Below are 56130 nucleotides of genomic sequence, written 5' to 3'. Positions count from 1 at the left end.
GCCGTAGGCGTAGTGCGGCCTCGGGTAGAGGTCGAGCGAGCAGCGCAGCTCGTACGAGCCGAACGGCAGGCGCCGCATGGCGGCCAGCAGGATCCGGCCCGGCTGCATGAGCAGCCGCACGATGCGAATCAACACGAGCAGATCACCCTTTCGAGGAGACGAGTCGGGCGGCCAACCCGGCGAGTTTGCGGCTGCGGTGCGTCAGCATCTGGTGCTGCCGGCGATAGTAGGTACGCAGCAGCACGGCGTGGGCGCGGTTGCGTTGCTCCGTGGACAGCTCCATGAGCCGCACGGCTCGGTACATCGCCCGGAACTGCAGCGTGGTGGCGAAATGCGCGGTCCAGGCCGGCACCCCGAGCGCCGCGGCGATCCCGGGCAGGCGCCGCTCGCGCAGGTTGCGGTGGGCGAGCGTCTCCGGCACGTGACCCCAGGGCGCGGTCAGCGCGAGCATGGTGGCGTAGACCTCGTCCTCGCGGATCATCAGCGGCCGGGGCACGGCGGCCACCTGCTCGCGCCGCATCAGGCCGTAGAGGGGGTCGAGCCCGTGGTGCTGGGTGGTGACGACGTCCCACAGCTCGTCCAGGCGGTCGATGGGATCGTCGGAGAGCATCTGGGTGCCGCGGTAGCGGGGCTGGTGGACCGTCCCGTCCGCCCCGGTGTAGCTGACGTCCGAGGTGACCAGGATGAGCCGCTCATCGGCCAGGAACGGCTCCAGGCTCCGGGAGACGTAGCCCGGTTCGAGCAGGTCGTCGTCGCCCATCCAGCGGAAGAACTCCCCCCGCGCCCGCCGCAGCACCTCCACGAAGTTCCCGACCACGTGCAGGTCACGCGGCTGCCGGTAGTAGGCGATGCGGCCGTCCTGCCTCGCCAGCTCGCGGCAGAGCTCCTCCGTGCCGTCCGTGGAGGCGTTGTCCGAGATCACCACCTCGATCTCGGCGTGGTCCTGGGCGAGCGCCGAGCGTACGGCCGCCTCCAGGCGGTCCGCACCGTTGCGGACCGGGATTCCGATGGACACCAGCATCGCTTCTCCTCGAGGTCATCGCGCGCGGGCGGGAAGCAGCCGCACCAGGCGATCGCTCACAATGTGGAACTGGTCGCGGGTCACCACGACCAGCACGTAGGCCAGCAGGCCGCCGCCGCCCGCCACGATGAGCTGGACCAGGGGGCTCCCCTGGGTCAGCATCGCGAGGCCCAGCATGACGGCCGCGCACACCAGCGCTCCCGCCGCCGGGCGGGCGAGTCCCGGCAGGGCCGGGGCGAGCCGTACCCCGGCTCTCTGCACGGCGAGCACGGCGAGCGGAAGGGCGACGAGCACGGCGGCGGCCGCCTGCCCGATCGCGGCGCCGCGGATGCCGTCGAGATGCGTGCCGACGATGACCGCCGGGATCATCGCCGCCGCGTGCCCGAGGTTCATCCAGACCGTCGAGCGGGTGGCGCCCTGCCCGTTCAGGATGTCGAGCGCGAAGGAGGTGAGCATGCGCACCACCATCAGGACCGCCAGGAACCGCAGCACGCCGGCGGCCAGCTCCCACTTCGGGCCGTAGATGAAGATGATCATCGGGTGCGCGAGCAGCGCCATGAAGACGGCCAGCGGCAGCACCATGGCGATGAGCAGCGGCACGGTTCGCTGCACGCCGAGCGACAGGGACTCCTCGTCACGTTCGGCCAGCCGGGAGAAGCCGGCGATCGACACCATGCGGATGGCGCTGCCGATGATGCCGGGCACCCAGCTCGACACGTTGAAGGCCATCAGGTAGAAGCCCAGCCACGCGTCGCCCATGATGTTGCCGACGATGATGTAGCCCACGTTGAGCAGCATGATCTCCAGCGCGATCCCCGCCGCCGAGGGGATGCCGAACCGCAGCAGCTTGGCCGCGATCTGCCGGTCGAACCCGAACCGGTAGGGCAGGCGCGCGTAGAGCAGCATGAAGACGCCGGTGACCACGGCTCCCACGAGCTGCCCCCAGGCGAAGCTGTACGCGCCCGCCCCGTTGACCGCCAGGATGATCGCCACCGGCGCGTTGACCAGGAAGCCGGCGAGGACCGCCTTGGCGTTCTTGCCCGTGCGGAACCAGCGCAACAGGGCCGCGCTGCGCACCGCGGTGACCGCCTCGACGAGGATGACCGCGGTGAGGATGCGCACCACGGACGTGGCCTCCGCGCTGCCCGCCAGCGCCGAGAAGTACGGCGCGCCGACCCAGAAGATCCCGTACAGACCCAGTGCGGAGATCATGGTCAGGGTCGTCGCCGTGGGCGCGATGTCCTCCAGCCGCCCGCGCCACTGCACGACGGCCGACATGACGCCGACGTCCTTGACCACCATGACGAACTGGGTGGCCGCGAGCGCGACGGCGTAGATGCCGAAATCCTCTGGCGCGAGGAGTCTGGCCAGAATCAGGCCGAGGATGAACGAGCCCGCGCGGGTGACCAGTGTGCCGAGAAAGCTCCACACGGCCCCTCGGCCCGCTTTACGCCCGATGTCGCTGATATCCGGGCCCGATTGCTCTGCCATGCCGGCCTTCCCTAGCTAGGCTCGCTGATCCGCTCCAGCCAGATCTCCCGCCAGAACGGGACGAACGCGCGGGGGCAGTTGGACTTGTAGACGCCGTCGCAGATGATTCCTTCGAGCGCGATGCAGGGGTTCTTCATCTCCAGCATCTCGCCCGTCTTCTCGTCGATGCAGCGCTCGACGCGGGCGCTCACGCGGGCGACGCGACCGCACGAACGCGCCATGTCCTCCTCGAAGCCCAGCCCGCGGTTGAACCCCTTGGCGTTCAGCGTGGCGATGATCTCGTCCCTGGACTTGATCCGCACCAGCTCACCCGGCTGGAGGTCGGTCGTTCCCGTCGGCGTGGGGCCGGCGTGCGGGCCCGGCCGTACGAAGCCCCAGGCCAGGCCGCCCTTGATGCGCAACCATTTCGGGAACTTCCTGGACACGCGCTGGTAGCGGTTGAACAGCCCGAAGAAGAGCGTGCGGAGGGTCGGTCCGACCCCGGCGTTGCCCACCTGGATGTCGGTGACGTACTGGCTCATGTCCCGGAACGGGAGCCGTTCCGGGGCGGCGCGCAGCAGCTCGGTGGCCTGGCAGCGGAAGCGCTCCTTGCCCTCCGGCCCCGGCTCCCGCCGGGTGTTGACCTCGAGGATCGGCAGCAGCGGCCGCTCGGAGCGGACGGCCGGCTCCGAGGTGGGCAGCCCGTCCACCCGCTTGAGCCAGGCGGTCTTCCAGTAGAGCAGGCAGGCCGTCTGGCAGCCGCCGTGGGCCGACCCGTCGCAGCGGGAGCCCGTCAGATGGACGGCGTCCTCCATGCGCCGCATCCCGGTTCTGGTCATCGTGTCGCAGAGCTTGTTGGCCACCTTGTGAACGGTGAGCCGCTGCCCGCAGAATCGCAGCATCTCCGGCATGAAAGGGAGGCTGTCCAGCTCCCCCTTGTCATCGAGCGTGGCGAGGATCTCTTCCGCACTGAGGACCTCGACCACGTCGCCGACTTTCAGCGCCAGGTTCAACCCATCCACTCCTTCACCAGGCCCGCGTTCTGCAGGGCATGTGCCGCGTCCGCTATTGCCTGGAACGGCAGGTTCGACCGTTCCGCGATGTCCAGGAGACTGTTCAGCCCGTCGGAAAGGCTCAACACCCACAACATCGCCATCTGCGCTTGTTTCGTGTCACTGCGCCCGCCGAGTGACCCGTACAGGCCCCGGGCTCCCAGCTGGGGCTCGCCGTACGGGCTGAGGTTCTGGTAGCGGCGGTTGCCCTCCAGAACCCGCACGGCCGTCCACAGCGTCTCAAGGGTGTCCTCCATCGCCTCGGGACGCACGAAGTCGGGATTGTCAGCCGAGGTGTGATATTCCGGGTATCCGCCGTACGGCGTCCTGGTCAACGAGCCGACGGCGAGGTTGAACCCCGGCGAGCAGTACTGCCGCTCGTCGTAGCCGTACGGGGAGAAGTCCAGGACGGTGTGCGGCCGGTCCTTCAGCACGTGCGCGAAGACCTGGTCGATCTCGGCGTCGCCGCGCCTGCTGCGCTTGTAGGTGATCGTGCCGCTGTCCCCCGCGCAGGCCAGCGTCACGCCGTGCCTGATCCGGTCGGTGCGCTCCCGGTTCAGGGCGAGCCAGGTGATCGCGCCGATGGTGCCGGGCGCGAAGATGAACCGGTAGGTGTACCAGGGATCGGACAGCCGCTGCGCCAGGGCGACGGCCACCGCCACGCCGGCCAGGTTGTCGTTGGCCAGCGAGGGATGGCAGACGTGGCAGGAGATCAGCACCTCCTGGGAGCTGCTGCCGGGGACCACGTACTCGCCGTAGGTCAGGTACCCGTCGGCCAGCGTGGAGTCGATCCTGACCTCGTACGGGCCGTCGGTCATCCCGTCCAGGGTTTTCTGACTCAGGCAGAAGCCCCAGGTCTCGGCGTAGTAGCTGGTCCGGTACGGGATCAGGTCCGGCTGCTCGGGCAGGGTGTGCAGGTGCCCGCGCAGCTCCTCCAGGGACATCGTGGCCTCGACCGGCACGCTGTATCCCACGACGTGCAGGTTGGAGTCCTGGAAGTCGACCACCTTGTTGCCCGCGGCGTCCTTGATGGAGGCGTCGCGGATGTTCCACTCCCGGGGGATCGTCCAGTCGAGGACCTTGGTCCCGGTCGGCACCTGGGTGATCTCCAGCGGGATCGACTCGCCGATGATCTCCAGGGTCTGCCGCAGCCCGTCGCCGGTGATGCTCCGGCACAGCGGGTAGAGCCGCCGTACCAGGGCGTGCATTTCCGCGCCGGTCATGGGCGCAGGGTGTCGTCGACGGTGCCGGCCTCGCGCCGGTCGGCGAGCCGGGCCAGCCGGGTGAAGCGGCGCTCGAAGTCCTGCTTCGTCAGACCGTGCTCGCGGTAGGCGTCGATCAGCTCCACCGCGCCCGCCTTGACCGTCCAGCGCGCCTCGTAGCCCAGCTCGGACCTGATCCGGGAGAAGTCGACGCGGTAGGAGCGCGGATCGGATCCCGTCTCGCCGGTGATGCTCAGCGTCGATCCGGGCACCGCGGCGACGACCTCGGCCGCGATCTCGGCGACGGTCACGTTGTTGACCTCGGTGCCGACGTTGAAGGCCGTCGTGTGCACGGCTTCGCGGGGCGCGACGAGAGCGGCCGCGAAGGCGTCGGCGATGTCCCTGGCGTGGACCAGCGGACGCCACGGCGTGCCGTCGGACAGCACCCGGACCTCGCCGGTCAGGTGCGCGTGGCCCACCAGGTTGTTCAGCACGATGTCGGCGCGCAGCCTCGGGGAGAACCCGAAGGCGGTGGCGTTGCGCAGGAACACCGGCGTGAAGTCGTCGTCGGCCAGCGTGACCAGATCGTCCTCGACCCGCACCTTGGACTCGGCGTACGGCGTCACCGGCCGCAGCGGCGCGTCCTCGTCCAGCAGCTCCTCGCCGCCGGACGCGCCGTAGACCGAGCAGGTGGAGGCGTAGAGGAAGCGGCGCACGCCCGCCTCCTTGGCCAGCCTGGCCAGCCGGACCGAGGCGTGGTGGTTGATGTCGTAGGTCAGGTCGGGCGCGAGCGCGCCGAGCGGGTCGTTGGACAGCGCGGCCAGATGGATCACCGCGTCGAATCCCGCCACGTGTTCGGGACCCGCGTCACGCAGGTCCACCGCGTGCGCCTCGATCTTCTCGGGCGCGGGGCCGAGCAGGCAGTCGGCGAACAGGCCGGAGTCCAGGCCGACCACCTCGTGCCCGGCCTCGGCCAGCATGGGGGCCATCACGCTGCCCAGGTAGCCCTGGTGGCCCGTGAGAAGTACCCGCATCAGTTCTCCAGATCGACGGTGAGCTTGGAAACGTGGAACGCCTCGGCGTAGCGCGCGTGGCACTCGATGCCGCGGATGCGGGCCAGGCCCAGGAACGCCTCGCGGTCGTACCAGGGCCGGTGCCGCTGGGAGGCGTAGTGGCGCTGGAGCAGGTCGACCTTCAGCTCCGCCACCTCCTCCGTCAGCGGCTGGAAAACGGCGGGCGCGGCGAGGTCGCCGTCCCATTTGACGATCTCGTAGCCGAGCGTCAGGTGGTCGCGGAAGGCCGTGGGCACCAGCTTGGCCAGCCCGCGGTGGTCCTGGTGGGCGTCGCCCCGCCAGGGTGCGAAGATCAGGCCGGGGTCGGTACGGGCGCGCAGCTCCTCCACCGCGGCCTTGGCCTCCTCCCACCTGGCCGGCAGGTAGCCGTCGGGCAGCTTCAGCACGGTGACGCGGAGCTCGGCGCCCGGGCAGAAGTCCGCCAGCGCCGCGCGCTCCTCGTCCTCGCGCTCGGTGCCGCCGCCGGACAGCACCAGCGCGTCCACGCGGATGCCGGGATGGGCGGCGCAGACCGTCAGCAGGCTGCCGCCCGCTCCGATCGCCAGGTCGTCACAGTGCGCGGCGAGCGCCACGATGCCGTCGAGCCGCCCCGCGCGCAGACCGATCACCGGGACCGTTCCCAAAGGGCCCACGGGCGCTCGCCCCGGGAGTAGGCCTCGTCCAGCTCCATGCGCTGGTTCACGGTGTCGGTCGGCCGCCAGTAACCGCGGTGCGGGTATGCCAGCAGGCGTCCGCGCTTGGCCAGCTCCACGCAGCCGTCGGCGACCAGGTCGCCGTTCTCCGGGATGTGCTCGAAGACCTCCTGGGTCAGCACGAAATAGCCGCCGTTGACCCACACCGGCATCTCGCTGACCGGCGAGATGCCGCCGATCAGGCCGTTCTCGCCCACGTCCACGCAGTGGAAGGTCTGCGACGGCGGCACGACCATCATCGAGGCGGCCGCGCCCGACTCGGTGAAGCGGTCGATGATGTCGGGCAGCGGCGCGTCGGTGAGCACGTCCGCGTAGTTCGCGAGGAACATCTCGTCGCCGTCCAGGTGATGACGGACGCGGCGCAGCCGTTCGCCGATCGGGGAGTTGGTCCCGGTCTGCACGAACGAGATGGACCAGTCGGAGATGTCGCTCGACAGCAGCTCGACCTTGCCGCCGCGTAAGACGAAGTCGTTGGACGTGGCTTCCTGGTAGCCGAGGAAGAAGTCCTTGATGTGGTGGGCACCGTAGCCCAGGCACAGGATGAACTCCTTGTGCCCGAAGTGCGCGTAGTAACGCATGACGTGCCAGAGCAGCGGCCGCGGGCCGACGAGCGCCATCGGCTTGGGCACCTCGCCCGGCACACCCGTACGCATGCGCGTGCCGAAGCCTCCACAGAACAGGACAACCTTCACACGACCTCCAGGTGTGGGATCGGGAAGACCAGACGGCCTCCCCATTCGTGCACATAGGAGAGCTGAGCGGTGAGCTCTTCGCGCAGGTTCCACGGCAGGACCAGCACATAGTCCGGGCGATCTTGAGCGATGCGCTCCGGAGCGGCGATGGGGATCCGGGTGCCCGGAGTGAATCTGCCGTGCTTGTAGGGATTGCGGTCAACCGTGTAGGCCAGCAGGTCCTGGCGGATGCCGCAGTGGTTGAGGAGCGTGTTGCCCTTTCCCGGCGCGCCGTAGCCGACGACCGTCTTGCCTTCCTCCGCGGCGTCGATCAGGAAGCGGAGCAGGTCGCGGCGGACGCGTGCGACCCGGTCGGCGAACCCGGCGTAGCCGGACAGATCGTGAAGTCCGGCCGCCTTCTCCCGCGCGAGCACGTCGAGCACCCGATCGGACGGGCTCCCCGACGGCCGGGCCCACAGCCGGATGGATCCGCCGTGGGTGGGCAGCAGCTCCACGTCCACCAGCGTCAGCCCGCCGGAGGCCAGCGCCCGCTGCGCGGAGGCGACCGTGTAGTACTGGAAGTGCTCGTGGTAGATCGTGTCGTACTGGTTCAGCTCCATGAGCGTGAGCAGGTGCTGGACCTCGATCGACACCCACCCGTCGTCGGCGACCAGGGCCCGCAGGCCCTCGGTGAAGCCGACCACGTCGGGGATGTGCGCGTAGACGTTGTTGGCCACCACCAGGTCGGCCGGCCCGTTCTCGGCCCGCACCGCGGCGCCCGTCTCCGGCGTCAGGAACGCGGTGAGCGTCGGCACGCCCTTGTCCTTGGCCGCCTTTCCCACGTTGGCCGACGGCTCGATGCCCAGGCACCTGATGCCGCGCTCGACGACGTGCTGCAACAGGTAGCCGTCGTTGCTGGCCACCTCGGCCACGAAAGACGGCTTCAAACGTTCCACAGCGGAGTCGACGAACTGCCGTGCGTGTTCCACCCATGAGGCGGAATAAGACGCGAAGTAGGCGTATTCGGTGAAAGTTTCTTCCGGTGTGATCAGCGGCGGTATCTGCGCCAGCCAGCAACTGGTGCAGACCCGCAGGTGAAGTGGATAAGTGAGCTCGGGCTCGTCGAGCTGTTCCGCGGTGAGGAAGAGCTCACAGGGCGGAGTCGCCCCGAGATCCACCACACCGACCAGGTCGGCCGAACCACACAGCCGGCACGATGTCCTCAACAATGGGCCCCACCCGAAAATGACAAGATTTCCCCCTATGGCAAACCCACAGCCGTACTTCGGGTGGGCGCCAAGGAGTGTTACAAGTATCTTCATGAAGCACCTGAGCATCAGTGGAGCATTTGTCTACACCCCCCGCATCCACAGCGATCCGCGGGGCGACTTCCTGGAAAGTTTCCGCGCCGCCGACCTGCGGGAGGCGCTGGGGCAATCGATGGACCTCGCGCAGGTGAACTGTTCGGTCTCCAGACGCGGCGTGCTCCGCGGCGTCCACTTCGCCGACGTCCCCCCGGGCCAGGCCAAATACGTCATGTGCGTCTCGGGCGAGGTGCTCGACGTCGTCGTGGACGTGCGCGTCGGCTCGCCTACCTTCGGCCAGTGGGAGGCGGTGCGGCTGAACGACGTGTCGCGCTGCGGGATCTACCTCTCCGAGGGCCTGGGACACGCCTTCATGGCGCTCAGCGAGTCGGCCACCGTCCTCTACCTCTGCTCCACCACGTACGACCCGGCGCGCGAGCACGGCGTCCACCCGCTGGACCCGGATCTCGGCATCGAATGGCCGCTCGACGGGGAGCCGATCCTCTCGGCCAAGGACGGCGCGGCGCCCACGCTCAAGCAGGCTCAGGAAGCGGGGATACTCCCATCGTGGTAAGTGTCGTGATACCGGCCCACAACGAGGCCAAGGTGATCGGCCGCTTGCTGGACGGCCTGCTCCGGGAGGCCATGCCCGGCGAGTTCGACGTCGTGGTGGTGGCCAACGGCTGCACCGACGGCACGGTGGCCGCGGCGCAGCCGTACGACGTCCGCGTCGTGACCACGCCGGTCCCCTCCAAGCGCGAGGCGCTGCGGCTGGGCGACGAGGCGGCACGCGGATATCCCCGGCTGTACGTGGACGCCGACATCGAGCTGAGCACCGCCTCCGTCCGCGCGCTGGCCGGTGTGCTGGCCGCGCCGGACGGGCCGCTCGCCGCCGCGCCCGAGCGGGAGCTGGCGCTGGCCGATCGCCCGTGGCCGATCCGGGCCTACTACGCGATCTGGACGCGGCTGCCGCACGTGCGCGCCGGGCTGTTCGGCCGGGGCGTCATCGCGGTGAACGACGAGGGCAACGCGCGGATCCGTGCCCTGCCGCCGGCGATGGCCGACGATCTGGCCGCCTCGCTGGCGTTCTCGCCGGACGAGCGCGTGATCGTGGCCGGCGCGCGTGCGGTGATCCAGACTCCGCGTACCGTCGCCGACCTGATGCGCCGCCGGGTGCGGGCCACGACCAGCGTGAGCGAGCTGGAGCAGGCCTCGGCCACGGCCGGGGAGCGCACGGGCATGCGGGACCTGCTGGCCATCGTGGCCGGAGACCCGCGCCTGGTGGGCGCGGCGGTCGTCTTCGTCATGGTGGCGGTGCTGGCCAGGCGGAGAGCCGCCCGCGCGATCCGCGCGGGCGACTACACCACCTGGCTGCGTGACGAGAGCAGCCGGGACTAACCGACCGGCGTGTTCATGTCGGTGGTGATCTCGGCCGCGGTGAGTGCCTTGTTGTAGACGCGGACCTCGTCGATGAGACCGCTGAAGTACTCGCCGGAGCCGCTGTTGCCACCGATCCGCAACGGACTCGTCCCGGTACGCAGGTTGCCACCGGTCGGATTGGTGGCCACCTGCGTACCGTTCACGAACATCCGCAACGTCGACCCGTCATACGTCGCCGCCACATGACTCCAGGTGTTCAACGGCAGATTGCCCGCCGCCGGCGCATTGGCCCCCGACGAGGTGTAGATGAACGCCGCCGGGCCGCTGCTCCCGCTGCCCATGATCGCGTAGGCCAGATCGCTGCCGAACTCCTTCATCAGCACCGTCCGCCACCCCGAGACGTTGTCCGGCCGTACCCATGCCTCCAGGGTCATCCCGCCGGTCAGCCGCAACGACGTGGAATCGGCCACCGTCACCCAGCTCGACGTGCCGTTGAACGACAGCGCCTGGCCGTACTTGCCGGCCGACCAGGTCGCCGCGGTGGCCGTGCCGTTGTTGCCGTTGCCGGAGGCGTCGGCGACGGCGGTGCCGTTGCCCGCGTTCATCCCGTAGGCGGCCACCAGCCCGCTGACCGTGGGCGGCTGGGTCACGACGGCCGACGCCTCGTTGGACGACGGGCTGGTGTTGCTGGACCCGTCGAAGGCCACCACACGGTAGTAGTACGTGCCCGCCGCGACACCCGAGTCGGTGAACGAGGTGCTCGCGGTCGAGCCGACCTGGTTGGCGCCGGACGGGGTGAACCCGGCGGTGGCGGACCGGTGGACGGTGTACCCGGTCACCCCCACGTTGTCGGTCGAGGCCGTCCAGGTCAGCTGGGCGCTGCCCGGGCCGCCGGTCGCCGCCAGGGACCCCGGTGCGGTGGGCGCCTGGGTGTCGGGCGGTCCCGGCTGTCCGACGGGGGTGTTCATGTCGGTGGTGATCTGTGCCGCGGTGAGTGCCTTGTTGTAGACGCGGACCTCGTCGATGAGACCGCTGAAGTACTCACCGGAGCCGCTGTTGCCACCGATCCGCAACGGACTCGTCCCGGTACGCAGGTTGCCGCCGGTCGGGTTCGTGGCGACCTGCGTGCCGTTCACGAACATCCGCAACGTCGACCCGTCATACGTCGCCGCCACATGACTCCAGGTGTTCAACGGCAGATTGCCCGCCGCCGGAGCATTGGCCCCCGACGAGGTGTAGATGAACGCCGCCGGGCCGCTGCTCCCGCTGCCCATGATCGCGTAGGCCAGATCGGCGCCGAACTCCTTCATCAGCACCGTCCGCCACCCGGCGACGCTCGTGGGCCGTACCCATGCCTCCAGGGTCATCCCGCCGGTCAGCCGCAGCGAGGCGGAGTCGGCCACCGTCACCCAGCTCGACGTGCCGTTGAACGACAGCGCCTGGCCGTACTTGCCGGTCACGTTCCACGCGGTGTTCGCGGCCGTGCCGTTGTTGCCCTTGCCGGAGGCGTCGGCGACGGCCGTGCCGCCGCCCTCGTCCATCGCGTAGGCGGCCACCAGGCCGTCCGGCGTCTGTGACCGCTGGTAGGTCGCGGTGTAGGTCGCCGCGGTGGCGGGCGCGGTGAGGTTGTGGCTTGCTGCGCCGCCGTCGGACCAGGAGGTGAACGTGTGGCTGAAGCCGTCGGCGCTCTGCGGCGAGGGCGCGGAGACCGAGTTGTGGGAGCCCACGATCACCGTACGGGTGAAGGGGGCGACGGTCTGCTCGCTGTTGAAGCCGAGCTGCAGCCCGGTGGGCGCGGTCTGGAAGGTCAGGTTCACCGTCTTCGGCTGGAGCGTCACGCTCTTGGTGTCGGTGAGGCCGTGCGCGTCCGTCACGGTCAGCCTGAGCTCCAGGTGAGCGGGGTATTCGTGGTCCGGAGCGGCGAAGGACCCGCTCGCGCCGGTGAACGTGGTGATCTCGTGCTCGTGGCAGGTGCCGGGGCAGTGATGCATGATCAGCTTCCAGGACATCCGCGACCCCGGGATCGTGCCGTCCTGGGCGTCCGTGCCGGTGCCGGAGAACGCGATCGTGTCACCGACCGCCCAGGTGAGGGCGGCCGACGGGGAGTTGATGGTCGCGGTCGGCGCCGTGTTGCCCACGTTGATCGTGACGGTGGCGTCCCCCAGGCCGCCGCGCCCGTCGTCGGCGCGCAGCTTCACCACGTAGGAGCCCGGCTGGGTGTAGGTGAAGGACGGGGTGGCCGAGGTGGAGTCGTCGAAGTCGCCGTCGCCGTCCAGGTCCCACCGGAAGGTGAGCGGGTCGCCGTCGGCGTCCGCGGATCCGGCGGAGGTGAAGTTCACGGCGAGCGGCGCGTTGCCCGACGTGGCGCTCGCGCCGATGACCGCGGTCGGCGGGGTGTTGTTGTAGAGGTAGCGGATGATCTGCCCGTTGGTGAAGTCGACCGCGAAGAGGTCTCCGCCGGGGCCGGTCTGCAGCTCCACGGCGGGCATGCCCGAGTCGAACGTGGTGATGGTGGCCGGGTCGGGCAGGCCGTTGGCCCCCTTCGTCATGACCCAGACGCACGATCGGCTGTAGTCGGAGAAGAACATCGCGCCGTCGTAGGCGTCGGGGTAGGGGCCGCCGTTGTAGAAGGCCACGCCGCTGGAGGAGGAGCCGCCGGACGGGCACGGGTCGTTCGGCGCGGGCTTGGAGCCGTGGTTCCAGGAGAAGTACGGCAGCGCGTGCGCCGCGGCGCCTTCCGCGTAGAGGTTCTCGCAGAGGGTCAGGTTGAGGTTGTCGTAGCCGCCCTGCCTGGCGGCGCCCTCGTAGCAGGGCCAGCCGAAGTTCTTCACCGGGCCGGTGGGGTCGGCGATCCGGTTGATCTCCTCCCACGTGTTCCAGCCGACCTCACCGGCCCAGACCTCGCCGGTGCCCGGCCGGATGGTGAACCGGAACGGGTTGCGCTGGCCGTAGGCGATGATCCTGGCCACGTTGGGGTCGCTGCTGCCGGCGTTGGGGTTGCCGGGGGCGGCCGCGCCGGTGTTCGGGTCGATCCTGATCACGGTGCCGTTGAGTGCCGCGGGGTCGCCGCCGGTGCGCGGGTCCTGCGAGCGCAGCGCGCCGCCCTCGGCGGACGGTGGGGTGAGCGCCGTGCCGACCGGCGACGGCGGGTCGCCGCACGGGTTGTCCGGGGTGACGTCGGAGCTGGTCAGGTTGTCCTGGCCGTAGTCGGCGAAGTTGAAGCTGGCACCGTCGCCGCCGCTGGCGTAGAGCATGCCGTCGGGGCCGAACTTGAGGTCGCCGACGGAGTGGCTGGGGTGCTGCTGGCACCAGTCGGTGATCAGCGGGGTCTCGACGACCGAGCCGCCCGAGGGCGCCAGCGAGGATAAGCGCCCGGTGATGAGGCAGCCGTCGCCGGTGGCGCCGGGCGGGGTCGGGCAGGGGTCGGCGCTCACGCCCGCCGTTCCCCAGCGCGGCGCGGTGCCGCCGGGCACCGCGTCGTAGGCGTACAGGACGTAGATGCGCGGGTCGGCCGGGAAGTTCGGGTGCAGGGCCATGCCGAGCAGCCCGCGGTCCCAGAAGTTGTGCACCTGCGTGCGCAGGTCGGCGTAGATCGCCGGCGTGGTGTCGGTGATCGAGTCGAAGACCTTGATCAGGCCGCTCTTCTCGGCGACGAACACCCGGCCGTCCGAGGCGAACTCGATGTTGGTCGGGTTGATCAGTCCGCTGAAGACGACCTGTCTCTGGAAGCTGCCCGGCAGCGCCTGCGCCGCGGACGGTGCGATGAGCGTCAGGCCGGTGGTGAGTAGCAGGACGGAAAGGAGCGCATGGCGAAGCCGCCTCAACACGAGAACCCCCTTGAGCCGAAACTCCCCCGAGCCCTGAACTCGATCTATCGCACCGAATCAGGCGGAAGTCACGAGGGCTGTCCACAAGTGGACAGCCACGCGTACAGCAACCACCCCAGCTCGTACGGCCGGCACTCCCGATCGACGGCGACCGGCGGATAGATCCGGTCCAGCACGCCGAGACGCATCCCCTGATGCACTCCCGTCGCCACGGCCCGCACTCCGCGCACCAGTTTGCGGGGATCCGCCCTGGCCTCCTTGCGCCACGTCAGAGCGAGCTCTTCGAGCACGAAGGACGGCCGCTCGATCATCCAGTCGAGCCCCTTGGAGATCTCCGCCACGTAGGCGGTACCCCCCGCGTCGGCCAGGTCGAGCAGTGCCATCGGCCCCATCGACAGCTGATGGACGCTGTAGACCGGATAGCCCTCGACCACCGACCCGGTACGGGCGTCGTAGTGCCACCACCACTCCCCCTGCGGGCCCTGCGCGTGGCAGATGCCCTCCGCCACCTGCTCGGCCGCGCGCAGCGCCTCGGCGTCGCCGGTGGCGGCGTGCAGCCTGGCCAGCGCCTGCAGCGGGTAGACCTGGTCGGCGAAGCAGCCCACGTGGGCGCGGTACCGGGGGACCAGCGCCCCCTTGCCGAGCGCGTGCGGGTAGAGCCGGTTGCCCGCCAGCCCGGCCAGCAGCCGCTCACGGGCGCGCTCGGCCCGGCCGTCGGTCACGCCGGCCGCGACCAGGGCGGCCAGCGCCCACGCCGCCTCGACGGTGTAGATCGGGCCGCCCGCGTCCAGCTCCGCGAGCCGGCTCAGCGCCAGCTCCAGATCGGCGTGCCCGGCCTCCGCTGCCGCCCAGCAGATCAGCGCGGCGTCGCCGGCCCCCGTCACCTCCGGCAGCCGTTTGATCAGGTTGCCCACCAGGTCGAGGAGACTGTCACCGGCCAGGGCCGCCCGCTGCCGCTGCTCCGTCAGGGTCCCCACGCCGAGCGCGACGATCGCCGAGTAGCGGATGCTGCGCCCTTCCGGCGCCGCCGTCCACGTCCCGTCGTCGTTCTGGCGGCCCCGGCGGGTGAACACGAACTCGCCGTCGGCGTAGCCCGGCGGCAGCCCGCGCACGGACAGGTCCACCATGCCCGTCACGAAGTCCTGATGTCCGGAGCTCAGCAGAGCGATCCGGTGATCCGTCACGTCGTCTCCTCGATCCTGCGATTGACACCGGCCCGCTCCCGGAGCACCAGGAGCAGGAATCTGCCGTTGGTCCGCACGTAGCGCGGACCGAGCCGCAACGGCTCCTGCAGCATGCGGTAGAGCCATTCCAGGCCCAGGCGCTGCCAGCGCACCGGCGCCCTGCGGGTGTGCCCGGCCAGCACGTCGAACGAGCCGCCCACGCCGTGGATGATCCGCGCCCGGGTGCTCTCGCCCCACTCGCGGATGAAGATCTCCTTCTTCGGCGAGGTGATGCCGAGGAACAGCAGGTCGGCCTGGGATTCGGCGATCTCGGCGGCGACCTCGGCCGAGTCCTCCACCGGGAAGTATCCGTTGCGCGAACCGGCGATGCCCAGCCCGGGGTAGCGCAGCCGTACCTCTGCCAGCACCCGGGCCAGCACCTCGTCGGTCGCGCCGAGGAAATAGGCGCGGTAGCCGCGCCGGTGCCCCTCGGCCATCAGCTCCGTGAACAGGTCGATGCCCGCCACCCGCTCGGGAAGCCGGTGACCGAGCATCCGCGCCGCCCAGACCACCGCCTGCCCGTCGGCCAGCACGAGGTCGCTGTCGACCACGGACTGCCGTAACGCGGCGTCCGTGCGCATGTTGACCACCTTGGCGGCGTTCACCACGCCGATGGTGAGCCTCCTGTTCTCCGAGACCGCCGCCACGCACCGCGCGATCACCTGACGCATGGTGAGGGCGTCCAGTGTGGTGCCGAGTATCGTCTTCCTGGAGGCCTGCTCCGGCAACCTCGTCATCCATCCCCCTGGGTGTCCATGACATATCGGTTCCGGCTCCGGAAACGTGACATCACGGGAGGACCAGCTCGGTGAGCGTCGCGCGATGGTCGGTCCGGGGCATCCGCAGGGTCTGGAAGCTCCGGATCGCGATCCGGGGGTCGGCCAGCACATGATCGATGGCCACCTTCGGGAACAACCGCGGCTGCTGGTAATAGGGCCAGGTCATGGCCAGCCCCTTGCCGGTGACGTCGGCGGCGTCCCGGTAGCCGGTGGCGATCAGGTCGCGCAGCACCGCGTGGTCCAGGGTGGAGTTGAAGTCTCCGGCCAGCACCCGCAGGCGCCCTCCGGCGGGTGGCAGGGCCCGGATGCTCGACGCCCAGCACGCCGTACGCCAGCCCTCGGAGGGCGCGCACGCGTGGACCGCGACGAGGTCCACCTCCCGCCCGCCCGGCAGGGTGACCACGGCGGGAAGGTGGCGCGGGCTCTCCACGAAGGCGGGGGCCGCGATCGGCGCGTCCCCCGGCCGCAGCGGGTAACGCGAGTAGATGGCCGCTCCCTGGGAGTCCTCCCCCGGCAAAACGATCTTGTACGGCAGCAGCCGCCCCAGCCCGAGCTCCTCCACCCGTTGCCGCATCAGGTCGGTGAACTCCAGCAGGTGCAGCACGTCCGGCCGCTCGCGCTCGACCGCGTCGACCAGGTCGGGCGGCAGCACGGAGGAGTGCAGCAGGTTGACGGCCATCACCCGCAGCACCGGGCCGGCGGCGGGCGGGTTGCCCTCCGGGATCGCGCGCGGCAGCACGATGACCGCGAAGGCGACGGTCACGACGAGCGCGGCCGCCAGCAGCGCCCCGGAGCGTAAGAAGACCGCGAACCCCAGCGGCACCAGCGCGAGCACGGCCGCGTACGGCGTGAACGACACGAGCTGGGACCAGACGAACTTCGGCTCCCATCCGCACAGGCGCAGGCCCGCCCACCCGGCGAGGCCCGCGACCATGAGCCACAGCATCGAATCCCTCAGGCGACGCTGCACCGGCGTCCACGCATCAGCACCGGCCAGGCCGCGTGCAGCGCCGCCTGCCAGTGCCGGATCGGCTCCCCCCGGGTGTGCGCGAGCACGCTGTAGGCCGGCCGCTTGGCCGGGCGGGGGAACGCCTCGCTGGTCACGGGGCGTACGCGATCCGGGTCGGCGCCGAGCAGGCTGAAGATCTCCTTGGCGAACCCGCACCAGGTGGTCTCGCCCGCGCTGGTGCCGTGGTAGACGCCCGGCGGCAGGTCCGACCGGGCCAGCCGGACGAGATAGTCCGCCAGGTCGGCCGCCCAGGTCGGCTGGCCGTGCTGGTCGTCGACCACGTCGACCGTGGGCCGCTCGGCCGCCAGCCGGATCATGGTCGACACGAAGTTCGCGCCGCCCGCGCCGTAGAGCCAGGCGCTGCGCACCACGTAGTGCCCGTGCTCCAGCGCCGCGTACTCCCCGGCGAGCTTGGTCCGCCCGTACGCGTTGATCGGCCCCGTCGGCGCGTCCTCCGCGTACGCCACCACGCCGTCCCCGTCGAAGACGTAGTCGGTGGAGACGTGCACCAGCCGCGCCCCCGCCAGCTCGCAGGCCTCGGCCAGCCAGCGCACGGCATGCCCGTTGACCGCCAGCGCCTCCGCCTCGCTCGCCTCGGCGTCGTCCACCGCGGTCCAGCCGGCGCAGTTGATCACGACTCTCGGCCGGTAGGCGGACACGAAGTCACGCACCGCGCGCCTGTCGCGCAGGTCCAGCTCGGCCCGGCCGAGCGCGAGCACCGGCTCCCCCGTCAATGCCGCCCTGTCCAGGACGTCGGCGGCGAGCATGCCGCCGGCGCCCGTGATGAGCCACCTCATGCCGCCTCCCGGCACAACCGATCGATCACGAGGTCCACCAGTCCCGGTGCTCGGCGTACCAGCGGACGGTGTCCTTCAGCCCCTGCTCGAACGGGATCTCCGGCCGGTAGCCGAGCGCCCGCAGCTTCGCGTCGTCCATCGAGTACCTGCGGTCGTGGCCCTTGCGGTCCTCGACGTACTCGACCGCGTCCCAGCCCCTGCCGCAGGCCTGGAGCAGGCGGCCGGTCAGCTCCTTGTTGGTCAGCTCGGCCGTGCCCGCGATGTTGTAGACCTCGCCGGGCTCCCCCTTCTCGGCCACCAGCCGGATGCCGGCGCAGTGGTCCTCGACGTGGATCCAGTCGCGGACGTTGCCGCCGTCGCCGTACAGGGGGACCTTCCGGCCGCGCAGCAGGTTCGTGACGAACAGCGGGATGACCTTCTCCGGGTACTGTCTCGGCCCGTAGTTGTTGCCGCACCTGGTGATCGAGACGTTCAGGCCGTAGGTGATCGCGTAGGCCCGGGCGATCAGGTCGCCGCCGGCCTTCGACGCCGCGTACGGCGAGCGCGGGCGCAGCGGCGCGTCCTCGTCCCACGAGCCGATGTCGATCGACCCGTACACCTCGTCGGTCGACACCTGGACCACCTTCGGCACCCCGGCCTCCAGGCACGCCTGGAGGAGGGTCTGGGTGCCCAGCGCGTTGGTGCGCATGAACTCGGCCGCGCCCTCGATCGACCGGTCCACGTGCGACTCGGCCGCGAAGTTCACCACGAGGTCGTGGCCGGGGACGACGCTCCTGAGCAGCTCGGCGTCGCAGATGTCCCCGTGCACGAACTCGTGCCGCACTCCCTCAAGGTTGGCCCGGTTGCCGGCATACGTGAGCTTGTCCAGCACCGTGACGTACATGTCGTGCAGATTGCGGACGAAGTGCGAGCCGATGAAGCCCGCACCGCCCGTCACCAGGATCCGGGTCATGAACTGATCTGTACCTTGCTGTGATCGCCCAGCACGAGACGGTGGGCTCTGGGCGTGTTGGGCGCCGGGGTGACCTCGACGTCGTGGCCGATCAGCGACGACTCGATGCGGCCGACCCCGGCGATGGAGGCCCTGGGCAGCACGATCGAATACTCGATCTCGCTGCCGGTGACGGCGCAGTCGGCGCCGATGGAGGTGAAGGGGCCGACGTAGCTGTCACGGATCCGCGCGCCGTGGCCGATGATGACCGGGCCGACGATCCTGGACCGCTCGACCACGGCCCCCTCCGCGACGACCACCCGGCCCACCAGCTCGCTGGCGTCGTCCACCTGCCCGCGTACGCTGGGCTCGACCGACTCCAGGACCAGCCGGTTGACCTCCAGCATGTCGGTGACGTTGCCGGTGTCCTTCCAGTAGCCGGAGATCACCGAGGACTCGACGCGCAGGCCCGCCTCGATCAGCCACTGGATCGCGTCGGTGATCTCCAGCTCGCCCCGCCACGACGGCTTGAGCTCGGCCACCGCCTCGTGGACGGCCGGGCTGAACAGGTAGACGCCGACCAGCGCCAGGTCGCTCTTGGGGCGGGCGGGCTTCTCCTCCAGGCCGACCACCCGGCCGGAGGCGTCGAGCTCGGCCACCCCGAACTGGCGCGGGTCGCCGACCCTGGTGAGCATGATCTGGGCGGCGGGCCGCTCGCGGGCGAACCTGTCCACCAGGTCGTTGATGCCGCCCACGACGAAGTTGTCGCCCAGGTACATGACGAAGTCCTCGTCGCCCAGGAACTCCCTGGCGATCAGCACGCCGTGCGCGAGCCCGAGCGGGGCCTCCTGCCGCAGGTACGTGACCTGCAGCCCGAAGGCCGAGCCGTCCCCCACGGCGGACTCGATCTCCGCATGGGTGTCGCCGACCACCAGGCCGAGTTCCCTGATCCCCGCGGCCGCGATCGCCTCCAGCCCGTAGAAGAGGACCGGCTTGTTCGCGACCGGCACCAGCTGCTTGGCCGAGGTGTGCGTGATGGGCCGGAGCCGTGTGCCCGACCCCCCGGCGAGCACGAGTGCTTTCACCGCTAGTAAGCCCCTTCTCCACGGGTGACGACGGACCAGGTCTTCCAGAGGATCTGCAGGTCGAGGATGAGCGACCAGTTCTCCACGTACCGCAGGTCGAGGCGTACGGACTCCTCCCAGCTCAGGTTGGAGCGGCCGCTGACCTGCCAGAGCCCGGTCATGCCCGGCTTGACCACCAGCCGGCGGCGGACGTCGGCGCCGTACTGGCCCACCTCCTCCGGCAGCGGCGGGCGGGGGCCGACCAGGGACATCTCTCCTCGGAGCACGTTCAGCAGCTGGGGCAGCTCGTCGAGCGAGTATTTCCGCAGGAAAGCGCCTACCCGCGTGATTCTTGGATCGTTCCTAATCTTGAAGAGCACGCCGTCGAACTCGTTCGCTTCCAGAAGCGCGCTCTTGAGCCGCTCCGCATCAACCACCATCGTACGAAATTTCACTACATGGAACTCTTTGCCGCCTTTGCCGACCCTGATCTGGTGGAACAGCGCCGGCCCCTGGCTGGTGAGGCGGATCACCAGCGCGATGGCCAGCAGCGGCAGCGCCAGGAGCAGCAGGGCGGCCGCCGCGACCAGGCGGTCGAAGACGGTCTTCGCGACCTGCTTGGTGCCGTCGAACTCGGGGTGCTCCAGGTGCAGGAGCGGCATCCCCGCGACCGGCCTGATGCTGATGCGCGGCCCGGCCACGTCCATGAGCGCGGGGGCCACGAAGAGGTCGGTGCGCGCGGTCTCCAGGCTCCAGGCCAGCCGGCGCAGCGCGGCCCCGTCCAGCTCCGGGCAGGCCAGCACGGCCACGGCGTCGGCCTGCACGCGCTCGACCACCGTGGCCACGTCGCCGAAGGAGCCGAGCACGGGGATGCCGTCGAGGTCGATGTCCATCGCGCTGTCCGGAAGGCAGGCTCCCACCACCTGCATTCCGTGGTGCGGCTGCCGCCTGAACTGCATCACCAGGTCGAGAATCGACTCCCGGTGCCCGACCGCGATCACCTGACGCATGTAGTCGCCCACCGCTCTCCTTCGGTGGAGACGCTTACGCATCCGGTAGCGGAAGTACAGCGTGGACAGCAGCGCCAGCGGCAGCATCGCCATCACGAAGCTGCGGGCGACCGCGGTCTGCGTCGCGTAGGCCAGGATGGCGACGGTCGCCATCAGACCGACACCGCCGTTGAAGACGGCCTTGAACTCGTCCGTTCCCTCGCCGTTGGCGCGCTGCCGGTACGCGCCGCCCATCATGAGCGCGATGGGCCAGGCGGCGATCAGGCCGAGTCCGAGCATGAACTCGACCCACGGTATGAACACCCCGGCGATGAGCCGGATGCCCAGCACGCATACGCATGCCAGCAGTGCGCATGTCGTATCACCGCCTAACAGGAGCCGTAGGTACGCGCGCGTCCAGATGCTCGACGCGCGACGTGGCACGGCCCCGAGGAGCACGACAACGGACTCCCCAGTCCCCACCCTCATAGCACCACCCTGAGAACTCTTGTGCACCGCGATAACAGGACGTTCCTTGAACCACATGGGTTGACATGTCCCACGCACAATCAAGGGCGGCGGCCCCCACTAAAGAGTAAAGATCGATTCCGGTACGGGGAATAACGTCCAATGTCCACAATCGGACGAGGGCTCAGCAGCTGAAGGGCTTGACGGAACGATCCATAAGTGCAGCGGTCTAGCTGGCAAAATGTACGGTTTACGGTGGAATTTCGGCAGGTTGCCGCCGAATCAAGCCGCTAGTCGTACTCCAGATCCGGCAATGCGGACGGCGGGTCAGGACTGCGCCAGACGACCACAACCCCGTCATGCGCGGAGTCGGCGGCCAGGGCCAGCCGATCGAGGTCGAAGTCCGGCAGATAGCGCAGCCGCGCCAGGAAGGTGGCGTCCGTGGCCGAACGCGGCACGACACAACCGTCGCCGTCGCGGTCGAGCAGGATGTAGAGGACGTCCTCCCCGACTTCGGTGACGACACGGACCTCCACCACGTCCTCCCAGGCGAGAGCCTCGACGCTACCGTCCGCGTAGTGACGGGTGACGCCCTCTTCCGTGACATATACGTAGGAGTCCGGCATCGGATTGCCGTGCATGGGCGCGATTCTTGCGAGTTCAGGGGCTGTCCCGCAAGGGTTCGCACACAATGGTGCGGTTGACCCCGTCAGTGACCGCCCCAGGAGTGGCTGAGATGTGCGGCCACGGCCGCTCTGGCCGCGTCCCGCGGGCCGTCGGCGATGGCGTCGAGCAGCTCGCGATGCTCCCGCACCAGGACGTCCCGGTCCGTGTAGACCTCCCGGAGCCGCACCGTCCCGAGCCGCGTCTCCGCGGCCAGGACTCCGTAGAGCCGTTCGAGCCGGGGGCTCCCCACGGCCTCGATCAGCGCCTGGTGCATCGCCATGTGCTCGGCCACGCACTCCGACCAGGGCGCGTCGGCGGGCAGGGCCGCCATCCGGTGCAGTGCGGCCTCCGCCCCGGGGACCCGCTGCCCGGCCACGGCCTGCGCCATGAGGTCTTCGAGCGGCCTGCGCACGTACATGAGATCGTCGAGGTCCGAAAGCGTCACCTCGGGGACATAAGCGCTGCGGTTGCGCTCGCGTCTCAGCAGCCCCTCGTGGACGAGGCTCGCCAGCGCTTCCCGCACGGTCGGCCTGGCCACGCCGTACGAGGCGGCGATCTCCTGCTCGGGCAGCGGGGTGCCGGGCGGGATCTCGCCGGACAGCACCCTGCTGCGTAGGGCGTCAGCGAGCGCGCCGACGGTGGAGACGGGTCTGAGCGGCAACGTCACGGCTGCGACTCTAGCTCCCTTTCCGGCACAAGCTCTTGCTCGCGTACTTTCTCCGGGATCGCCACGGCCACCAGGCTCAGCGCGAGGAGCACCAGGCCCGCGATCGAGATCGGGGCCAGCCGCTCGCCGAGCACCACCAGGCCGAGCAGCGCCGCGACGGCCGGCTCCGCCAGGGCCAGCGTGGCGGCCGTGGCCACCGGCGTGGTCCGCAGGCCCCTGCCGTACAGGAAGTAGGACAGGGCCGTGGTGCCGAGGCCCAGGTAGACGACGGCGAGCAGCCCGCGCGGCTCGCCCATCCAGGCGACCCCGTTCGCCAGCAGGACGGGCAGCATGATCAGCGCCGCGCCGCCGAACATGACCCCCATGACCGCGTTGGACTCGGCCCCGCGGCCGATCGCCCGCGCCGCCATGACCGCGTAGAAGGCGTAGAGCACGCCGCCGAGCAGCGCGAACAGCACCCCCGAGACCGTCTGCCGACCGGCCTCGGCCCCGCCTCCGACGATGAGCGCGGCGCACCCGCAGATGGCCGCCGCGGTCGCCGCGGCCCACCGCCCGCTCGGCCGCTGACCGTGGAGGAGCCAGGACAGCAACCCCGTGAAGACGGGCCCGCTCCCGATCGCCACCACGGTGCCGATGGCGACCCCCGTGCGGCCGACGGCGGCGAAGAAGCAGAGCTGGTACGCGGCCACCGCGACGGCGGCCAGCAGCAGGCCCGGCCTGATCGCCTTCCTGACGCCGGCACCTGCCACGAGCGCGAGCGCCGTCCCCCCGATGACCAGCCGCGCGGCGGCCAGTGCGACGGAGTCGGCGGAGACGAGCAGTCCTGCCGTCCCGGCCGTGCCCCAGAGCACGGAGGCAGCGACAACGGCGAGTGGTCCGTTTCTCATGCCCGCCATTGTCTGACAATTAGACAATTTCGTCCAGTTGCCGGTCGATCAGCCGCCCCGCCGGGGCCACCACCTCCCCCGCGTAGTCGTCCAGCACGGCCAGGGCGTCGTGGATGTCCGGCACGCTCTTGCACGGGAGCTCGAACAGCGTCTCGTCCTCCGCGGTGATCGACCCCTCGATGTGGAAGGCGCCGGCGGAGACGGCGATGGAGACCTCGAAACGGACCTCGCGGCCGTCGGGCAGCGTGAGGCCGGTGCCGACGCGGGCGCCGGCGGGCGGGAGGAAATAGGAGAAGGGCTCGCTTCTGGCGAACGGGTGACGTAATTCCGCGAGCATCCCTGACGCCCGGCTCAGGGCTTCCAGGAGACCGGCCGCGGCCAGACTCTCGCTGTCCACCCAAGAAAGGGTAGATCAGCGGGGCGGCAGGTGGCCATTCGTTCCGCTGTTGCCCGTGCGCTAAGAGCGGTGCGGGTGGGCCAGCCGCACTCTCAGGAGGTCGTGTCGGAAGTAGTACAGGCCGCCCACTTTCCGGAACACACCTCGTTGGTAGCCGTCCTCCAGGAGCGCCGTCACATTCCATGGCAGCCGGCCGGTCGCGGCGAGCAAGATGCGCGCCACGACGAAGCTCGTGCGGGAAGTCTGCAGAATCGTCATGAAGACGACCACGGCCAGCGCCGCCAGGGCGAGCGCGTACGGCGAGGCGGCGGGCCCACCGATGATCCCGAGCGTGACGGCGAAAGAGAGGATCACCGCCTGAAGAGCGATCAGGGCAGGCGACAACACCGTGAGGACCCAGAGCGCGGCCACCGCCGCGATGCCGCTCGCGGCACCGGCCGGCAGGCTGTCTCCCGCCGCGAGGTACCAGTGAACGGCGGCGAAGCACACCGCCGCGGCGGCCCATGCCCCCCACTGGCTCCTACGCTCCGGAACCGTGTTGGCGAAGGCGTAGTAACCCAAGATGCCCAGCGCCATGGCCGTCCCTGCGATGGCGCCCAGAGAGGCCTCCGCCGCGAGGCCGAATGCCGCGCCGGTGCCCAGACCGGCCACGAGACCGGTGATCACGCTGCTCGCCACAGGCGCGACCCTGTCCCCCAAGGCCGCCCCGGAGATGCCTTGAGTGCGGAAATGCCGGGCGAGGAAGGTGAGCCACCTGTGTACGTCGTTCGCGCGCCAGGGCGAGCTCGGATGCCCTGACGGGTCCGAATAGAGCGCGGGAACGATCTGCGTCAGGAGGTGGGCCTCCACCTCACGCCTGCTCGTGAAGGCGAGCAGGTCGTCCGGGTCGGCGGCGCGCTCGGCGTAGGTGACCCGGGCCAGCGACAGGGCCAGAGGGGTGGAGAGCCCGCGGGCGAGCTCTCCGTCCGGATGCGCGGCCAGTTGCGCGAACACACCGTCCCACTCGGCGAGCCGGGCGGGCTTCGTGGTGACGGTCAGGTAGTCGCGGACGGCGACGGCGTCGAGCGGCCTGAGCTCGATCACGGCCGCGGCGGTCAGGACATCGGCCTCCCTGGAGTCGATGGTCGCCAGATATTCGCCGGTACGGCTGGTCAGGAGGACCGGACGAGTGGAGCCGAACGCGGCGTTGATCTTGGTCAGGGCTGTCTCGCGATCGGCTTGCCGCATCTCGTCGAGCCCGTCGAGGACGAGCAGCAGGCGGTCCGTGCCCAGAGGCTCGTCGAAGGCGTAGTCCTCGCGGAGGCGTGAGTAGATCCAGGCGCGCAGCGACTTGTCCGACGGGCTCCAGGTCGACAGTCTCAGGATCACCGGCACGGGCGCGGCCGGGTCGCCTGACTTGTCGCGGGCCGCCAGGCAGGCCAGAACGAAGCGCATGACCAGGGAGGTCTTGCCGGCGCCCGGCTCGCCGAGCGCGACCAGGCGCATGCTGGGGAGCTTGGTGTGGAAGGTCTGGTAGAGATCGTCCAGGGTGCCGTCGAGGTCGACGGGTGTGTCGTCGCCCCCGATGACCCGCCAGTGATCGCTGACCGGCGGGCCGAGCGTGCGCCACGAGACGGGCAGCGGCTGCGGGTCGAGCAGGCGTTGCCGTAACTCCTCCGACTCCCACACCTGCCGGACCCTGGCGGCCAGCCGATCGGCGCGCGCGGCCTCGACGTCCGCCGCCGGCTCGGCCTCGTCGAGGGTGCCGAGGTCGCCCGCTTCCTTGGCGCGCTGCCGTAACCAGCCGATCGAGGCCGCGGCGGCGACGAGGACGCTGACGGAGAAGCCCCCGACGCTGGCCCACCGGTCGGCGTTCTCCAGTCCCTCCGAGACGAAGAACACGGCCAGGGCGATGCAGCAGGACGGCACGAGCACGATCGTGGCGACCAGCGCCCACCAGTACCACCCACGAATGTCTGAGCGTGATCGCGCCACGCCGGCGTGCCTCCGGACCATCGTGCGGACAACGGGCTGCATGCTCGGAGCCATGGCAGGTGCCGCCATCGGGTCGAGCATGCATGCGGACAATAGCGCGACGCGGCCCGCTCAGCGTCACTCGCCGGTCTGGAGCGGGGGATCTGTGGCCAGGCGGGCGTGGCGTTCGACGTCGTGGCGGACGCCGTCGTGACGGAGTTTGCCGCGCTCGATGCCCTCCGGCCGGAACCCGGCCTTCGTGGCGACCCGGCACGACGCCGGGTTGTTGACGCGATGCCCCAGCTCCAGCCGGTAGAGCCCCAGCTCGCCGAACGCCCACCGGGCCAGCTCCCCGGTGGCCGCCGCGGCGATGCCGCGCCCTCTGGCCTCGGGCAGGACCCAGTAGGACACCCAGCCGTTGTCGTGCTCGTCGAGGCGGGACACCGCGACGTTTCCGACCACCTGCTCGCTCTCGGGGCCCCCGACCGTGACGGCGAACGCGTGGCCCACCCCCTGCCAGGCGGTGATCCACCCGGCGGCGTCCTTGAGCGTGACGACAGGCCAGGACGCCTGCGTCCGCAGGTCCGGCGCCCGGAAGGCCCTCAGCACGACCGGCGCGTCGTCCGGGCGCCACTCCCGCAACCGAACGTGCACACCGCCCACAATGCCCGACATTACCCGTAATGCACCTATAACGCGCCCTGCCCGATTTGATGCTTGGCCTCGAACTCGGCCACCATCGCCTTCGGCGCGGTCAGGCACCAGGCCTCGGCCACCAGCTCGAACAGCTCGTCAGAGTCGATCTTGTCGAGGTGCACCACCACCCAGCCGAACCGCCCGGCCGTGAACTGCACCTCGAACACCTCGGGCCGCTCGGCCACCAGCGCGATCTGCTCCTCGATCGTGGCCTTGAGCCCAACGGTCTCGGTCGCCTCCCACAGGTAGCCGAAGCCCTTGTCGCGGACCTTGAGGCCGATCCACTCGCCGCCGTGGCTCATGCGGACCCCGGGCAGCTCGTCCAGCAGCTGGAGGAACTCATCGACGCTCACACCCATGCCCGCCTGTCTACCAAACCCGACCGACAGTTCCGACCGCGGCGCCGGAGCCCACTAACGTGAGAGCGATGGCCGACACACGTACCAAACTGCTCGATGCCGCGCTGGAGACGCTCAAGGAGCACGGCATCGCCGGCGTCTCCGCCCGTACGATCGCCGCGGCGGCGGGCGTCAACCAGGCCCTCGTCTTCTACCACTTCGGCAGTGTCGACCAGCTCCTCGCGGCCGCCGTCGAGCACGGCTCCCAGCAGCGCATCGCCCTCTACCGCGCCCGCTTCGCCGCCGTCACCACCCTCCGCGAGCTCCTCGACCTCGGCCGCGCACTGCACGCGGAGGAACGGGCGGAAGGCACCGTCGCCGCCCTCGCCCAGGTCCTCGCGGGCGGCCAGACCGACCCCAAACTCGCACCGGCCACCACCACCGGCCTCAACCTGTGGATCGAGGAGGTCGAGCAGGCCCTCGGGAGGGTGCTGGCCAAGTCGCCGCTGGCGGAGTTCGTGGACGTGGCGGGCCTGGCCAAGGCCACGGCGGCGGCGTTCGTGGGCCTGGAGCTCTACGAGGGAGTGGACCCGGACGGCGCGAACCAGGCGTTCGACGCCCTGGAGAGCCTGGCGGGCCTGGTGACGGCCCTGGAGGACATGGGCCCCCTCGTACGCCGCGCCGCCCGGGCCAAGCTCCGCCGTCACTCGTAGTAGCGCACCTCCAGCACGTTGCCGTCGGGGTCGGGGAAGAACATCGTCTCGGGGGCGATGCCCTGCGCGCCGAAGGAGTTGACGCCGGAGCCCGTGATCTCGACCCCGTGCCGCTTCAGCCTGACCTGCAGCTCGTCGAAATCCTCCTTTCCGACGGCCAGGCAGAAGTGATTGATCGGATGCCCGGCGCTGCCCTTGACCCCGGTGCCCTCGTCCACTCCCATGGAGGCGTCATACGCCATCAGGTCGAGGATGGTCTCGGCCGAGATCCGTACACTCGGAAACGCCGTCTTTCCCTCGCGAAACGCCTCGGCCCGCACCCCCGGCAGGCCGATAACCTGCTCGTAGAAATGCAGGGAATCGAGCTGGTCGGAGACCCAGCAGACGAGATGGTCCAGCCGCACGTCCATGCATACCTCCGCTTCTGCCGCCCGAATCCGCCTGTCCACCTGCGGTTCCATGGTTGGACGGTGATTCAGCGGCCGACACCGGCCTGCGCCGTACTCATTTCATAATGAAAGATCCGGATGACAGCGAAGTAAACACGGCAGGTCCGGCGGCGACCGCACCGCGCCGGCTGATCGCCAAGGGCCGGTGATCAAGCCTCGACTATCCTCACGTCGGGGAGCTGGTTCCGCTGGAGGTCGCCGGTGAGTTCTGAAGGTCTTACGCGGGCCAGGTTCCGCCTTCTCGGCCCGGTGGAGCTCCAGACCGAGACCGGACACGTCGTCCTGACCGGCAAGCAGGGGGCGTTGCTGACGATCCTGCTGCTGAGCGCCAACCGCGTGGTGTCCGTCCAGCGGCTGGCGGAGTCGCTGTGGGGCGAGCCGCTGCCGAATTCCCCTTCCTCCCGCGTCAGGATGCTGATCTCCGACCTCAGGAAGACGTGCGCCGCCGCGGGGGACGAGCTGATCCGTACGCAGCGGCCCGGGTACGTCGTGCGGCTGGCACCCGACCAGCTCGATCTGGCCAGGTTCCTCGACGGTGTGGCGCGGGCCCGCAAGGCGGCGACCGCAGGTGACCCGGAGACCGCGGTGACCCGCTACGACGAGGCGCTGGGCCTCTGGCACGGTGCGCCGCTGGTGGGGATCGACGGCTCGTTCGTCCCGGCAGAAGTGGCCAGGCTCGAGGAGCTGCGGCTGGAAGCGGTGGAGGAGCGGGGCTCGGCCATGCTCACGACGGGCCGGCACGCCGAGGCCGTCACCGAGCTCACCGCGGTCGTCGCGGACCATCCCCTGCGCGAGTCGGCGCACGGCCAGCTCATGCTCGCGCTGCACCGCAGCGGCCGGCGCGCCGACGCCCTGGCGATCTACCGGAGCCTGCGCGAACGGATCAGCGAGGAGCTGGGGCTGGAGCCCGAACGCGAGCTGCAACAGCTCCACCAGCGGATCCTCACCTCCGACAGCACGCCGGAACCCCGGCCACGTCCGGTGCTCTCGCCGATCCCCCGGCAGTTGCCCGCTCCGCCACCGCACTTCGTCGGCCGCGAACGCGAACGCGCCGAGCTGGACCGCCTCGCCCGCGACCGGACCAGGAACAGCGTGGCCATCGCCGCCATCGGCGCCACCGGGGGAATGGGGAAGACTTCGCTGGCCCTGCACTGGGCGCACGACAACAGCGGCCTCTTCCCCGACGGCCAGCTCTACGTCAACCTCCACGGGTTCGACCCGGGCAGCGACCCCCTGCCGGCCCATGTGGCGCTGCGCCATTTCCTCGGCTCTCTCGGTGTCCCGGCGGCGGCCATCCCGGCCGGGGAGGAGGCCCAGGCCGGGCTCTACCGGTCGCTGGTCGCCGACCGCCGCCTGCTCGTCGTCCTCGACAACGCCCGCGACGTGGCACAGGTCGAACCGCTGCTGCCCGGCAGTCCCGGCTGCGTCGTCGTGGTCACCAGCCGCAACCGCCTCCCGGGCCTGAACGCCACCCGCGGCGCGAGCCTGATCGGGCTGGACGCCCTCACGCCCGCCGAGACGCGCCGCCTGCTCGGCCACCACCTGGGCGAATCGAGGATCGGCGCGGATCCCGACAGCGCGGCCGCCCTCGTGGAGCACAGCGGCGGCCTCCCCCTCGCGATCAGCGTGCTCTCCGCGCGCGCGGCCATGCACCCCGGCTTCCCCCTGTCGGTCCTCGCCGAGGAGCTGAGCAGCCCGGCCACCCGCCTCGACGCCCTGCAGACCGGCGATCTGAACGCGGACCTGCGGGCCGCGTTCACGTCCTCGTACGAGGCCCTCCACCCCGGCACCGCCCGGCTGTTCGCGCTGCTGGGACTGGCGCCGTGGCCGGACATCAGCCTGCGGTCGGCCGCCGCGCTCGCCGGCCTGCCCGCCTCCCGCACCAGGGTGTCGCTGCGGCGCCTCGAAGCCGCCAACCTGATCCAGCAGCACCGTCCCGGGCGGTATCGCACGCATGACCTGGTCCGCCTCTACTCCGCCGAACGCGCGCAGTCCGATCTGCCCGATCACGAGCGGGCGCAGGCGCTGACCCGCCTGGTCGACGCCTACGTGGTCACCGCGTGCGCCGGCGACCGGCTGCTGAACCCCAACCGTCCCTTCGCCGCGCGGATCTCCGGCGAGGCCGTGCGGGAGGAGTTCGAGGACGCCGCGTCGGCCTGGGCGTGGTTCGAGGACGAGCAGTCCAGCCTCATCGCCGTTCAGCGGCACGCCGAGAGGCTGGGCCTGGACGCGGCCGTCTGGCGGCTGGCCTGGGCGATGGACACGTACCACAAGCGGTGCCAGCACGAGCTGCGCACCCGGTCCTGGGAGACGGCCCTGGCCGCCGCCGAGCGGCTGGGCCGGCCGGGCCCCCGGGCCTTCTCCCATTGGTATCTCGGGTACGCCTACGCGCAGAACTCCCGGGCCGACGACGGCCTGGAGCACCTGCTGCTCGCGTTCGAGCTGTTCGAGCAGGAGGAGGACCTCGCCGGACAGGCGCACACCAGCCACACCCTCGGGTTCGCCTGGCTGGAGCGGGGCGCACCCGAGCACGCGCTCCCGCACGTCGAGAACGCCCTGCGCCTCCAGCGCGAACTCCGCGACCCCCTCTGGGAGGCCAACGCGCTCAGCGCCGCCGGCTGGTGCCACGCCAAGCTCGGCCACTACCCGCAGGCGCGGTCGTACTGCGAGCAGGCTCTGGAGCTGTTCCAGAAGCACGAGGACCTGAACGGCGAATCCGCCACCCTCGACAGCCTCGGCTACATCGCCCACTGGGCCGGACAACATGATCAGGCGCTCGACCACTACGGCCGATGCCTCGAACTGCGCGAGCAACTCGGCAACGCCTACCAGCGCGCCGACACCCTCGTCCGCATCGGCGACGTCCACCACGAAACGGGCCGGCCCGCCGCCGCCCGCGACGCCTGGCAGCGAGCGTTCGATCTCTACCACAAGCAGCACCGCGCGGTCGAAGCCGGGAACGTCCAGGAGAAGATCAGGCGCCTTGCCGCACCGCCTTCCGCTCCAGCCGGACCCTCAGGTCACGCGGCACCAGCAGACCGCTGAAGTCGGGCACCATCGCCGTCTCCTGCGTCCGCGCCAGGTTCATGCCGCTGACCAGCCAGGCCGTCGCCAACGTCAGCTGCATCATGCCGAGCTGGGTCCCCACGCACACCCTCGGCCCGGCGCCGAACGGCAGATAGGTGTGCCTGACGGGCGCGGCACGAGGCTCCAGCCACCGTTCCGGCACCAGCCGGTCGGGGTCGGACCACCAGCGCGGATCGCGATGCAGCCGATACAGGCTGAACAGCACCTGATCCCCCGTCTTGAGACGCCACCCGTCGAGCTCGGTCCCGTGACGTACGGTCCTGCCGATCAGCCAGGTCGGCGGCCACAGCCTGAGCACCTCCTTGACGAACGCCTCGGTGTACGGCAGGTCCCCCATGACGGGGACCTCGCCGGCCGACGCGGCCTCGGCCTCCAGCCTGGCCAGCACGTCGGGCCGCGTGCTGAGCTCGTACACGATCCAGGTGAGCGCGGCGGCCGGGACGCCCAGCGCGGCCAGCATGATCCCGCGCAGGAACCGCTCGATCTGCAGGTCGGACAGCTGCTGATCCCCCGGGGCGAGCAGCACGCCGAGGAGATCCTGGACGGTGGGGTCGCCGGCATGACGGCGGCGGCGCACGATGTCGGTCATGAGCGCCAGGAGCCGCTTGCGGGAGCGGGCGAAGCGCCGCACCTTGCGCGACGGCCACCACGGCGGGAGCTGCAGCGAGTCACGCGACAGGGGGTCGATGGCCGCGACGTTCTCGGCCAGTGTCTCCGGCACGCCTTCCGCGTCCGCGCTCAGGCAGAAGTCGGCGGTCGCCCGGCCGAAGAAGTCGGCCATCGTGGCGAGCACGTCGATGTCCCCGTCACCGACGGTCTTGAGGAAGATCTCCCGCAAGCGTTCGGCGTGCGCCTGCGCGACCCTCCGGTGCAGCCCCTGCCAGCCGGCGCGGCGGGTCGTCGTCCACAGCTCGGCGTCGGCCGCCATCCGCTCGGTGTCCGTGTTTCCCGCCAGCGGCGAATTCTCGGCAAGGAAGTCTCGGTTGGTCCTGGTGAGCAACGCATGCACCTGATCCGGTGAGGACACCACGATGGTGCGGGCGTCGAACGAGAAGACGTCCCCGTATTCACGGTGACACCGTTCCAGGAAACCGTTCCTGTCCCGGTCGTACTCCTCGGTGTTGCCGAACAGCCAGTGCCCTCGGGGCCCGGGGGGCCGCTCCGAACCAGGTGCGTGCGTCACTCGTCGGGCCCCTCTTAGTTGAAGAAGTTCCAGTAGGTGTACATGCCTCCCATGCGGACCCGGCCCACGAGGCGGACGGCTGCGTGTCGGATGTGCTTCATGCGTAACCTCCGTAGCGCGACTGTCGTCACTGACCACGATCGATCACGGGGCGCATGATCTCCGCATGAAACCCGCCTGCCCGTCGCCGTCACCATGGGTAATGGTAGAGTTACGGTCAGCTATGGAAGTCGTCAGCGGATTGCCGCGTCACGTGGCTTGCGTGATGGACGGAAACGGGCGGTGGGCCGCGCAGCGATCGCTGCCGCGCACCGCGGGCCACGAGGCGGCGGAGGCCGCCGTCATGGACATCATCGAGGAGGCGCGTTCGGCCGGCATCAGGTGGTTGAGCCTGTACGCCTTCTCCACCGAAAACTGGCGGAGGCCGGCGGGCGAGGTCGACATCCTGATGAGGCTCGTGCGCCGGGCCGTCCGCAAGCACGCGCCGGCGTTGCACGCGCGGGGCGTCCGGTGCAGGTTCCTGGGCATGTCCGATCCGCGGATCCCACCGGCCCTGGTCCGGGACATCACCGACCTGATGACGCTCACCAGCGACAACAGGCAGATGACGCTGACGGTCGCCTTCGATCACGGGGGGCGGCGCGACATCGTGGAGGCCGCCCGCTCGCTGATCCGCGCCGACGTGCCGGCCGAGCAGGTCACCGAGGCCACCTTCGCCCGGCATCTCCCCTACTCCGACACGCCGGACGTGGACCTGGTCATCCGCACCTCCGGAGAGCAACGCATCTCAAATTTCATGCTCTGGCAAGTGGCCTACGCCGAGTGGGTCTTCCCGCAGGTGCTGTGGCCGGACTTCCGCGCGACCCACCTCTGGGAATGCCTTGACGCCTACCGGTCGCGCCAGCGCCGGTTCGGCGATGTCCGCCAGTCGACCGCCGTCACGGGAGAGGAATCTCGATGAGCCAGAGCACCACCGACGCCTTCGGGCCGGACTCGATGCTGCGCCGCCTCGTCAACGACGCCCGGTGGGGCCTCGCGGTGACCCGCGCCACGGTTCTGGAGGCCGCGCATCCGCAGATCGGCGCCGCGTTGATCGAAAACTCGACGTTCGTGGCGCATCCGTGGCGGCGGCTGCGCAACACCTTGGTGAGCATGCAGCGCGTGCTCGACCCCGACCAGCACGTTCGCACCCGGGAGGCGGCCCGCCTCAACCGCCTGCACGCCCGCATGTCGGGCACCGACCCGCAAGGCCGCCCCTACGACGGAAAGGACGCCGAGGCCCGCGCCTGGGTGGTGGCGACCCTGTTCGAATCGACGGTGACGATGTACCGGCTGAGCGGCGAGTCGCTCGACGGACCCGCGCTCGAACGGCTCTACGCCGAGTTCCGTGCGTTCCTGGCCCTGATCGAGGGCGACAGCGACCGGCTCCCCGCGACGGTGCGGGAGTTCTGGTCCTACTACGACGACATGATCGACCACCGCCTGGAGAGCACCGAGGCCGTGCGCGTCATCCTCTACCGGCTCTTCGCCAACGTGCCCGCACCGCCCCTGCTGCGCGACCATCCCGCGGTGTGGGCCGCGGGCCGGACCGTGGCGGGCCCGGTAGCCGCCGCGATCACCATCGCGTCGCTGCCGGAGTCCTTCTGCCGGCGGGTCGCCCTGCCCGACCTCCCGGGGGCGCGGACGCTCATGTACGGGGCGTACCTCACCGCCGGAATCGCCACCCGCGTGCTCCCGGACGGCTGGGTGGACGTCAACTCGCTCGTGAGCCTGCTGGATCCCGGCCACGCCGCCGGTTCCGGACCATGGCAGACGGTACGCCGCAAGGCCGGCCAGGCCGCGGCCATGGTCAGGCTCATCACCCCGGCCCCCGACGACGTCAACCCGACCACCCGCTCGGCCGACCGGTTCTTCGCCGAGGTCCTGGACCAGACGGGCGACGGCTACCTCACCTGGCCTGACCTGGCGGCCATGGCAAGAGAGCTCGCCACCCGGCTCGACCTGGACGAACAGGACGAGGAGCGGCTCTACAACGCCTACGCCACCTGGTGGCGGGAGCTGCAGACCAATCTCGACACCGACGGCGACGGACGCGTCACCCGACAGGAATACGCCGCCTCGGCCGTCTCGCTGCCCGGCTCAGGGCTGATCAAGGTCGCCGACGTGCTGTTCGACGTCACCGACGGCGACGACGACCAGGCGATCGACGCGCAGGAGTTCCAGAACTTGTTCCGCACGGCCTTCCACCGCGATCTGGCCGGCGGAGCCGACGCCTACTCGCGCGGCGCTTTCGTCAGGCAGTTCCTGTCCTTCATGTCGGGGCAGCGGCACTCGGTCGCGTACGACTCCCTCCTGTCCTAGCTTCGATCACCGCCGGAACAGGACGTCGAGTTCGCTGAAGTCCAGCGAGCCGTCCAGCGCCGTGAGACCTCCCGTGGCGAGCAGTTCCGCGGCGGCTCTCCGGGTCGCGGCGTACGCGGCCTGGGCCAACCCGGTGCCCAGGCTGACCCTGCGTACCCCGGCCTGCGCGAGCTCGGTGACACTCGGTCCACCCGCGACGGCCATCGCGTTGACCGGCAGCGGCGATGCCGCGCAGAGGGTGTTCAGCGCGTCCAGGTCGAGCAGGCCAGGAACGAAGATGCCGTCGGCTCCCGCCTCCGCGTAGGCCTCCGTACGCTCCAGCACCTCGCCCAGCCGCCCGTCCGGCGCACCGATCCCGAACAGGAACACGTCGGTACGGGCGTTGACGAACAGTTCCGGCAGAGCCGCGGCGGCCGCGGCCTCCCTGGCGGCGCGCAGCCTGGCGCTCTGCTCGGCCACCTCGAACAGGGGACCGCCGACGGCCGTGGAGTCCTCCAGATTGACGCCCACCGCCCCGGCCTCGACCACCGCCCGCACGGTCGCGGCGACATCCGCCGGATCCGGCCCGTACCCTCCCTCCACATCGACCGTCACCGGCACGTCGACGGAGTCCACGATGCGCCGCGCGGCCTCCACCATCTCGCCCCGGCCGAGCCGCTGCCCGTCCCCCCGGCCCAGCGACCACGAGACGCCACCGCTGGTCGTGGCGATCGCCGTGGCGCCGGCCGCGGCGATGACGGCCGCGCTGGCGGCGTCCCAGGCGTTGGGCAGCACCAGCACGGGCTCGGCGCTCAGGGCGCGGAACAGCCGCGCCTTCCGCTGGGTCGCGGCATCGACGGAGGAGGAGATGTACATGACTGCCTTTCGCGTTGTCCTGCTTCCGGGATACTGCTGGGCAGAGGGTCGAGGATCCACTGATTAAGCTGAGACCGAATCATGGAGGCAGCATGAAGGCGCGGCTCGCCTTCTCGGTGAACGATCTGGCCGAGACCCGGTTCGCCGTCTCGCCCATGTGGGAAGTCGTCACCAGCGTCAGAGCGCTGGCCGCCGCGGTCGTGCCGCGCCCGCACCGCAACTGGGCCGACCAGGTACGTCCCCGGCTCGCGGCCGCGGGCCTCGATCGCGGCTGGCTGGCCGACATGATCCCGCCCAGCGGCCACCTCCCCGACTTCCTCAACCCGGCGCCGACGACCCCCTCTCCCGGCCTTGCCGACGAGCTGGCCGCCATCGAGGCCACCCACCCCGAGCAGGTACGGCAGGACGTCGATCGCCTGGCCGCCGAGCGCGACGGCGCTCTGTCCTCCCGGCTGCGGAGCCTCCACCGCAGCCCGCAGAGCTGCCTGCCCCGGATCGTGGCGGAGATCGAGGTCTACTGGGGGCTGGCGATAGCGCCCTACTGGGCCAGGATCCGCTCGGTCCTGGAGGCGGACATCTTCCACCGGGGGCGCCAGGTGGCCGAGCAGGGTACGGCCCAGGCGCTGGACGAGCTGCACCACACGGTGCGCTGGGCCGGCGGCAGCCTCCACCTGGTAGAGCGGCACTGCCCCATCACCAGGATCGACACCGGAGCCGGGCTGCTCCTGGTGCCGTCGGTCTTCGCCTGGCCACGGGTGCTGACCCGCTCCGTCGCGTCCGAACCACCGCAGCTGGCCTACCCGGCGCGCGGGATCGGCCTGTTGTGGGAGCGCCGGACACATGCGCACATGGACGCCCTCGCCGCCGTGATCGGCCGGTCCCGGGCGTTGATCCTGGCCGAACTGGACACCCCCGCCTCGACCACCGAACTCGCCCAGCGGTCGGGCCTGTCCGCGGCGGGCGTCTCCCAGCACCTCACCGCCCTGCGGGCCGCCGGCCTGACCAGCACCCACCGAGCGGGCCGTTCGGTCCTCTACGCCCGCACCGGCCTCGCCGACGCCCTGCTCACCGCGCAGGCGTGAAACCCCGCGCTCCCGCGTCAGCGCTGTGTGGTGCGGAGGTGGATGCGTTCGCCCTGCTTTCCGAAACAGGGACCATCGGTGATCATCTCCGCAGCACTCTGGTGTCGGAAGCATGATCCCCCACGGACCTCGCGGCCTATTGAGGCTCGGACCGGTAACCAAGAGCGGCAACGACCGCATGCTGCCTGCGCAGATACCGCCGGCCCAGGACCCCGTACCAGATCATGACGGGCAGGTGGAGCGCATACCCGAGCTGTTCCAGCACCCCCGTAGGGCCGTCGGTCCCGGTCGTCCACGGAAGCACGACCGCGGCCAGGCCGCTGAGTGCGGCGATCAGGCCGGTGACACGAAGCCCGGCGGGCATCGGGATGCCCACCGCGCCGGCGGCGGTGGCGGCGACCCACAGCAGCCCGGCCAGATTGACCGCCCATTTGGCGGTGAGCAGGACGGCCAAGGCCACTGTGGCGGCCGCCGGGGCGGTCGGGCGGGCGGCCAGCTGGGTCAGTGCCAGGTTTCCGGCGTCATGAAGCAGGCCGGCCAGCCCGGCGGCGGCCAGCAGGCCACCGGCGAGCGTCACCAGATACGGTCTTGACGTCTCGGCCGGGCGAGCGGCCATCACCAGCCCGGCCGCGGTCAGTGCCAGCCAGCCCAGCACGTCGAAGGCCAGCTCGGTCAAGTGCAGCCCGGCCTGCTCGCGTACCGCGTCCAGCGCGGCGCCGGGATCGGACGGATTCAGGGTCAACCCCGATGGCACCACGATGGCCGTTCCGGCGATCATGGCTATCAGCGAGGTCAACAGCAGCACACCGGTGAGCCGGCGCCGAGGGTTCGGATCGGTCATGGATCGTGACGGTAGAACCCTGACGCTGGGACAAAGTCAACATGCCAGGAGAGGGGGACGCCATGTGGCGGATCGGGCAACTGGCGCGCATGGCCGGCGTATCCGAACGGACCCTGCGCCACTACGACAAGATCGGGCTGCTGCCTCCCGCCGCGGTCGACCGTGCCACCGGCTACCGCTGGTACGGCGTGACCGAGCTGTCCCGGCTCGAACGCATCCGCGGACTGCAGCGCCTCGGCCTGCCGCTGCGCCAGATCGCCGATCTGCTGGACGCTCCCGAGGCACAGGTGCGGCAGGCGCTCACCGAGATCGTGGCGAACATCAGGCGTGACATCGCCACGCTGGCCGCGACCGCGGCTCACGCCGAGGACCACCTCGCCGTGCCGATGTCGATCCTGCCTCAGCAGACCGCGGTGGACTCGCGCCGACTCCGCGTCCGCCGCATGCGCCTCGACCATCCCGCCGAACTGGCCGCCGTCTGCCCGGCGCCACCGGCGGCCCTGCTGACCTGGCTTCGCGGGCGGCCGACGGGCGGGTTCGCCGCCGCGGTGACCACCGACGGCGCCGGCGAGCAGCTCTTCCTGCCTGCCCGCACCGTCGTACGAGCCGTCGTTCCGCCCTCGGCAGGGGTGGTCCGCGCCGGGCAGGACCTCTTCGGCTGGCTGCACCGCCACCGCCGGGAGGTCACCGGTCCCACCGTGGAGGAGCACCTCATCGACGCCGACGGCGCTCACGCCATCGTCCTTGAGGTAACCGTGAACCCACGGCGGTGCACCCGCGCCGCTTGACTGTTCCCCGCTCATCCGGCGACCGCCGTGGTCGGCACCGCGCCGCTCTCCCTGGGCGGCGGCGGGACCGGGTCCTCGTGGTAGCCCGCGCGCAGCTCCCGCAACCGGTCGTGGACCGCCGCCTCGGCCACCGCGTCGAGGCCGGAGCCGGGCTCGTCCAAGATCATCAGGTCGCGGCCCTGACGCAGCTGTACCTGTCAGAGGACGTCAGGTACGGCTGGCAGCATGGGCCGCACATTTCGCGAAAAGGAGTCGGCTGGATGAGCGGCATCGAGAAGACCCTGGTAGAACTCGAGCAGCGGATGCTGGACGCGGACGCTGCCTATGACGAGATATTTTTCGAGGAGTACTGCGCCGACGACTTCGTAGCCATGGGACATTATGGAATCGTGTCCAGGCAGCAGGTTCTCGACATGTACGTCAAGGGGAGCGGCAATCCGGAACGGTACAACCGAGCGCACGATGTCGTGGTCAAGCCGCTCGGCGACGCGGGAGCCGTGGTGGCCTACAAACTGACGAGCACCATCGGCGATGAGACGTCGTCATGGCATGCGTCGACGGTCTACCGCCGTACCTCCGAGGGCTGGCGCGTCGTCCTCCTCCACCAGACACCCATGTAGGGTGCGGCACGCAGTGTTAGACGGGGACCACCTGCACTGCTTTCCCGCACAGTTTGCTCATGTCGTCCGCGTCAGACGTCAGAACGACGGCAGGGCGTACCGAGCGCAGTGCGGTGGCCGTGACCACAGCGTCTGTGGCGTACTTGTGACCGTACAGGCGGGCATCCCGGAGAAGCCCGATCGCTCGCGACGAGATGTCCTCGGTCACCGGCTCGATCTTCAGGCGATCGCTTTTGACACGGACGCCTTGCGCCTCAACCGGTGTCATGGCGGGCCCCGACTCGCTCTCGGACGGCGCGAATGTTGCCCGCTCCAAGAGACACTGCCGCGCCGCAGGCAAGGCAGATATTTTAAGTACCTTTACTAATAATTTCACGCGTGTGATACTCGCCTCCCAGCAACCCTCACGGAAGAGGATCACATGCGCCGACGAATGATCACCGTCATCATCGTTGCCTTGTGCGCGGTCCCCGCCCTGGCTCCGGCAGGCTCGGCGACCGCCGCCGAAGTGTTCTTCCAGGACACCGGAACTCTGACCGGCTGGAGCAACTACCCACAAGAGCCCCAAAAGCAAGGCGTGATCCGTACGGTCAGCAGCCCCGTGTACAAGGGGACCACCGCCATCGAGGCGCAGCAGACGTACGTCGACGAGGGCGGCGGGTACCACTCCGAGACCGTCCAGAGCCGGACCCAGGCCGTGGGCCAGGACCGCTACTACGGACAGGCCATCTACCTGCCGCCGAACTGGCAGTTCCACAACCAGAACGTCACCTTCCAGCAGTGGTCGCCAGAGGACCCGGAAGGGCCCTGGGAGCTGATGTTCGTCCAGAACGACGAACTCCGGATCGGCGGCTCGGGCGGCTTCGCGGCCACACTCGACAAGATCACAAACCTTCGTGGCACGTGGATCAGGATCGTCACCCGCCTGAAGTTCCACAGCACCGCGGGTGCCTTCGAGGTCTGGGTCAACGGGCGGAAGGTGTGGAGCAGGACCGGGGTCGCGGTGTTGCCCAAGACATCGCAGACGATCCGCTGGTCGTCAGGCATCTACTGCACCGCTTGGCGGAACGGGACGCCCGCCGGCCCGCGCGTACTGTCGATCTATCACGACCACGCCAGGATCGCCTCCTCCTACTCCTCGGCAGAGCCCGCCAACTGGTGACACAGCCCCGGGGGCCGGGAGCTGAGCGCGACCGACCCCCGGCGTCAGCTATGTCGCAACCCAGACCTCCGATCAATATGCAGCACCATCCGACGCATATTTCAGGACATATCCCGAGCCTGCATGCTAAACCTGCCCTTCTAGCAGGGCATACGTGATGAGTCTTGATGGATTTTGTAGGTTTCTTATCTATTAATCGCCTCTTGACGATGAGAAACACCCAATGTTAACTGCGCGTGACATGCCACTTCCTAACCCCCCAAAGGTGAGCATGGTGAAGAGGTTGTTACGCTCCCTCCCCCTGGCGGCGCTCCTCAGCGCGTTGCTGTCCGGGACGCCCGCGCCGGCCTCGCCGACCGACGCCGCGTTCGACCAGTCCACGGGAACGCTCGACGTCGACTACCCGGGCTACCTGTCCAAGCACGACATCGTCTACAACAGGCCCAACACCAACCCGCTGTACGGCATGACCGTGGGCAACGGCCGTACCGGAGCGATGGTCTGGAGTCAGAACGGACTGACCATGCAGACCTCGGGCGTGGACCTGTCCCAGCAGTCCGCGTTCGCGGCTGGGCTGGTCAACCTGGCCACCAGCCCGGGCATGGACACCGGATACACCACCTTCCAGCAACGGCTGTCCCTGTACGACGGCACCCTCACCACCAAGTACGACTCGAACCGCACCGTCACCGTCATGGGGTCGCCGAACTCCGAGGTGATGGGAATCCACGTGGACGACAGCCGCACCGGTGTCTCCAACGTGGCCCTGAACCTGAGCATGTGGGACACGGCGAACCTCCCGAACAGCGGCGACGTGCCCGACCTGAACACCTGGAAGACCGTCTCCACCTTCGCCGACGCGAACGCGGCCGGCCTGAGCCGGGGGCAGACCGACGCCAACGGGTTCGGCTACACGCTGGCCGCCACGGTCGAGGGCGCGAGCTACTCCACCCAGGTCGTCGACTCCCGCACGGTACGGCTCACCATCACGCCCACCTCCAGCTACACCATCTGGTTCACCGCGGCCGGCCGGCTCAACGCCCCCAACCGCGACTCGGTGGCGCAGGCCCGCAACCAGCTCGCCGCCGTGAAGTCCACCGGGTACGCGACCACGGTCACCAACTACCGCAACTGGTGGCATTCCTTCTGGGCCAAGTCGTTCGTCCAGTATTCCGGTCTGTCCGGCGACGCGGACTACCTGGAGAACGTCTATTACCTGTCCACGTACATGATCGCCGCGGCCGGCCACGGCAGCTACCCGGCCCACTTCATCAACGGCGTCTTCAGGGCGACCCAGGACAACACGAAGTGGAGCAACGCGTACTGGTACTGGAACCAACGCGACGTCTACCTGTCCTTCCTCGCCTCCAACCATCCCGACCTCATCGACAGGCACAACAACCTGTACGCCAGGAACTACAACGCCCTGAAGTCGTACACCCAGACGCGGTACAACGTGGACGGCCTGTGGGTGCCGGAGACCATGGGCTGGGACGGCAACGCGCGCGGCACGATCAACAGCGACTACACCAAGAACATCCTGTCGACCGGCTACGAGGCCGCCTACAGCATGTACCTGCGGTACCGGTACACCAACGACGCGAACTACCTGCGCGACGTGGCCTACCCGTTCATGCGCGAGACGGCGAAGTTCTACTCGGCCATGCTCTCCCACGACACGGCCACGAACACGTACTACATGGCCAGCTCCAACTCGCACGAGACGTACTGGAACGTCCGCAACGCGATCACCGACCTGGCCGCCGTGCGCAGCATCTTCCCCCTGACGATCCAGGTCAGCGAGCAACTCGGGGTGGACGCGGGGCTGCGGTCCACGTGGCAGAACGTGCTGGACCACCTGGTGCCCTACGTGGTCTCGAACGGCGCCTACCAACCGCACCAACCGCCGATCTCGCAGACCAGGAACAACGAGAACGTCTCCGCCGAGCTGATCTGGCCGTACGACGTGACCGGGATCGGCTTCCCCGACCACCAGACCGCGGTCAACACCTGGAACCAGCGGCCCTTCCCCTACGGCAACGTGTGGTCCAACGACGCCGTGCAGGCCGCCCGGCTGGGCCTCGGCGACCAGGCGTACAACGGCATGAAGACCATGCTGCAGAAGTACCAGAACTATCCGAACGGCATGACGAACAACACCAACGGCGTCTTCGAGTACCTCGGCGTGCACCTCACGGCCCTCAACGAGTCGCTCATGCAGAGCTACAACGGCAGGATCCGGGTGTTCCCCGCCGTTCCGGCCGACTCCTCGTTCGCCGGCAAGTTCACCCTGCTGGCCAAGGACGGCTTCCTGGTCAGCTCCGAGCGGGAGGCCGGCGAGATCAAGTACGTCGGCATGAAGAGCATGTACGGCAAGCAGGCCACCGTGGTCAACCCGTGGGGCACCCAGCAGGTCCGCGTCCGCCGTACCTCCGACAACGCGACCATCACGACGAGCTCGAGCGCGGAGATCGGCTTCGCCACCGCCGCCGGGTCCGTCTACGTGGTGGAGCGCACTGCCAAGCCGCTCAGCTCGTACGCCACCACCCGGCTCACCGGCGCCGCCAACCAGGGCGTGAAGTCCCTGAGCGGCACCGCCTCCACCCTGGGCCTCCCGACCGGGTCAGCGCCGTCCGGCACGATCAGCCTGCGCTCGCGCGCCAACAACATGTACGTGAGCGCGGAGAACGCCGGAGCCCAGCCCCTGATCGCCAACCGCACGACCGTCGGCGGCTGGGAACAGTTCGACCGCACGGACCTCGGCAACGGCAACATCGCCCTCAAGGCCAGGGCCAACGGCAAATACGTCACCGCCGAAAGCGCCGGAGCGCAACCGCTCATCGCCAACCGGGACGCCATCGGCCCCTGGGAGACCTTCCAGCAGATCACCAACCCCGACGGCACGATCAGCCTCAAATCCCAGGCCAACGGCAAATACGTGTGCGCCGACAACGCCGGATCCTCAGCGCTCGTCGCCAACCGCGACGCCATCGGCCCTTGGGAATCCTTCGACCTGATCACCCCACTCGTTCGCTGAAACAGGTCGAACCAGGCGTGCGCCGGCCGTCATGTGACACTCCGCGGCGAACTCCACGAACGCCGGCTGGTGGGCCAGGCCCACCAGCTACCGGACGTCAGCCCGCTCCCGGCACGGGTGGCGGCTCACCATCTGGATCGATCCACGGTGAAGAGCCTGGGAACCGAGGGTTACACGATCTTGACGGACAGCTCACAGGCATGCATAACATGTATGTAGGCGGCGAGGACAGCGGCGTTTCCTTCGCCCGTCGTGGTCCGCCCGTAGCGCCGGAAGGACACGTACATGCAGGAACCACTCAGCTCCGAACCCTGGAGGCAGTGGCACAGCGGACTTGAGCTGGACCGGTCATGGCCGTCGCCTGCGAGCGGGATAGAGGTCAACAGAGCGGAGCTCAAGAAGCGCTCGGCGCGAATCGTCACGGACGACCTCAGCTCGCAGCCACCCATCAGCGACGAAATGTATTCGCCGTTGTCCGGGGAGTCCACGCCGAGCGCGGCCTTCGGGCACTACGTCTCGGAGGTCGTCTGGGGCGCCTACAGCGGCCAATCCGTCGCGAAAATCGATCTGGATGGCGCCTGGGCATCCGCGGACAGGATGCAGGAGGCGCTCGATCGGAAGTTCGAAAACCTCCGGGATCAGTTGGAGACTTTCTTCCGCTCTTACGCCGGCTTCGGCCAGCTCGTGTACGCCGCCGCCCTGAACTACGACGCGGCCGAGGGAATGTTCAACCGCCAAATAGGCAAGCTGCGGAACATCGTCAACGGGCAGCAGGATCCGGGCCGTTCCCGGTCTCCCTCTGATATCGAGCGGTGGCGCGAGGAGGACGTCTCGACCAACAACGCGGCCGGCGTCAGGAAATTCTTCGAGCGGAGCCGTCCGCGGATTCTCCTGGACCTCGGCGTGGTGTGCCAGAACTCCGCCGATTGGATGGCCGATCTGGCGGCCACCATCGAGGGACACTCGGAGGCGCTGGCCAAGGTATGGGGCAGCCAGGCGGCGGAGCTGTGCCAGCAGGCGCTCAGGAAGCTGCACGGCACCGCGAAGACGCTCGCCTACGACGCGGGCCGGACGGGCGACGTGCTCCTCTCGTTCGGCGAACTCTACTGGCGGTACAAGGAGAACTGCGCCAACGCCGTCGGCGGCTTCGAGGTCGACGACCTGTGGGAGTGGGCCGGCGGTGAGGACAGCGAGGACGACGAGCGCGCCCGCCAGTACCTGCGCGAGTTCAACCAGCAGATGGGCTTCTGGTACAACATGATCCCCGCGGACGCCGAGATGCTGCTGCCCCAGATCGAGTACGTCGAAGCCCTCGACCCCAAGGAGTCGGGGACCGAGATCCTCAAGAGGCAGCTGCGGGAACCCTATCCGTACGTCGGGTAGTGAGGCTTCACAGTCGCTCCATGCAGAGTTGAGGCGCGCTCACGCCCGGCTCATGTCGTACGCGGCGGCCATGTCACCGGCAAGCTCCACACACCCCCGAAGGACATCACCGCGCGGGCGAGCCTCGCCATCCCACCCACCAGGGGGACCCGTACCAGCGGTCTTCCCGCTCACCGTCGGCGTCGGGCAGCGCACCCTCAATGGCCTGCCAGTCTGATCATGCCTCGCCGGACGTCAACCCGACCGGGCAGGAGACCCCGGTGCCCCCGATGCCGCAGTAGCCGTTCGGGTTCTTGAACAGGTACTGCTGGTGGTAGCACTCCTCTTCAGGCACCAACTCGCCCACGCCGGCAACCGCCTCCGGCTGACTGTTCGGGAAATCCCAGCTTTCCGCCTTCAACGGAGTTAGGATTTTTCCCGAACACCGAGGGAGTGGAGAACACCAATGGAGGCCAGGCCACAGCCTCAGACCGAGGTTGAAGTCTTGCGAGCCGGGATGGCTGTGCTGGGTGAACGGCTGCCGGCCGGGTGGGACATCCAACCGCTGAGCCGCGGACTGCCCGATGCTCGCTTCGACGCTCTCTGGAAGGTGACAGCACCGGACGGAACCTCGGTCGTGCTGGTCGTGGAAGCCAAGCGCGTGGTGGAGAGACGTGACACCGCTACGCTGCTCCAGCAGTTGAATGCCGCAGCGGAGGAGCATCCAGGCAGCCGAGGGGTTGTCGTCTCCCGATACCTGTCGCCACCGGTGCGTAAGCGGCTCTCGGAGGCCGGCCTGTCCTACATAGACGCGACAGGGAACATCACCCTGAACGTCTCTCAGCCCGGTCTATACGTTGCAGATCGAGGGGCCGACCATGATCCGTGGCGCGGTCCTGGAAGACCGCGCGGAACGTTGAAGGGCGCTCCCGCGGCGAAGATCGTGCGAGCGCTGTTGGACCACGAAAGATCGTGGGCGATCCGTGAGCTGATCGACGTCGCTGACGTATCTACTGGGTCGACCTACCGGGTGATCGAGTTTCTCGAGAGCGAGAACTTGGCAACGCGGACCAGCTCGGGTGCAGTCGTAGTTCCCAACTGGATCGCACTGCTGAGGCGTTGGAGCGAGGACTACGGGTTCGTACGAAGCAGCCGCGTCACACGGTGGATAGCACCGAGAGGCCTACCTAACCTTATGCGGCGGGCGGCTGATAATCCCACCCAGTACGCCATAACCGGGACCTTGGCCGCAGCCAACTGGGCCCCTTATGCTCCAGCCCGCTCCGCCATGATCTACACGACGGACGCTGAGCACACCGCCCAACTCTGGGATCTTCGCCCTGCTGACGCCGGAGCGAATGTGATGTTGGCCGAGCCGGAAAGCGACGTCGTCTTCATCCGTACCCTTACCGACGCTTCCGGTCTCACGATCGCAGCACCACCCCAAGTCGCCGTCGATTTGATGACAGGCCCTGGACGCAGCCCCTCTGAAGCCGAAGAACTCATTGAATGGATGGCGCGACATGAATCTTCCTGGCGTAAGTAGTAGTGACATCCTCGTCCGATCCCGGTCCGCGCTTCTCGATGCATTGGCCGCGTTGGATGCCCATCGCGACGCTGTGATCGTGATCGGAGCACAGGCCGTCTACCTGCGCACCGCAGAAAGTCCTGTCGCACTCGCCGAGACGACGAAGGACAGCGATCTCGCACTCGACCCGAGGGTCCTGGAGGACGATCCGCTTCTGGAGCAATCTATGGGCCGCGCGGGGTTCTACCGTGACCCCATTGGCGGACAACCCGGAGCGTGGCTGAATCCCGCGGGCATTCCCGTCGATCTGATGGTGCCCGAGGCTCTTGCAGGAGCAGGTACGAGGACCACGCGGGGAGCCCGTATCCCACCACATGATCGCCGTGCCACCCGGCGCGCTCGAGGTCTCGAAGCCGCTGTCATCGACAACACGGTCATGGACGTCACCGCGCTTGACCCGGCCGACGCCCGCGTATATCGAGTCAGAGTCGCCGGGCCCGCGGCCTTGCTGGTGGCCAAGCTCCACAAGATTGCCGAACGAGTTTCGGTCCCCCACCGGCTGAATGACAAGGACGCACACGACACGTACCGCATCCTTATCGACGCCGACACCGCTGAACTGGCCACCATGTTCAGACTCCTGGTTCGTGACCCCATCAGCAGCGAGATCACCGAGCAGGCAGTCGAACATCTGGCGACACTGTTCGCGGCAGGACCGGACGCGCTCGGCTCAACAATGGCCGGACGCGCGGAAGAGGGAATTGGCGAGCCCGAGACGGTTGCTTTGGCAACGTCTCTGCTGGCCGCAGACCTCGTGCAGGCCTTGGACCGCACCTGAGCCCTCCGACAACTTCACAGAGGGCTCGACCTCAACTTCGAGGCCTGGCCCTCTGCGCTGACGAGGTCAGATTCCCCCCTAAGGAACTGATCTACTCACCTGCCGACACGATGCCCACGGGGCAGGAGACCCCGGTGCCCCCGATCCCGCAGTAGCCGTTCGGGTTCTTGAACAAATACTGCTGGTGATACCCCTCCGCGTAGTGGAACGGACCCGCGGGGGCCAGCTCGGTGGTGATCTCGCCGTAGCCCGCCTGCTTCAGGACCCCCTGGTACGCGTCCCGCGACGCCTCCGCGGCCTTCTGCTGCTCCGGTGAGTGGTAGTAGATCGCCGACCGGTACTGCGTGCCCACGTCGTTGCCCTGGCGCATGCCCTGGGTCGGGTCGTGGGCCTCCCAGAAGACCTTCAAGAGCTCCTCGTACGACACCTTCGCCGGGTCGAAGGCCACCCTGACGGCCTCCGTGTGACCCGTGAGGCCGCTGCAGACCTCCTCGTACGTCGGGTTGGGCGTGTAGCCGCCCTGGTATCCGACCGCCGTCGTGACGACGCCGGGCGTCTGCCAGAACTTGCGCTCCGCGCCCCAGAAGCAGCCGAGGCCGAAGTCGGCGATCTCGAGGCCCTCGGGCGGGGTGAGGGGGGCGTCGAGGACCGCGTGGCGCGACGGGACCGTCATGGGGTCCGGGCGGCCGGGGAGGGCGTCCTCGGGTCGGACCATCGATGTCTTGTTGCCGCCGAACAGCCAGCCCATGGCACTACCTCCAGTAGGTCTCGTCCCAGAGTACATAGGCTCTAACGCTTTAGGAGCTCTACACATTTCCGTATAGTGAGAGGCATTTGTGTTTAAAGGTGGTAATGCCCGAAGATGGGCTTCATGCCTGACCTTCGGCGCGGTGTCTTGTTCGGGATCGCCGCCTACACGATGTGGGGGCTGTTCCCCCTCTACTGGCCGCTCCTCAAGGCTTCCGGAGCCGTTGAGATCCTCGCCCACCGGATGGTGTGGTCGCTGGTCGCCGTCGCGGCCGTGCTGGCGGTGCGCAGGCACTGGTCCTGGTTCCGCCCGCTGCTCAAGCAGCCCATGAAGCTGGGCCTGCTGGTGCTGGCGGCCGTGGTCGTGACCCTCAACTGGGGCACCTACATCTACGCCGTCAACAGCGGGCACGTCGTCGAGAGCGCCCTGGGCTACTTCATCAACCCGCTCGTCAACGTGCTGTTCGGGGTGGCGCTGCTGCGGGAGCGGCTGCGGCCGCTGCAGTGGGTGGCCGTCGGGTTCGGGGCCCTGGCGGTGCTGGTGCTGACGTTCGACTACGGGCGGCTGCCGTGGATCGCGCTGACGCTGGCCCTGAGCTTCGGCGTGTACGGGCTGCTGAAGAAGCGGGCCAACGTGCCGGCCACCGAGGGCCTCGCGATCGAGACCCTGGTGCTGATCCTGCCGGCGCTCGGCTACATCTTCTTCCTGCACGCCGGCAGGCAGGGGACGTTCGCCGACCAGGGCCTCGGGCACGCCCTGCTGCTGATCGGCGGCGGGATCGGCACCGCCATCCCGCTGATCTGCTTCGGGGCGGCGGCCATCCGGGTGCCGCTCAGCACCATGGGGCTGCTGCAGTACATCGCGCCGGTCCTGCAGTTCGCGTGCGGCGTGCTGATCGCCAAGGAGACCATGCCGTCCAGCCGGTGGATCGGCTTCTCGATCGTCTGGCTGGCCCTGGCGATCTTCACGTACGACGGCTTCAGGACGGCTCGCGCCGCGAAGCGAGTCAGGAAATCAGCCGGAACGCTGGACCACGTAGTCACATAGCGCCAAAAATGCGGACCTGGCGGGGATGTCGGGAAGGCCGGAGATGTCGGCACGGGCGCGGTCCACCCAGGATTCCAGCTCCGCCCGCGCCTGGGCCATCGCCGGGTCGGCGCGGAGCAGGGTCAGCGCCTCCTCCACATCCTCCTCGGCCACCGGACCCGCCAGCAGCTCACGCAGCCGCGACGGCTCCTCCGACGCCAGAGCGTACAGAACCGGGAGGGTCCTGATCCCCTCCCGCAGGTCGGTCCCCGGCGTCTTGCCCGACTGGGCGCCGGACGAGGCCACGTCCAGCAGGTCGTCACCGAGCTGCCAGGCCACCCCGATGGCCTCACAGGCGCGGCTGAGCCGCTCCTCGACGTCCGCGGGCGCGCCGGACAGCAGCGCGCCGAAGCGGCCGGAGGCGGCGATCAGGGAGCCGGTCTTGTCGGCGAGCACGCTCAGGTAGTGGCCGATCGGGTCCTCGCCGTCGCGCGGGCCGACGGTCTCGCGGATCTGCCCCTGGACGAGGCGGGAGAACGTCTGAGCCTGGATGCGGATCAGCTCGGGACCGAGGTCCGCGAGGAGGTCGGACGCCTGGGCGAACAGATAGTCGCCGGTGAGGATGGCCACGGTGTTGTCCCACCGGGCGTTGGCGGACGGGGAGCCCCGGCGGACCGGGGCCTCGTCCATGACGTCGTCGTGGTAGAGCGAACCCAGGTGGGTCAGCTCGATCACCACCGCGCCGGGCACGACCCCCGGCGCGGACGGGTCGCCGAACTGCGCGGCCAGCAGCAGCATCAGCGTGCGGAACCGCTTGCCGCCGGCCTCGATGAGGTGCTTGGACGCCTCCGTGACGAAGGCGTCCTCGCTCTCCACCGACGAACGCAGGAGCTTCTCGACCGCGGCCAGTCCGGTGGCCACGTCCTGCGCCAGCCGTTCGTCCTCGATGGGAAGGTCAACCACGGGAGGCGCAGACATACGAGATCCCCTTATCTGATGAACAGGCTGTGTGCGGCGTCGTTGGCGACGCCGAGCACGGACTCCGGGTAGAGCCCCACTCCTACGGTAACCAGCAACGAAACGGCGATGACGGCCACGGTCCCCATACTGGGCACCGCGATCGCCGGGCCGTCGGCCGCCGGCTCGCTGAAGAACATCAGCACGATCACGCGGACGTAGAAGAACGCGGCGATGGCCGAGGCCACCACACCCACCACGACCAGGCCGGCCATCCAGCCGCCCATCGAGTCGCCGGGCTGCGTGCCACTGTTCAGAGCGGCGGCGAAGACGGCGTACTTGCCGAAGAAGCCGCTCGTGAGCGGGATGCCGGCGAAGGCCAGCAGGAAGAAGGCGAACACCCCGGCCAGCACCGGCGCGCGCTTGCCGAGCCCGGCCCAGCGCGACAGGTGACCGGCCTCGCCGCCAGGGTCGCGGACGAGCGTGACCACCGCGAACGCGCCGACCGTCGTGATGCCGTAGACCGCCAGGTAGAACAGGATCGCCTTGAGGGAGACCGCGTTCTGCTCGGCGGAGCCGAACGTGGCCATCACGCCGACGAGCAGGAAGCCCGCGTGCGCGATGGACGAGTACGCCAGCATCCTCTTGATCTCGGTCTGCGTGATCGCCAGGATCGAGCCGACGATCATGGTCAGGGCGGCGACGCCCCAGATGATCGGCCGCCAGTTCCAGTCGAGGTTGCCCAGACCCACCCAGAACACCCGCAGCACGGCGCCCATGGCCGCGACCAGCGTGCCGGAGGCCATGAGGGCGGTGATGGGCGTCGGAGCGCCCTGGTAGACGTCCGGCTTCCAGGCGTGGAACGGCGCCGCACCGATCTTGAACAGCAGGCCCACGCCGAGCAGCGCGAGACCGAGCATCAGGATCGGGTCGAGCGTGGCGCTCCTGGCCATGGCCTCGTTGATGCCCGGCAGCGAGACGGTGCCGGCGACGCCGTACACCATCGCGGTGCCGTACAGGAAGAAGGCCGAGGAGAACGCGCCCAGCAGGAAGTACTTCATGGACGCCTCCTGCGAGAGCAGGCGACGCCGGCGGGCCAGGCCGCACAGCAGGTAGAGCGGCAGCGACATGACCTCGAGGCCCACGAACATCATCAGCAGGTCGTGGGCGGCCGGGAAGAGCAGCATGCCGCCGACCGCGAACAGCACCAGCGGGTACACCTCGGTGTGCCCGCCGCCCGCGGCCTCGGCCTCCTCCTCGTCGGCGCTGCCGGGCACGGCGGCGGCCGAGGCGACGAAGTGACCCTCGTCGTTGATCAGCAGCACGCACACGAACGACAGGACGAGGATGACGCCCCAGATGAACAGCGCGGGCCCGTCCACCGCGACCGCGCCCATGGCGACCGGCGCGGTGGGCACGTTGCCGCGCAGCACCTGGACGAGCACCAGGGCGAACGCGCCGAACAGGCTCAGCAGGGTGAGCGGGACGTGGATCGACTTACGCAGGTATCGCGGCGCGAACGCCTCGACGAGCACTCCGATGACGGCCGCGCCGAACACCACCAGCAGCGGCGCCAGCGTGCCGTACTCGATCGTCGGCGCTGGGATGGAGTTCACTGACCTGTCCCCTTCTCAGCGATGGTGGAGGTGGGCACCTTCACGTTGGTCAGCGTCTGGTGCACCGACGGGTTGATCACGTCCAGCAGCGGCTTGGGGAAGAAGCCGAAGCCGATGATCAGGGCGACCAGCGGGGCCAGCACCCAGATCTCGCGGGCGTTCAGGTCCTTGAACGCCTTGACCGGCTCGGCCGTCGGCCCGTTCATGGTCCGCTGGACCATCCACAGGATGTAGACGGCGGCGAGGATGACCGCCACCGCGGCGACCACCGCGGCCACCGTCAGGGCGCCCGACCCGTGGGCCTGGCTGGAGTACGTGCCGACCATCACCATGAACTCGCTCACGAACGAGGAGAGCCCCGGCAGCGAGAGACCGGCCAGACCGGCGACCAGGAAGAAGCCCGCGAGCACCGGCGCGACGCTCTGCACGCCTCCGTAGTCCCCGATGAACGGCGAGCCGCGCCTGGCGATGAGGAAGCCCGCGGCCAGGAACAGCGCGCCGGTGGCGAAGCCGTGGTTGACCATGTAGAGGGCCGCGCCGGACTGGGCGACCGACGACATGGCGAACACGCCGAGCACGATGAACCCGAAGTGCGAGATCGACGTGTACGCGATGAGGCGCTTCATGTCGGTCTGCCCGATGGCCACGATGGCGCCGTAGATGATGCTGATGACCGCCAGTACGACGATCGGCATCGTGAACGCCTTGGCCGCGTCGGGGAACAGCTCCAGGCAGAAGCGGAGCATCCCGAACGTGCCGACCTTGTCCAGCACGCCCACCAGCAGCACGGCGGCACCGGCCGGAGCCTGCGCGGCCGCGTCGGGCAGCCAGGTGTGCACCGGCCAGAGCGGCGCCTTGATCGCGAAGGCGATGAAGAAGCCCGCGAACAGCCACTTCTGCATGGCCGGGTCCTGCACGACCCCGATCAGCTCGGGGAACATGAAGGTCTTGCTGCCGCCGACCACGTAGAGCCCGATGACCGCGACCAGCATGAGCAGGCCACCGAACAGCGAGTACAGCAGGAACTTGACGGCCGCGTAGGACCGCTGGGCGCCGCCGTACGACCCGATCATGAAGTACATCGGGATCAGCATGGCTTCGAAGAACACGTAGAAGAGGAAGATGTCGGTCGCCGCGAAGACGCCGATCATCATCGTCTCGAGCACCAGCAGCAGCGAGAAGTACGTCTTCACCGACCGCTTGGGCGTGATGAGCGTGCCGTCGGCGGTCTTGACGCCGTCGGCGTCGTGCCAGGAGGCCAGCACCACGATCGGCACCAGCACCACCGAGAGCGCGATCAGCACGAGCGCGACGCCGTCCACGCCGACCCCGAACTTCACGCCGAAGCTCGGGATCCAGTTGTACTCGGCGGTGAACTGGAAGCGCGGACCGGTCGGCTTGAACCCGGCGGCCATGACACCCGTGAGGACCAGCGTCAGCAGCGAGACCAGCAGGGTGACCTGCTTGGCCAGCTTGTCACTGCCCTTGGGAAGCAGGGCCACCACGATGGCGCCCACCACGGGCACCGCCATGAGTATCGGAAGCCAGGGTGACATCAGAGGTTCCCAACAAGGAGCAGGGCGCCGGTCAGCAGGGCGGCACCGATGAAGATGGACAGCGCGTACGTTCTGGCGAAGCCCGTCTGGAGCCTCCGCAGGCGCCCCGAAGTGCCCCCGATGCCCGCGGCCAGGCCGTTGACCAGCCCGTCGACGCCACGGTTGTCGAAGAACACCGCAATGCGGGTCAGCCACTGGCCGGGGCGCATGAAGAGCGACTCGTTGAGCGCGTCGCCGTAGAGGTCACGGCGGGCGAACGTGGTGAGGAACGACCCGCGCGGCTGCACGACGGGCACCTCGGCCCGGCCGTACCTCATCCAGGCGAAGGCCGCGCCGACCGCGACGAGCGCGAGCGTGGCGAGACCCGGAGGGCTGGTGGCGTGGAACGAGGGCAGCTCCTCCGGCCGGCCGACGGCCGGGGCGAGGAACATCATGAGGCGGTTGCTCAGGATGAGGTAACCGCCCAGCCCGATCGAGCCGATCGACAGGATGATCAGCGGCCAGGTCATGACGGCCGGCGACTCGTGCGGGTGCGCGTCCTCGGCCCAGCGCTTCTCGCCGAAGAAGGTCATGAAGACCATCCGCGACATGTAGAAGCCGGTGATGCCCGCGCCCAGGACGGCCAGCCAACCGAGGACCGGGCTGTGCTCGACCGCGGTCTCGATGATGCCGTCCTTGGTGAAGTAACCGGACAGCAGCGGGAACCCGATGATCGCCAGGTAGCCGATGAAGAACGTCACGAAGGTGATCGGCATGACCTTGCGCAGCCCGCCGTACTTCCGCATGTCCACTTCGTCGTTCATGCCGTGCATGACCGAACCGGCGCCGAGGAACATGTCGGCCTTGAAGAAGCCGTGCGTGATCAGGTGACCGATCGCGAACGCGTACCCCGCGGGGCCGAGGCCCGCGCCGAGCATCATGTAGCCGATCTGCGACATCGTCGAACCGGCCAGGCCCTTCTTGATGTCGTCCTTCGCGCAACCGATGATCGCACCGGCGAGCAGCGTGGCCGCGCCGACGATGGTGACGGCGAGCGCCGCGCCCGAGCCCTCGGGGAAGAAGAACGCCCCCGAGCGGACCACCAGGTAGACGCCGGCGGTGACCATGGTCGCGGCGTGGATCAGGGCCGACACGGGGGTCGGGCCCTCCATGGCGTCCAGGAGCCAGGACTGCAGCGGGAGCTGGGCGGACTTGCCGCACGCGCCGAGGAGCAGCAGCAGGCCGATGGCCAGCATGGTGCCGCTCTCCTGGCCCGGCGTGATCTGCTCGCCGAGGCTCTTGAAGGTCAGCGTGCCGAACGTGGTCCAGATGACGAACATGCCGACCAGCAGGCCGAAGTCACCGACGCGGTTGACGACGAACGCCTTCTTCGCCGCGACCGCCGCCGACGGCTTGAACTGCCAGAACCCGATCAGCAGGTACGACGCCAGACCGACGCCCTCCCAGCCGATGAACAGGCCCACGTAGTTGTCGGACAGCACCAGCAGGAGCATCGCGGAGACGAACAGGTTCAGGTATCCGAAGAACCTGCGCCGGTGCTCGTCGTGCGACATGTAGCCGATCGAGTAGATGTGGATCAGCGAACCCACACCGGTGATCAACAGCGCGAAGCTGATCGACAGCGGGTCGATCAGCAGCCCCATCTTCACCAGGCCGGGGATGAAGTCGTAGAGCTCGACCGCCCTCCGGCGCTGCTCTTCCCCGAACCCGACGAGCTCGAAGAACGCCAGCACCGCCACGACGAACGAGGCGAGGGACATGGCCACGCCCAGCAGATGGCCCCAGCGGTTGGTGAACCGGCCCAGCACCAGCAGGATGGCCGCCCCCACGAGAGGGAGGGCGATCATCAGCCAGGAGACCCCGATCACGCCGCCGGTGTGCTGGATGATCTCAACAGGAGATTCCACCAGTCACCTCTTAGTACTTCAGCAGGTTGGCGTCGTCGACCGACGCGGACCTGCGGGTTCGGAAGATCGTCACGATGATGGCCAGGCCGACCACGACCTCGGCCGCGGCCACCACCATCACGAAGAACGCGATGATCTGGCCCTCCAGGTTGCCGACCTGCCTGGAGAAGGTGACGAAGGCGAGGTTGCAGGCGTTGAGCATGAGCTCCACGCACATGAACACCACGATCGCGTTGCGCCGGATCAGCACACCCAGAGCGCCGATGGCGAACAACAGGCCGGACAGGACGAGGTAGTGCGTCGTCACTTGGTCACCTCATTGTTCTGCTCGCTGTCATCCCGCTCGATGGCGTGATCCTCAGCGTCTTCCTCGGCCGTGTGCTTGATGGCCTCGGCGAGCTTCGGGTCGGTCGGCAGGTGGTCGTGCTCGACGTCGTAGCGGGCGATGTACCGGTTGACCGAGGACGGAGCGACCGACCCGTCGGGCAGCAGCGCCGGCATGTCGATCGCGTTGCTCCTGGCGTAGGTGCCGGGGCCGGGCAGCGCCGAGGGCTGGTCGCCGAGGAACCTGGCGCGGGCCAGGTCCTTCTGCGTCGGCTTCTCGGTGAGCCGCTCGCGGTGCGCCAGCACCATCGCGCCCAGCGCCGCCGTGATCAGCAGCGCCGAGGTGATCTCGAACGCGAACACGTACTTGGTGAACAGCAGCAGCGCGATCGAGCGGATGTAGCCGCCCTGCGCCGTGGCCTGCGCCAGCCCCGCCTGGTCGGCGAAGATCGCGTTGCCGAAGGCCAGGACGACCAGCACCAGGAAGCCGATGGCCGCGAGGGAGGCCCAGACGCGCTGGCCCTTCAGCGTCTCGACGAAGGAGTCGGAGGAGTCGACGCCCACCAGCATGAGCACGAACAGGAACAGCATCATGATCGCGCCGGTGTAGACGATGATCTGCACCGCGGCCAGGAAGGGCGCGTCCTGCACGGCGTACAGGACCGCGAGGGAGAGCATCACCGTGCCGAGCATCAGCGCGGAGTACACGGCCTTCCTGTTGAAGACCATGCCGAGCGCGGCGCCGACGGACACGACGGCGAGCACCCAGAACGTGACGGTCTCACCCATTGGTCCGCCCCAGCCGGTAGTAGTCCTCTTCGGTCTCACCGAGCCGCATGGGGTGCGGGGGCTGCTCCATGCCCTGGGTCAGAGGCGCGAGCAGCATCTCCTTGGTGAAGATGAGGCTCTCGCGGGAGGTGTCGGCGAGCTCGTACTCGTTGGTCATGGTGAGCGCCCGGGTCGGGCAGGCCTCGATGCACAGACCGCAGAGGATGCACCGCAGATAGTTGATCTGGTACGTGCGCCCGTAACGCTCACCCGGCGAGAACCGCTCCTCGTCGGTGTTGTCCGCGCCCTCGACGAAGATCGCGTCGGCCGGACACGCCCAGGCGCACAGCTCGCAGCCGACGCACTTCTCCAGCCCGTCAGGCCAGCGGTTGAGCTGGTGACGCCCGTGGAAGCGAGGAGCCGTCGGCTTCTTCTCCTCCGGGTAGTTCGTCGTGACGGGCTTCTTGAACATCGTGTGGAAGGTGACCCCGAAGCCCTTGACGGGGTTCAGCCAATCAGTTAGTCCCACTGGGAATCTCCTTGTGCTGCACCCCGTGGTAGTGCGGCAGATCGAGCGGCGGCACCGGGAAGCCGCCTGCCGTCGGCTCTTCGGACAGTTCCTCGAACTCGGCCTCGACCTGGGCCTTCTGGGCCTCCTTGCGCCGCTGGTTGACGGTGTCGAACCGCATCCAGATGGCCAGCCCGCCGATCACGACGATCCCGGTGACCACGAGGGCGATCATCCGGGACTCCTCGTTGAGCATCA

The 56130-nt window shown here is 69.2% G+C and carries 53 protein-coding genes and 3 pseudogenes (1 of these 56 only partly in view); 15 read left to right on the top strand and 41 right to left on the bottom strand.

Annotated features, from left to right (window positions below):
- The 10 genes and pseudogenes from ACWDX9_RS06090 to ACWDX9_RS06045 form a co-directional block, all read right to left on the bottom strand.
- Positions 1–135, bottom strand: partial view of a hypothetical protein gene (locus ACWDX9_RS06090; protein WP_350733533.1) — the 5' end (the start) only. Its footprint begins 687 nt before the window's first position; the window shows 135 of its 822 coding nt (coding positions 1–135); the start codon lies at positions 133–135; its stop codon lies off the left edge, out of view.
- A 7-nt stretch (positions 136–142) separates the two neighbouring features.
- Positions 143–1021, bottom strand: coding sequence for a glycosyltransferase family 2 protein (locus ACWDX9_RS06085; RefSeq protein WP_364264203.1), 879 nt, complete (start codon positions 1019–1021; stop codon positions 143–145).
- 15 nt (positions 1022–1036) lie between these two features.
- Entirely contained in the window at positions 1037–2512 is a 1476-nt protein-coding gene (locus ACWDX9_RS06080) for an oligosaccharide flippase family protein (RefSeq protein ID WP_449949605.1), read from the bottom strand.
- 11 nt (positions 2513–2523) lie between these two features.
- Complete coding sequence (locus ACWDX9_RS06075) at positions 2524–3504, bottom strand: hypothetical protein (protein WP_449949603.1); 981 nt, start codon at positions 3502–3504, stop codon at positions 2524–2526.
- Positions 3501–4766 (bottom strand): DUF4910 domain-containing protein, encoded by a 1266-nt coding sequence (locus tag ACWDX9_RS06070; protein ID WP_449949600.1) that lies wholly within the window; start codon positions 4764–4766, stop codon positions 3501–3503. Before ACWDX9_RS06070 ends, ACWDX9_RS06075 begins: the two co-directional genes overlap by 4 nt.
- Positions 4763–5779, bottom strand: a complete 1017-nt coding sequence (locus ACWDX9_RS06065) for an NAD-dependent epimerase/dehydratase family protein (RefSeq protein ID WP_449949597.1) — start codon at positions 5777–5779, stop codon at positions 4763–4765. Before ACWDX9_RS06065 ends, ACWDX9_RS06070 begins: the two co-directional genes overlap by 4 nt.
- Entirely contained in the window at positions 5779–6426 is a 648-nt protein-coding gene (locus ACWDX9_RS06060) for a PIG-L deacetylase family protein (RefSeq protein WP_449949594.1), read from the bottom strand. The genes ACWDX9_RS06065 and ACWDX9_RS06060 overlap by 1 nt, the downstream gene beginning before the upstream one ends.
- Positions 6423–7202, bottom strand: a complete 780-nt coding sequence (locus ACWDX9_RS06055) for a sugar phosphate nucleotidyltransferase (RefSeq protein ID WP_355206657.1) — start codon at positions 7200–7202, stop codon at positions 6423–6425. Before ACWDX9_RS06055 ends, ACWDX9_RS06060 begins: the two co-directional genes overlap by 4 nt.
- A complete protein-coding gene (locus ACWDX9_RS06050) occupies positions 7199–8128 on the bottom strand; it encodes a class I SAM-dependent methyltransferase (protein ID WP_449949697.1) in 930 nt (309 codons plus the stop codon). The genes ACWDX9_RS06055 and ACWDX9_RS06050 overlap by 4 nt, the downstream gene beginning before the upstream one ends.
- 93 nt (positions 8129–8221) lie before the next feature.
- Positions 8222–8503, bottom strand: a pseudogene (locus tag ACWDX9_RS06045) (class I SAM-dependent methyltransferase); the annotation flags it as partial.
- Between ACWDX9_RS06045 and rfbC the strand changes: the two are divergent.
- Positions 8502–9059, top strand: coding sequence for a dTDP-4-dehydrorhamnose 3,5-epimerase (rfbC, locus tag ACWDX9_RS06040; protein ID WP_449949591.1), 558 nt, complete (start codon positions 8502–8504; stop codon positions 9057–9059). The pseudogene ACWDX9_RS06045 and the gene rfbC overlap by 2 nt on opposite strands.
- On the top strand, positions 9053–9883 hold the full coding sequence (locus ACWDX9_RS06035; protein WP_449949589.1) for a glycosyltransferase: 831 nt from the start codon (positions 9053–9055) through the stop codon (positions 9881–9883). Before rfbC ends, ACWDX9_RS06035 begins: the two co-directional genes overlap by 7 nt.
- Here ACWDX9_RS06035 and ACWDX9_RS06030 read toward each other — a convergent pair.
- From ACWDX9_RS06030 to ACWDX9_RS05960, 15 genes are all read right to left on the bottom strand, one after another.
- Positions 9880–13692 carry a LamG-like jellyroll fold domain-containing protein gene (locus ACWDX9_RS06030; protein ID WP_449949587.1) on the bottom strand — a complete coding sequence of 1271 codons (3813 nt, stop codon included), beginning with the start codon at positions 13690–13692 and terminating at the stop codon, positions 9880–9882. The two genes, ACWDX9_RS06035 and ACWDX9_RS06030, sit on opposite strands and share 4 nt — an antisense overlap.
- 68 nt (positions 13693–13760) lie before the next feature.
- Entirely contained in the window at positions 13761–14876 is a 1116-nt protein-coding gene (locus ACWDX9_RS06025; RefSeq protein ID WP_449949584.1) for a hypothetical protein, read from the bottom strand.
- Entirely contained in the window at positions 14873–15652 is a 780-nt protein-coding gene (locus tag ACWDX9_RS06020; protein ID WP_449949582.1) for a WecB/TagA/CpsF family glycosyltransferase, read from the bottom strand. Before ACWDX9_RS06020 ends, ACWDX9_RS06025 begins: the two co-directional genes overlap by 4 nt.
- Positions 15653–15704: 52 nt before the next feature.
- Positions 15705–16640 carry an endonuclease/exonuclease/phosphatase family protein gene (locus ACWDX9_RS06015; RefSeq protein WP_449949579.1) on the bottom strand — a complete coding sequence of 312 codons (936 nt, stop codon included), beginning with the start codon at positions 16638–16640 and terminating at the stop codon, positions 15705–15707.
- A gap of 8 nt (positions 16641–16648) precedes the next feature.
- A complete protein-coding gene (gene rfbD / locus ACWDX9_RS06010) occupies positions 16649–17500 on the bottom strand; it encodes a dTDP-4-dehydrorhamnose reductase (RefSeq protein WP_449949576.1) in 852 nt (283 codons plus the stop codon).
- A 25-nt stretch (positions 17501–17525) separates the two neighbouring features.
- Entirely contained in the window at positions 17526–18452 is a 927-nt protein-coding gene (rfbB, locus tag ACWDX9_RS06005) for a dTDP-glucose 4,6-dehydratase (protein ID WP_449949574.1), read from the bottom strand.
- The gene (locus tag ACWDX9_RS06000) at positions 18449–19516 is read right to left on the bottom strand and encodes a glucose-1-phosphate thymidylyltransferase (protein WP_350733503.1); all 1068 of its coding nucleotides are present in this window, start codon (positions 19514–19516) and stop codon (positions 18449–18451) included. Before ACWDX9_RS06000 ends, rfbB begins: the two co-directional genes overlap by 4 nt.
- A gap of 2 nt (positions 19517–19518) precedes the next feature.
- The gene (locus ACWDX9_RS05995; protein ID WP_364264167.1) at positions 19519–20973 is read right to left on the bottom strand and encodes a sugar transferase; all 1455 of its coding nucleotides are present in this window, start codon (positions 20971–20973) and stop codon (positions 19519–19521) included.
- Between the two features lie 269 nt (positions 20974–21242).
- Complete coding sequence (locus ACWDX9_RS05990) at positions 21243–21593, bottom strand: hypothetical protein (protein WP_397373613.1); 351 nt, start codon at positions 21591–21593, stop codon at positions 21243–21245.
- 68 nt (positions 21594–21661) lie between these two features.
- Positions 21662–22285 (bottom strand): GntR family transcriptional regulator, encoded by a 624-nt coding sequence (locus ACWDX9_RS05985; protein WP_449949571.1) that lies wholly within the window; start codon positions 22283–22285, stop codon positions 21662–21664.
- On the bottom strand, positions 22282–23172 hold the full coding sequence (locus ACWDX9_RS05980; RefSeq protein WP_449949568.1) for a DMT family transporter: 891 nt from the start codon (positions 23170–23172) through the stop codon (positions 22282–22284). The genes ACWDX9_RS05985 and ACWDX9_RS05980 overlap by 4 nt, the downstream gene beginning before the upstream one ends.
- A 19-nt stretch (positions 23173–23191) precedes the next feature.
- The gene (locus ACWDX9_RS05975; protein ID WP_449949565.1) at positions 23192–23569 is read right to left on the bottom strand and encodes a hypothetical protein; all 378 of its coding nucleotides are present in this window, start codon (positions 23567–23569) and stop codon (positions 23192–23194) included.
- A 60-nt stretch (positions 23570–23629) separates the two neighbouring features.
- On the bottom strand, positions 23630–25585 hold the full coding sequence (locus ACWDX9_RS05970; RefSeq protein ID WP_449949562.1) for an NACHT domain-containing protein: 1956 nt from the start codon (positions 25583–25585) through the stop codon (positions 23630–23632).
- 75 nt (positions 25586–25660) lie between these two features.
- On the bottom strand, positions 25661–26176 hold the full coding sequence (locus tag ACWDX9_RS05965; RefSeq protein ID WP_449949559.1) for a GNAT family N-acetyltransferase: 516 nt from the start codon (positions 26174–26176) through the stop codon (positions 25661–25663).
- 35 nt (positions 26177–26211) lie between these two features.
- Entirely contained in the window at positions 26212–26577 is a 366-nt protein-coding gene (locus tag ACWDX9_RS05960; RefSeq protein WP_364264151.1) for an MmcQ/YjbR family DNA-binding protein, read from the bottom strand.
- A 68-nt stretch (positions 26578–26645) separates the two neighbouring features.
- On the opposite strand from ACWDX9_RS05960, the gene ACWDX9_RS05955 reads away from it, so the two are divergent.
- Positions 26646–27269: a TetR/AcrR family transcriptional regulator gene (locus tag ACWDX9_RS05955; RefSeq protein ID WP_363981150.1), complete on the top strand. Its 624-nt coding sequence runs from the start codon at positions 26646–26648 to the stop codon at positions 27267–27269.
- Here ACWDX9_RS05955 and ACWDX9_RS05950 read toward each other — a convergent pair.
- Positions 27260–27679 carry a VOC family protein gene (locus ACWDX9_RS05950; protein WP_350733487.1) on the bottom strand — a complete coding sequence of 140 codons (420 nt, stop codon included), beginning with the start codon at positions 27677–27679 and terminating at the stop codon, positions 27260–27262. The two genes, ACWDX9_RS05955 and ACWDX9_RS05950, sit on opposite strands and share 10 nt — an antisense overlap.
- A gap of 240 nt (positions 27680–27919) precedes the next feature.
- Here ACWDX9_RS05950 and ACWDX9_RS05945 point away from each other — a divergent pair, with 240 nt between their 5' ends.
- A complete protein-coding gene (locus ACWDX9_RS05945; protein ID WP_449949554.1) occupies positions 27920–30763 on the top strand; it encodes a BTAD domain-containing putative transcriptional regulator in 2844 nt (947 codons plus the stop codon).
- On the opposite strand, the gene ACWDX9_RS05940 is transcribed toward ACWDX9_RS05945, so the two are convergent.
- Positions 30693–31988 (bottom strand): cytochrome P450, encoded by a 1296-nt coding sequence (locus ACWDX9_RS05940; RefSeq protein WP_449949551.1) that lies wholly within the window; start codon positions 31986–31988, stop codon positions 30693–30695. The genes ACWDX9_RS05945 and ACWDX9_RS05940 overlap by 71 nt on opposite strands.
- Positions 31989–32190: 202 nt before the next feature.
- On the opposite strand from ACWDX9_RS05940, the gene uppS reads away from it, so the two are divergent.
- Positions 32191–32949, top strand: a complete 759-nt coding sequence (gene uppS / locus ACWDX9_RS05935) for a polyprenyl diphosphate synthase (RefSeq protein WP_449949548.1) — start codon at positions 32191–32193, stop codon at positions 32947–32949.
- Complete coding sequence (locus tag ACWDX9_RS05930; RefSeq protein WP_449949545.1) at positions 32946–34349, top strand: oxygenase MpaB family protein; 1404 nt, start codon at positions 32946–32948, stop codon at positions 34347–34349. The genes uppS and ACWDX9_RS05930 overlap by 4 nt, the downstream gene beginning before the upstream one ends.
- 6 nt (positions 34350–34355) lie before the next feature.
- On the opposite strand, the gene ACWDX9_RS05925 is transcribed toward ACWDX9_RS05930, so the two are convergent.
- On the bottom strand, positions 34356–35204 hold the full coding sequence (locus tag ACWDX9_RS05925) for an isocitrate lyase/PEP mutase family protein (RefSeq protein ID WP_449949542.1): 849 nt from the start codon (positions 35202–35204) through the stop codon (positions 34356–34358).
- Positions 35205–35296: 92 nt separating this feature from the next.
- Between ACWDX9_RS05925 and ACWDX9_RS05920 the strand changes: the two genes are divergently transcribed.
- Positions 35297–36286, top strand: coding sequence for a DUF5937 family protein (locus ACWDX9_RS05920; RefSeq protein ID WP_449949539.1), 990 nt, complete (start codon positions 35297–35299; stop codon positions 36284–36286).
- A gap of 136 nt (positions 36287–36422) precedes the next feature.
- On the opposite strand, the gene ACWDX9_RS05915 is transcribed toward ACWDX9_RS05920, so the two are convergent.
- On the bottom strand, positions 36423–37127 hold the full coding sequence (locus ACWDX9_RS05915) for a hypothetical protein (RefSeq protein ID WP_449949537.1): 705 nt from the start codon (positions 37125–37127) through the stop codon (positions 36423–36425).
- Between the two features lie 41 nt (positions 37128–37168).
- On the opposite strand from ACWDX9_RS05915, the gene ACWDX9_RS05910 reads away from it, so the two are divergent.
- Complete coding sequence (locus ACWDX9_RS05910) at positions 37169–37915, top strand: MerR family transcriptional regulator (RefSeq protein ID WP_449949534.1); 747 nt, start codon at positions 37169–37171, stop codon at positions 37913–37915.
- Positions 37916–37926: 11 nt separating this feature from the next.
- On the opposite strand, the gene ACWDX9_RS05905 is transcribed toward ACWDX9_RS05910, so the two are convergent.
- Positions 37927–38082, bottom strand: coding sequence for a hypothetical protein (locus ACWDX9_RS05905; protein WP_449949532.1), 156 nt, complete (start codon positions 38080–38082; stop codon positions 37927–37929).
- A gap of 93 nt (positions 38083–38175) precedes the next feature.
- On the opposite strand from ACWDX9_RS05905, the gene ACWDX9_RS05900 reads away from it, so the two are divergent.
- Positions 38176–38535: a DUF4440 domain-containing protein gene (locus ACWDX9_RS05900; RefSeq protein ID WP_449949529.1), complete on the top strand. Its 360-nt coding sequence runs from the start codon at positions 38176–38178 to the stop codon at positions 38533–38535.
- 16 nt (positions 38536–38551) lie between these two features.
- Here the strand turns inward: ACWDX9_RS05900 and ACWDX9_RS05895 are convergent, their stop codons facing one another.
- Positions 38552–38911, bottom strand: coding sequence for a DNA-binding protein (locus ACWDX9_RS05895; protein WP_449949526.1), 360 nt, complete (start codon positions 38909–38911; stop codon positions 38552–38554).
- A 45-nt stretch (positions 38912–38956) separates the two neighbouring features.
- Here ACWDX9_RS05895 and ACWDX9_RS05890 point away from each other — a divergent pair, with 45 nt between their 5' ends.
- The 3 genes from ACWDX9_RS05890 to ACWDX9_RS05880 all read left to right on the top strand — a co-directional run bounded on the left by ACWDX9_RS05890 (position 38957) and on the right by ACWDX9_RS05880 (position 44117).
- The gene (locus ACWDX9_RS05890) at positions 38957–39697 is read left to right on the top strand and encodes a polysaccharide lyase (protein ID WP_364264105.1); all 741 of its coding nucleotides are present in this window, start codon (positions 38957–38959) and stop codon (positions 39695–39697) included.
- Positions 39698–39968: 271 nt separating this feature from the next.
- Positions 39969–42734: a glycosyl hydrolase family 95 catalytic domain-containing protein gene (locus ACWDX9_RS05885; RefSeq protein ID WP_449949523.1), complete on the top strand. Its 2766-nt coding sequence runs from the start codon at positions 39969–39971 to the stop codon at positions 42732–42734.
- A gap of 459 nt (positions 42735–43193) precedes the next feature.
- Positions 43194–44117, top strand: coding sequence for a hypothetical protein (locus tag ACWDX9_RS05880; protein WP_449949520.1), 924 nt, complete (start codon positions 43194–43196; stop codon positions 44115–44117).
- Positions 44118–44334: 217 nt separating this feature from the next.
- Here ACWDX9_RS05880 and ACWDX9_RS05875 read toward each other — a convergent pair.
- Positions 44335–44439 (bottom strand): annotated as a pseudogene (locus ACWDX9_RS05875) (peptide-methionine (S)-S-oxide reductase MsrA); the annotation flags it as partial.
- Between the two features lie 945 nt (positions 44440–45384).
- Here ACWDX9_RS05875 and ACWDX9_RS05870 point away from each other — a divergent pair.
- Both ACWDX9_RS05870 and ACWDX9_RS05865 read left to right on the top strand, forming a co-directional pair.
- Positions 45385–45642 (top strand): hypothetical protein, encoded by a 258-nt coding sequence (locus tag ACWDX9_RS05870; protein WP_449949518.1) that lies wholly within the window; start codon positions 45385–45387, stop codon positions 45640–45642.
- A complete protein-coding gene (locus tag ACWDX9_RS05865) occupies positions 45620–46462 on the top strand; it encodes a hypothetical protein (RefSeq protein ID WP_449949515.1) in 843 nt (280 codons plus the stop codon). Before ACWDX9_RS05870 ends, ACWDX9_RS05865 begins: the two co-directional genes overlap by 23 nt.
- Positions 46463–46553: 91 nt before the next feature.
- Here ACWDX9_RS05865 and msrA read toward each other — a convergent pair whose 3' ends face one another.
- Positions 46554–47210, bottom strand: a complete 657-nt coding sequence (gene msrA, locus ACWDX9_RS05860) for a peptide-methionine (S)-S-oxide reductase MsrA (protein ID WP_449949512.1) — start codon at positions 47208–47210, stop codon at positions 46554–46556.
- Between the two features lie 123 nt (positions 47211–47333).
- On the opposite strand from msrA, the gene rarD reads away from it, so the two are divergent.
- The gene (gene rarD / locus ACWDX9_RS05855; RefSeq protein ID WP_449949509.1) at positions 47334–48257 is read left to right on the top strand and encodes an EamA family transporter RarD; all 924 of its coding nucleotides are present in this window, start codon (positions 47334–47336) and stop codon (positions 48255–48257) included.
- Here rarD and ACWDX9_RS05850 read toward each other — a convergent pair.
- The 8 genes and pseudogenes from ACWDX9_RS05850 to ACWDX9_RS05815 all read right to left on the bottom strand — a co-directional run.
- Entirely contained in the window at positions 48225–49214 is a 990-nt protein-coding gene (locus ACWDX9_RS05850; protein WP_350733447.1) for a polyprenyl synthetase family protein, read from the bottom strand. The genes rarD and ACWDX9_RS05850 overlap by 33 nt on opposite strands.
- A gap of 11 nt (positions 49215–49225) precedes the next feature.
- Positions 49226–50809 (bottom strand): NADH-quinone oxidoreductase subunit NuoN, encoded by a 1584-nt coding sequence (gene nuoN, locus ACWDX9_RS05845; RefSeq protein ID WP_449949506.1) that lies wholly within the window; start codon positions 50807–50809, stop codon positions 49226–49228.
- Positions 50806–52365: an NADH-quinone oxidoreductase subunit M gene (locus ACWDX9_RS05840; protein WP_449949503.1), complete on the bottom strand. Its 1560-nt coding sequence runs from the start codon at positions 52363–52365 to the stop codon at positions 50806–50808. The genes nuoN and ACWDX9_RS05840 overlap by 4 nt, the downstream gene beginning before the upstream one ends.
- Entirely contained in the window at positions 52365–54212 is a 1848-nt protein-coding gene (gene nuoL, locus ACWDX9_RS05835; RefSeq protein ID WP_449949695.1) for an NADH-quinone oxidoreductase subunit L, read from the bottom strand. The genes ACWDX9_RS05840 and nuoL overlap by 1 nt, the downstream gene beginning before the upstream one ends.
- 70 nt (positions 54213–54282) lie before the next feature.
- Positions 54283–54579, bottom strand: a complete 297-nt coding sequence (gene nuoK / locus ACWDX9_RS05830; protein ID WP_185069996.1) for an NADH-quinone oxidoreductase subunit NuoK — start codon at positions 54577–54579, stop codon at positions 54283–54285.
- A complete protein-coding gene (locus tag ACWDX9_RS05825; RefSeq protein WP_449949500.1) occupies positions 54576–55385 on the bottom strand; it encodes an NADH-quinone oxidoreductase subunit J in 810 nt (269 codons plus the stop codon). The genes nuoK and ACWDX9_RS05825 overlap by 4 nt, the downstream gene beginning before the upstream one ends.
- The gene (nuoI, locus tag ACWDX9_RS05820; protein WP_350733440.1) at positions 55378–55893 is read right to left on the bottom strand and encodes an NADH-quinone oxidoreductase subunit NuoI; all 516 of its coding nucleotides are present in this window, start codon (positions 55891–55893) and stop codon (positions 55378–55380) included. Before nuoI ends, ACWDX9_RS05825 begins: the two co-directional genes overlap by 8 nt.
- Positions 55880–56130: pseudogene (locus tag ACWDX9_RS05815) on the bottom strand (NADH-quinone oxidoreductase subunit NuoH); the annotation flags it as partial. The pseudogene ACWDX9_RS05815 and the gene nuoI, both read right to left, overlap by 14 nt.

Source organism: Nonomuraea sp. NPDC003201 (genome assembly GCF_053590415.1).
Note: the sequence above shows the minus strand (reverse complement) of the source record. Positions and strands in the feature narration are given on the sequence as shown.

What these genes read in the sequence shown, in the direction of transcription:
- ACWDX9_RS06085 (WP_364264203.1), bottom strand. Translation starts at nt 1,021, where the DNA reads ATGCTGGTGTCCATCGGAATCCCGGTCCGCAACGGTGCGGACCGCCTG.
- ACWDX9_RS06080 (WP_449949605.1), bottom strand. Translation starts at nt 2,512, where the DNA reads ATGGCAGAGCAATCGGGCCCGGATATCAGCGACATCGGGCGTAAAGCG.
- ACWDX9_RS06070 (WP_449949600.1), bottom strand. Translation starts at nt 4,766, where the DNA reads ATGACCGGCGCGGAAATGCACGCCCTGGTACGGCGGCTCTACCCGCTG.
- ACWDX9_RS06065 (WP_449949597.1), bottom strand. Translation starts at nt 5,779, where the DNA reads ATGCGGGTACTTCTCACGGGCCACCAGGGCTACCTGGGCAGCGTGATG.
- rfbC (WP_449949591.1), top strand. Translation starts at nt 8,502, where the DNA reads ATGAAGCACCTGAGCATCAGTGGAGCATTTGTCTACACCCCCCGCATC.
- ACWDX9_RS06020 (WP_449949582.1), bottom strand. Translation starts at nt 15,652, where the DNA reads ATGACGAGGTTGCCGGAGCAGGCCTCCAGGAAGACGATACTCGGCACC.
- ACWDX9_RS06015 (WP_449949579.1), bottom strand. Translation starts at nt 16,640, where the DNA reads ATGCTGTGGCTCATGGTCGCGGGCCTCGCCGGGTGGGCGGGCCTGCGC.
- rfbD (WP_449949576.1), bottom strand. Translation starts at nt 17,500, where the DNA reads ATGAGGTGGCTCATCACGGGCGCCGGCGGCATGCTCGCCGCCGACGTC.
- rfbB (WP_449949574.1), bottom strand. Translation starts at nt 18,452, where the DNA reads ATGACCCGGATCCTGGTGACGGGCGGTGCGGGCTTCATCGGCTCGCAC.
- ACWDX9_RS05995 (WP_364264167.1), bottom strand. Translation starts at nt 20,973, where the DNA reads ATGAGGGTGGGGACTGGGGAGTCCGTTGTCGTGCTCCTCGGGGCCGTG.
- ACWDX9_RS05990 (WP_397373613.1), bottom strand. Translation starts at nt 21,593, where the DNA reads ATGCACGGCAATCCGATGCCGGACTCCTACGTATATGTCACGGAAGAG.
- ACWDX9_RS05980 (WP_449949568.1), bottom strand. Translation starts at nt 23,172, where the DNA reads ATGAGAAACGGACCACTCGCCGTTGTCGCTGCCTCCGTGCTCTGGGGC.
- ACWDX9_RS05970 (WP_449949562.1), bottom strand. Translation starts at nt 25,585, where the DNA reads ATGCAGCCCGTTGTCCGCACGATGGTCCGGAGGCACGCCGGCGTGGCG.
- ACWDX9_RS05960 (WP_364264151.1), bottom strand. Translation starts at nt 26,577, where the DNA reads ATGGGTGTGAGCGTCGATGAGTTCCTCCAGCTGCTGGACGAGCTGCCC.
- ACWDX9_RS05955 (WP_363981150.1), top strand. Translation starts at nt 26,646, where the DNA reads ATGGCCGACACACGTACCAAACTGCTCGATGCCGCGCTGGAGACGCTC.
- ACWDX9_RS05950 (WP_350733487.1), bottom strand. Translation starts at nt 27,679, where the DNA reads ATGGACGTGCGGCTGGACCATCTCGTCTGCTGGGTCTCCGACCAGCTC.
- uppS (WP_449949548.1), top strand. Translation starts at nt 32,191, where the DNA reads ATGGTAGAGTTACGGTCAGCTATGGAAGTCGTCAGCGGATTGCCGCGT.
- ACWDX9_RS05930 (WP_449949545.1), top strand. Translation starts at nt 32,946, where the DNA reads ATGAGCCAGAGCACCACCGACGCCTTCGGGCCGGACTCGATGCTGCGC.
- ACWDX9_RS05925 (WP_449949542.1), bottom strand. Translation starts at nt 35,204, where the DNA reads ATGTACATCTCCTCCTCCGTCGATGCCGCGACCCAGCGGAAGGCGCGG.
- ACWDX9_RS05920 (WP_449949539.1), top strand. Translation starts at nt 35,297, where the DNA reads ATGAAGGCGCGGCTCGCCTTCTCGGTGAACGATCTGGCCGAGACCCGG.
- ACWDX9_RS05915 (WP_449949537.1), bottom strand. Translation starts at nt 37,127, where the DNA reads ATGACCGATCCGAACCCTCGGCGCCGGCTCACCGGTGTGCTGCTGTTG.
- ACWDX9_RS05910 (WP_449949534.1), top strand. Translation starts at nt 37,169, where the DNA reads ATGCCAGGAGAGGGGGACGCCATGTGGCGGATCGGGCAACTGGCGCGC.
- ACWDX9_RS05905 (WP_449949532.1), bottom strand. Translation starts at nt 38,082, where the DNA reads ATGATCTTGGACGAGCCCGGCTCCGGCCTCGACGCGGTGGCCGAGGCG.
- ACWDX9_RS05900 (WP_449949529.1), top strand. Translation starts at nt 38,176, where the DNA reads ATGAGCGGCATCGAGAAGACCCTGGTAGAACTCGAGCAGCGGATGCTG.
- ACWDX9_RS05890 (WP_364264105.1), top strand. Translation starts at nt 38,957, where the DNA reads ATGCGCCGACGAATGATCACCGTCATCATCGTTGCCTTGTGCGCGGTC.
- ACWDX9_RS05885 (WP_449949523.1), top strand. Translation starts at nt 39,969, where the DNA reads ATGGTGAAGAGGTTGTTACGCTCCCTCCCCCTGGCGGCGCTCCTCAGC.
- ACWDX9_RS05880 (WP_449949520.1), top strand. Translation starts at nt 43,194, where the DNA reads ATGTATTCGCCGTTGTCCGGGGAGTCCACGCCGAGCGCGGCCTTCGGG.
- ACWDX9_RS05870 (WP_449949518.1), top strand. Translation starts at nt 45,385, where the DNA reads ATGATCTACACGACGGACGCTGAGCACACCGCCCAACTCTGGGATCTT.
- ACWDX9_RS05865 (WP_449949515.1), top strand. Translation starts at nt 45,620, where the DNA reads ATGAATCTTCCTGGCGTAAGTAGTAGTGACATCCTCGTCCGATCCCGG.
- msrA (WP_449949512.1), bottom strand. Translation starts at nt 47,210, where the DNA reads ATGGGCTGGCTGTTCGGCGGCAACAAGACATCGATGGTCCGACCCGAG.
- rarD (WP_449949509.1), top strand. Translation starts at nt 47,334, where the DNA reads ATGCCTGACCTTCGGCGCGGTGTCTTGTTCGGGATCGCCGCCTACACG.
- ACWDX9_RS05850 (WP_350733447.1), bottom strand. Translation starts at nt 49,214, where the DNA reads ATGTCTGCGCCTCCCGTGGTTGACCTTCCCATCGAGGACGAACGGCTG.
- ACWDX9_RS05840 (WP_449949503.1), bottom strand. Translation starts at nt 52,365, where the DNA reads ATGTCACCCTGGCTTCCGATACTCATGGCGGTGCCCGTGGTGGGCGCC.
- nuoL (WP_449949695.1), bottom strand. Translation starts at nt 54,212, where the DNA reads ATGATCGCCCTCCCTCTCGTGGGGGCGGCCATCCTGCTGGTGCTGGGC.
- ACWDX9_RS05825 (WP_449949500.1), bottom strand. Translation starts at nt 55,385, where the DNA reads ATGGGTGAGACCGTCACGTTCTGGGTGCTCGCCGTCGTGTCCGTCGGC.